The organism is Pseudomonas sp. GW823-FHT01D03 (assembly GCF_058798255.1).
Map to the genome: position 1 here is coordinate 3141099 of NZ_JBXAKK010000001.1, position 57671 is coordinate 3198769.

Sequence of the window (57671 nt, forward strand, 5' to 3'; positions counted from 1 at the left end):
TCGGCGATCAGCACCAACAATTCGTGCGCCTGAACTTCGGCTGCCCGCGGTCGTTGCTCGAAGAAGGCATCAGCCGCATGGAGCGTGCCCTGACTAACCGCAATATCTGAAAACACAGATGATCCTCTGTGGGAGCGGGCTTGCTCGCGAAGGCGGAGTGTCAGCCGACATCAATGTTGACTGAACCACCCCATTCGCGAGCAAGCCCGCTCCCACAGGGTTTTGCATTGTCATCGCCAGAAAATCCAGCGCAAATCCGATCGAACTCACGGCAAACCGTCCGGGTCAACCACCCATACCTGCCCTGAGAACCTCGGAGATTTGTGATGACCGACTACCCAAAACCACCCTTCCCCGCACAAGCCCAAGCCGTCCCCGGTGCGCAAAGCAAAATGCAGCCTTACCCTGATTGTGGCGAGCAAAGCTACGTCGGCTCCGGGCGGCTGGCCGGCAAGATTGCGCTGATCACCGGTGCCGACAGCGGCATTGGCCGTGCAGTGGCGATTGCCTTTGCCCGCGAAGGCGCAGATGTGGTGGTGGCCTATCTCAATGAACATGACGACGCCAAAGAGACCGCGCGCTGGGTCGAACAGGCGGGCCGTCAGTGCCTGCTGCTGTCCGGCGACCTCGCGCACAAGGCCCACTGCCAGGAACTGGTGGACAAGACGGTCGAACGCTTCGGGCGCATCGACATTCTGGTCAACAACGCCGCGTTCCAGATGACCCACGAAACCTTCGAAGAAATCCCCGACGACGAATGGGTGATGACCTTCGACGTCAACATCACCGCGATTTTCCGGTTGTGCCAGGCAGCGATCAAACACATGCGTCCCGGTGCCTCGATCATCAACACCAGCTCGGTCAACTCGGACATGCCCAAACCGACCCTGCTGGCCTACGCCACCACCAAGGGTGCGATCGCCAACTTCACCGGCGGACTGGCGCAGATCCTCGGGCCGAAAGAGATCCGCGTGAACTGCGTGGCCCCAGGGCCGATCTGGACGCCGCTGATCGTCTCGACCATGCCCGATGAGGAAGTGCAGAACTTCGGCGGCAACACCCCGCTCGGCCGCCCGGGGCAACCGGTAGAAGTGGCGCCGATTTACGTGCTGCTGGCCTCCGATGAAGCCAGTTACATCACCGGGCAGCGCTATGGCGTAACCGGCGGCAAGCCGATGCTCTGAGCGGCGCGAGAAAAACTGAACCTGGCGGCATGACGTCCCTCCATACCTTTAAGAGCCCCAACCGGTCCGCAGGATCAGGAGGTCGTCATGTCCGCCCCGCTCATCAAACTCTTCACCCAGCCCAACTTCGTCTGGACTGACATCCGGCGCGAAGAAGAGGCCCATCCCCGTCACTACCTGGCGCATCTGCTGCTGTTGGCGCTGATTCCCGCCGTGTGCCTGTTCCTCGGTACCACCTATGTCGGCTGGAGTCTGGCAGCCGGCGAGACCGTTCGCTTGAGCACGGCCAGTGCACTGCAACTGAGCATTCTGCTGTATGTGGCGATTGTGGCCGGGGTCGCGATCATCGGCGGGTTCATCCGCTGGATGTCACGGACGTTCGACGCACGCCCCACGCTTAACCAGTGCATCGGCTTTGCCGCCTATACCGTGACGCCGTTCTTCGTCGCGGGGATCGCCGGCCTCTATCCGAGCCGCTGGCTGGCGATTCTGGTGCTGGGTGCCGCGTCGGTGTATTCGACGTTCCTGCTGTTCGTCGGCCTGCCGACGTTCATGCATGAGCGTAAAGAACAGGGCCTGCTGTACTCGGCCTGCGTCTGGGGCGTCGGCCTGCTGGTGATGGTGACCATTCTGGTGTCGATGATTCTGCTGTGGTTCAACGTGCTCTCGCCCGAGTACCTGCGAACTACCGTTGGTTAACCCGGTGCCAACGCTGTCGTCGATGGACGACCGGACATGAGCTTTGTCGTGTGGGTCGCGGTGCTGGGCGCCGTGTTGCTGACCCTCGCGCTGACCTCGTCATACCTGCGCTGGATGCCGGTCACCACTTCGGCGGTGTGCCTGCTGCTGGGGATCGGCATCGGCCCCAGCGGTCTGGATCTGCTGAAGCTGTCACTGGAAAACGCCTCGGTGTGGATGGAACACCTCACGGAAGTGGCGGTGCTGTTTTCACTGTTCGTCTGCGGGCTGAAGTTGCGTCTGCCACTGCGCGACAAGCGTTGGCGGATTGCCTTCGGGCTGGCCGGCCCGGTAATGGTCTTGACCATCGCCGGGGTCAGCGTATTGCTGCACTGGGGCCTGCAACTGTCGTGGGGGCCGTCGCTGCTGATTGGGGCGATGCTGGCACCGACCGACCCGGTACTGGCCGCGCTGGTGCAGGTCAACGATGCGCGGGATGTCGACAGCGTGCGCTTTGGCCTTTCCGGAGAAGCCGGGCTCAATGACGGCATCGCGTTCCCGTTCGTGATTCTCGGCTTGCTGCTGTTGCAGGCCGACGCGCAACCCGGCGCTTTGACGGATTGGGTGCTGCACGGTCTGCTCTGGGCGGTGCCGGTGGGTTTGCTGACCGGTTACTGGATGGGTCGCGGCATCGGTCGGTTGACCCTGTCGCTGCGCATCCGCAACGACGACAGCACCCTGAGCCCGAACGACTATCTGGCGCTGTCGCTGATTGCCTTGGCCTATGTCGGCGCGGATGCGATTGGCGGTTACGGTTTTCTGTCGGTATTCGCCGCCGGCCTCGGCTTGCGCCAGGAAGAAGTCAAATCCACCGGCGCCAGCCAGCCGCCGGCCGAACATCTGGTGCAACCGGTGGTGGGCCATCAGAACATCGAACCGCAGGACGCGGTGCACGGTGATACCGAACGACTGGAAAGCAGCCAGGTCGCCGCCGGCATCATGATGGGCGACATGCTCTCGTTCGGCGGTCTGGTGGAACGGGCCATGGAAGTGTTTCTGGTGACTCTGCTCGGCGTGGTGCTGGTACCGCATTGGGACTGGCGCGCACTGGTCATCGGCGCGGTCCTGTTCTGCGTAGTGCGTCCGCTCTGCGTCGCGCTGATGCCGTGGGGCTCCTTGCTCGACGGTGGTCAGCGCCTGTTGATCGGCTGGTTTGGCATTCGCGGGATCGGCAGCCTGTTCTATCTGTTTTATGCCTTGAACCACGGGCTGAGTCCTTCAGTTGCGACGTTGTGCACCAACATCACCCTGTCAGTGGTGGCATTGAGCATTTTGCTACATGGCATTAGCACCCAGCCGCTGCTGGCCCGCTACGAACAACGGCAAAAACGAAAAAACTGATTTTTCAGACGGGAATCACTTGGGTAATTCATCGAAGTTTTTTCTGAAAATAAATGGATCCCTCGACCAAAGCGGACAGTCACAAGCATAACCCCTCGCTGGAAGCACTCGGCGGGGTCCGGCAGGTTCGGTTCCCCTGCGGCTTGCAGCCCATGAAAAGGAATCTTTGGATAACAAGGTCACGGTCATGAAAGAATGCTCGACTCCTGCACAAATCAAGGCTTGCAGGGCTTTGGCCCTGGAACGCAATCGTCAATTGTTCGAAGACGCCCACGCCCTCAACCGAGCGGCTTACGAGCTGCTGGAAGCGGACAATCTGGACCTCGAACAGTTTGAGCACTATCGAGCACTGCGCCGCAAAGCCGATGCGAAGTTCGAGGAAGCCATCGATCACCTGTGTGTCCTCAACGAAGACTTCCCGCCGATTCCGATGTCGCCGCATCATTCTCAGGAACTGCGTCGGCAGCTTGAAACCGTCGAATAAAGCGCGCAAGAAAAAGCCCGGCAGCGATGTCCGGGCTTTTTCTTTGGGCGGCGTTCAGCCCCCGGGATTGGTTACCTGAATGAACACCGCGTAAGCCCCGAGCAGGATCCAGAACGTAGCGAAAATCCAGGGCGTGCGCACCGAAAACAACAGCGACTTGCGATAGCCCTTGTGGCTCGACTCCATCTCGCTGAACAGCGGCGACTCGTCGTAAGCCATGCCCATGATCGGCTCGCTGCGCAACAACTCGCTCTGCTTGTAGTGCCAGTGATCGATGATGTCGTACGCCGCACGAATCCCCGGCCAGGCGTTGAGCGAACTGAGTAGCCCAAGCAGTGCGAGAAACGGCGGCACCACCAGCGTGAACAGCTTGCCCCACTCAGGGTTGAGGTTGGCCATGCACGAAGCAAAGGCAATCACCAGAAACGACTGCGCCGCCAGATAGGCATCGGTGCGATTGGCGAGGATGCTGGTTTCGTACTGGATTTCCTTGCGATAGAAATCCAGCCGTTCCTTGGGTGAGCCGAACATCTTGGCGTCATGTTCGGTCAAGTGTTCTTCAGCGGTGGGCTGGGTCAGTATGCGAGGCAAGGGACGCGCACTCCGTGGCAGGGAAACCTTTTAGAAGGCCCTCGCCACGGACAAGTTCAGGCGGATTCACTTCATCGACTGCGCGATGATTTCCACCAGGTTGAGCTGGGTGAACGGCTTGGGCAAACGCGGCAATTGCGCGGCAAAGCCTTCCAGGCGTTCAGCGTAACCAGTGGCCAGAATGATCGGCAGATCCGGCTTGAGCAGACGCACCGCATGCGCCAGTTGTGCGCCGCTCATCTGCGGCATGGCCATATCGGTGATCATCAGATCAATCACTTCACCCTGCTCAAACAACGTCAGCGCCCTGGCACCGGATGTCGCGCTGATCACCCGATGACCAAGGTCTTCGAGCAGCAGCGTGGTGCTGGTCAGCACCAGCGAATCGTCATCTACCACCAGCACGCTAAGGCGTGGCACCAACACCGGTTTGACCGCCGGGTAGAGGTATTTAGCTGTCTCCCCGGCCAGCGCCACCGGTATCCACATTTCAGCGCGGGTGCCATGGCCTTTTTCGCTCTTGAGAATGAAACGGCCACCCAGTTGCTCGATAAAGCCATGCACCATCGACAATCCCAGGCCGGTGCCCTTGCCCACGCCCTTGGTGGTGAAAAACGGATCCCTTGCCGAACCCAGCGTGGTTTCGTCCATGCCTTCACCCGTGTCGATCACGCTCAGGCACACATAGCGCCCCGCCGCCATTGACGAATGGCTTTGCTCAAGCACGACTTCCGGCTGCGCGGTAATGCACAGGCTGCCACCGTCGACCATGGCGTCGCGGGCGTTGGTCGCCAGATTGAGCAGCGCCAGCTCCAGTTGGTTGCTGTCGGCCAGCACCGGTTGCAGATCCTCGGGAAAGCGCGTCTCGATGCGGATCCCGGGGCCTATCGAGCTGCGCAGCAGCCCGCTGATACCTTGCACCAGTTGCGGGATATCGACCGGCTCGGTCTTGAGTTCCTGACGGCGAGCGAAGGCCAGCATGCGTTGGGTCAGCGATACGCCACGCAATGCACCCTGCGTGGCGTTTTCCAGCAGACGACTGTTTTTCGGATCGTCACCGATGCGCTTTTGCAGAATCTCCAGATTACCCAGAATCACCGTCAGCAGATTGTTGAAGTCATGGGCGATGCCGCCGCTGAGCTGACCGATGGCCTGCATCTTCTGCGCCTGGAACAGCGCTTCACGGGTTTTTTCCAGCGCCACTTGCGACTCATGGGCTTCGGTGACATCGCGGGTGATCTTGGCAAACCCGAGCAGCGTACCGGTTTCGCCGCGAATGGCATCGACCACCACGTGGGCCAGAAACCGCGTGCCATCCTTGCGCATGCGCCAGCTTTTGTTCTCGAAACGGCCCTCGCGGGTGGCAATCTCCAGCGCCCGTTGCGGTTCGCCGGCCAGACGGTCTTCGGGGGTGTAGAAAACCGAAAAATGCTGGCCGATGATTTCTTCCGGCTGGTACCCCTTGATCCGTTGGGCGCCCTGATTCCAGTTGCTCACGCGACCTTCGGGGCTGAGCATGTAGATCGCATAATCGGTGACCCCCTGCACCAGCAGGCGAAACTGTTGCTCGCTTTGCTTGAGGGTTTCCTCGGCCATCTTGCGATCAGTGAGGTCGCGGGTGATCTTGGCGTAGCCGAGCAGTTTGCCGTTGGGATCGATGATCGGATCGATGACCACGTGACACCAGAAGCTGGTGCCATCCTTGCGCACCCGCCAGCCCTCGCCTTCGAAGCGTCCTTCGCGCAGAGCCGTGTCGAGCGCGCGTTGCGGCAGGCCCGCCACACGATCATCGGCGGTATAGAAACGCGAGAAATGCTCGCCGAGAATCTCCGCCTCTTCGTAGCCCTTGAAGCGTTTCGCGCCGGAGTTCCAGCTGGTGATGATGCCGTCTGGATCGATCATGTAAATCGCATAATCGACCACCGCATCGATCAGCAGACGGAAACGCATCTCCTCGATCGCGGCAGTTTTGCTCGGGTTGTCACTCATCAGGTTCACCGCTGGTTTTCATTAGCACAAGTATGCGGCAATCCGGCGCCATGGGAAGGTGCAAACGCGCTTCTAATTACCGCCACCGCAATGATGCTCAACGATTGGCGTATTTGATAATGCGTGAGTACAAAGCGTTGTAAACAAATGCCGGGATCTGGTCGGCGTACTGAGCGGTTTTTTGCAGGGCCAGATGACACTCCTTGATCATCTCGTCGCGCTCGGCAAGGCTATTGATGGTGTTGCTCGCAATGCTTTCGTAGCTGGCGTAGTCGTACCCTTGTCCGGTCGATGTCAACTCCAGCGTGCCTTGCGTGTTCCGCTTACAGGTACTGTGCCCGCGCAACGCCCTGTCTTTCAAGACGCCCAGCCCACGCTCGTAAAGGAATATCTGCGAACCCTCGACGGTTTTTGCAGCGGATTCAAGTTGAAAGATCACTGCGTGCGAGTTGTTCAAACTGGTTTTCAGATCAGAGGACCTGACAAACCGTTCCAGCTCCGATTTTTCCAGGCTTCTCAACCCGCGTTTGACGTTAGACAGAAAGGCGAAGGCATGACCACAGGCAACAATATGGATTTCCAGCTGGTAGCCGTTGGTCGCAGCCGCCGTTGGCAGCGCAGCAAAATCGATGCTATCGAAGGCGCACTCCATGATGATGTCGAGTTTGCGCCGGAATGCTTCCTCGAAAATCCTCGCACACACTGCTCTCACAAAGGCTTCGGTGTGTTCATAGGCGTGCAGTTTGCCGAGCTCGACCATTTGCCTGTATTGCGGATGCTCTTCGCGATACTCGGGTTTGTACAGGCGCACATAGTTATCGTATCGACCCGAAGTCAGCAGGCTTTTCTCCAAAAGATAGGTTTTGCCTGACGCTTGTACACCTGCGGTAATCAGCATCCGGGGAATGGTTTCGGCGGTTTTCCCGGCGAACAGAGTGGCGCTGATTTTGTTGAAGGCTGTGTTGATGTCGGCGGCGGTGTAGGTATAAGCGGTAGTCGCGTTCATGTCTTGATGTCCTTATCAAGTGTCGATGGCAGATACTCTGCCCTCTCAATAAAGCCTGATTGCAGACGATATGCAAAAAGCACTTCAAGACAGAATATGTCGCTGTTTTTTAAAGGATATTTTCCTACACCAGAACAGCAAACGCTGACGTCTGGTGAGCGCCTGACGGACAGAAAAATGCCGCTTCACCCTGCCGAAATCGGGACGTTTTCGCCCGCATTGAGCGACCACCAGCGCGGCAACAGTTGCTGAATACGCGGTTCGGCGAAGCGGTCATCGATCAGCATCACCACGCCACGATCCTCGCGGGTGCGGATCACTCGCCCGGCAGCCTGCACCACTTTCTGCACACCCGGATACAGATAGGTGTAGTCGTAGCCGGCGCCGAAAATCGCCGCCATGCGCCGTTTCAACTGCTCGTTGACCGGGTTGAGCTGGGCCAGCCCCAGGGTCGCAATGAACGCGCCGATCAGCCGTGCTCCGGGCAGGTCGATGCCCTCGCCGAACGCACCGCCCAACACGGCGAAGCCGATGCCCTGGCTGTCGGCGGTGAACTGGTCGAGAAAGGCCTGCCGTTGCCCTTCGGCCATGCCCCGGGATTGCTGCCACAGATTGATCTGCGGATGGCGTTCGGCGAGCAGCGTCAGCACTTGTTGCAGGTAATCGAAGCTGCTGAAGAACGCCAGGTAATTGCCCGGGCGCTCGCTGAACTGGCGGGCGATCAGCTCGACGATCGGTTCCAGCGACGCCTGCCGATGATTGAAGCGCGTCGAAATGCGGCTGACGATCTGCACCTGCAACTGTTCGGCGCTGAAGGGTGATTCGACGTCTATGCATACCGTGTCGGCGGGCGTGCCGAGCAGATCGGCGTAATAGCGTCGCGGGCTCAGCGTCGCCGAGAACAACACGCTGCTGCGCGCCGCTTTCAGGCGCGGGCCGATGAACGCCGCCGGCACCACGTTGCGCAGGCACAACTGCGACAGCGGCCGCTTGCGCTCAAGGTCGCGCTTGCTGATGTCGAACAGGTAATGCTCGTCGAACAACTCCGCCACCCGGCCGAACTGCAGCATGTCGAAGTAGAAGGTTTGCAGTGCGCTGTCGAGTCCCTGCGGATGGTCGTTGAGGTAATCACCAATCGCCGCGCTGCACAGGGACACCGCTTGCAGCAGTTTCTCCGGGGCCTTGTCGTAGGCTTGATATGGTGCCAGTTGCGGCTGATGCAGCGCGTTCCACTCACGGTTGACCCGTTGCAGGGATTTTTTCAGCACTTCGGGCGCAGTCTTGCGCACACTGGCCAGCGCGGCCTGATCGAGACTGGCGCTGTACATCGAGCGCCCACGTTCGACCAGGTTGTGCGCTTCATCGGCCAGCACCGCGACTTTCCACTGATTGAGCTGGGCCAGACCGAACAGCAGCGCGCTGAAATCGAAGTAATAGTTGTAGTCCGCCACCACCACGTCGGCCCAGCGGGCCATTTCCTGGCTCAAGTAATACGGGCACACCGTGTGCTGACGGGCCTCTTCGCGCATCGCCGCTTGATCGAGCAGATTGATCCGGCTGGCCGCTTGGCGGGCGGCGGGCAGGCGATCATAGAAGCCCTGGGCCAACGGGCAGGATTCACCGTGACAGGCTTTGTCCGGGTGTTCGCAGGCCTTGTCGCGGGCGACCATCTCCAGCACCCGCAGCGGCAGGTTTTGCGATTGATCGAATAGCACCTGACTGGCATCCAGCGCCAGCTTGCGCCCCGGGGTCTTGGCGGTCAGGAAGAACACCTTGTCCAGTTGCTGCGGCGCCAAAGCCTTGAGCATCGGGAACAGCGTGCCGAGGGTCTTACCGATCCCGGTGGGCGCCTGGGCCATCAGGCAGCGACCGGTGCTGACCGCTTTGAACACCGATTCGGCCAGATGCCGTTGGCCGGGGCGAAAGTCGGCGTGGGGAAAGCTCAATTGCTGCGCGGCCAGATTGCGCGCCTCGCGGTGGGCCATTTCCTGCTCGGCCCAGTCCAGGAACAACCGGCATTGTTGTTCGAAAAAGGCCTGCAAGGCGGGTGCATTGAAGGACTCGACCAGACAGGTTTCCTTTTCGCTGACGATGTCGAAATACACCAGTGCCAGATTGATCTGCTCAAGTTCAAGCTTGCGGCACATCAGCCAGCCGTAGATCTTCGCCTGCGCCCAATGCAGCTGCCGATGGTTGGCCGGTTGCTTGCTCAGGTCACCGCGATAGGTTTTGACTTCTTCCAGACAGTTCTGCGCCGGGTCGTAGCCGTCCGCCCTGCCCCTGACTTTCAATTGCAGAAACTCGCCTTCCAGTGCCACTTCGCTCTGGTATTTGTCGCTGCGCCGCGAGGCCACAGTGCGGTGACCGAGCATACCTTCGAGGGCTGTCGGCGATGGGGTAAACCGCAGGTCGAGGTCGCCGGTCTTGGCGGTGAACTCGCACAGCGCACGCACCGCAATGCTGTAGCTCAAGCGCTCTGCTCCGCCCATTGCACGTAGCACACGGCGACCGGCATCTGGTGTTGGTGGCAGAACTCCAGCCAGCGCAGCTGGTTGTCCTGCAAGCGGTCACCGGGGCCTTTGACTTCGATCATCCGGTAGGTCTTGTGCTGCGGCCAGAACTGGATCAGATCGGGCATACCGGCGCGGTTGGCCTTGATGTCGAGCAGCAGCCGATTGAACCAGTGCTTGAGGTGTTCGGCCGGCAAGCACGCCAACGCCTGTTCCAGCAATTGCTCGTTCAACGCGCCCCAGAACACGAACGGTGACTGCACGCCCCATTTGGCGGTGAAGCGCTCACGAATGGTCTCGGTGTAACGGCCGTCGTCGAGTTGGTCGAGACAGGCCTGGAACAGTTCGGCCCGGCGTTGCTGAAAGTCTTCGTTGAGCAGGTCCACCGGCCCGCGCTGGAACGGATGAAAGAACGCCCCCGGCAACGGCGCAAAAATCGCCGGCCAGCACAACAGGCCGAACAGCGAGTTGATCAGGCTGTTCTCGACGTAATGCACCGGGCCGCTGTCTTCGTGCAGATGCGCCTGCACGTAGAACTCCACCGACAATCCCGGATCAGTGCGCGGCAGTTGCAGATCAAGGCGCTCGACCGGGCGTGGCGTTGCCCGTTTGAGCGGTGGCCCGCCGAGTTTGCGTCGCAGCCGTGGCAGCATCCGTTGCAGGCTCTGCTGTTCGGCGGCGCTTTCCGGCGCCTGTTCGGCGAGGCTGGCGAGCTCCAGCGCCAGTGCGTATTCGCCGCAGCGCTCCAGCACGCGAATCATTCGCTGACGGGCACCGGGGTAGGCACAGTTGCGGTAAATACTCAGGGCCAGGGCAAACTCGGCGATGCGCTCGCAATACTGGCCGATCTGGAACAGCACCTTGCCGCGCCGCCGTTGCAGCCACGGGTTGTCGAAACGCAACGCGCTGACCTGCTCGACGATGATCTCCAACGGCTCACCGGCCTCGAAGCGTTGCTGGCACTGATGCAGGAACAGACAGGCGTCAACGTCTTCACGGCTGCGCAGGCCACGGGAGTCAGCGCAGAACTCGACTTTTTCGTAGGTAAAGATCCCGAGGTCGGCGAGGACGAATTCCGACCAGTCCTGATACAGGTTGCCGAAGAACATCAGACGCAGGCGGTCGCACAGGTCCATGATGGTCAGGCTGAGCAAGCAGTCGCCGAGCGTCGGCGCCCAATCACAGAGGCTGCGCGACTCGCTGAATTGCTCGGCGAGCACCGGCAGCCAGTCGTCCTTGCGGCCCTTGGGGTGCTCGATAAAGCTGCCGAACGCCTGCAGCAGTTCAGCCTTGAGCAACACGTCGAACACTTCGGGCACGCTCAACAGAGCCTGATCGTCGAGCCAGCCGTGACTGAGCAACGGCTGCGCGGCAGCGCTGATGTCCCCGATTTCCGGGTAATTGAGTTTGCCGAGGCGGAAATGCACGCCCTTGCGCATTATCATGCGCACCAGCAAACCCTGCGAAGTGCGTGGCAAGGCCTTGAAGTGGCGGATAAAGCCGTGCTCGGATTCGCTCATCACATCGGCATAGCGAAGCTCAAGCCAATCAAGCACTTGCCGGAAGTTGTTGAGGTAATAAAACGGATCGTCGAGCGGGTTGGCAGTCACGGGAATTCAGGGCCATGGCGAGCGAATACTGGTTATGCGTACAGATACCAGCTCTGCCCTGTCTCCTGCAAACGGAAAAAGATCAGTGGCAGCGGCAATCGGGATTTTTTCAGGGTGCCATCGAACTTTTCCCGGTTCGACGGCACCAACCGCGTTAGAGACCGGATACGGTCAATTGATATGGAATGAGGTATTTGAGGTGGGTATGAACATCAAGACTCTGGGTCTTCCCCTGGCGGTAGCAGCCTTCCTGGCATTGGGCGGCTGCTCGACACCGACGGTGGTGACCTTGCAGAACGGCACTCAGTATTTGACCAAGGACATGCCGAAAACCAAGAACAAGGACGGGTTCTACGAGTTCGAGGATATTTCCGGGACCAAGGTGAAGGTCCGCTCTGACGAAGTCGCGACCGTACGCAAGGAAGACTGACACCCCGATAACCCTGTAGGAGCTGCCGAAGGCTGCGATCTTTTGACTTTGTTTTTCAAGATCAAAATCAAAAGATCGCAGCCTGCGGCAGCTCCTACAGGGGAAGTGTTATCCGCCTGGGTTATTCGAAAGCAGGCAAACCCACAATGCTGTTGTCACAGCTGAAATAATGCTCGCCCCGCCGCGCCAGCTCGGCTTGCAGTCGCCGGCAGCGCTCCAGATCCTGCTGAGTCATGCGGTCGATGCTCAGGTTACCGGTGGCTTGCGCCTGTTTGTCGTCACCCCGCCGAAACGTCACGAACGGCTGTTCGGGCTGGATCTGAAACAGGCTTTTCTCTTCGACCGGCTCGGCTGCTTCGGTCTTCGCCGGTTTCGGCAATTGGTCACTGCTGATGCCGTAGCGGCTCAGAATCGAGGTTTGAGGCAGATCGGCCCAGGCATTGGCCGATAACAGCGCCAGTCCGACAATCCCGACATACCCCTTGAACCTTTTCACGTGTGCATCTCCTGTACTCAATGGCGGCTGGCTATAGAACGTGTGTGCACGTGCTGGCTTTAGGCCGCTTCTGCTGTTTGCAGAGCTTTTGAGTCAGGGTGTGGCTGCTGAGTCACTTTTGATACCAGGTTGTGGCGAGGGAGCTTGCTCCCGCTTGAGCGCGTAGCGCTCACAAAATCTTCAGGGCCGCTTCGCGACCCAGCGGGAGCAAGCTCCCTCGCCACAGGTTACGGATGCATCAGGCGATCACAATTCCATCGGCACTGAGGCTATTCAGCGCCACCCCAACCAGCGTCACCGAATCACCACCAAACTTCAGCACCGTGTCCTGCCCCACCATCGAGGCATGCGCGCGGAAGTCATCATTGGGCAATACACCCTGCACGCCAAGGAACACCAGTTTGTCGTTGGAGGTAAAACCGACCACCCGATCCTGACCGAACGCGCCGTTGAACAGGAACGTATCCGCCCCGCCCCCGGACTCCATCAGGTCATTGCCGGCGCCACCGACAAACACATCGTTGCCGACGCCGCCAATCAAATGATCGTTGCCATCCAGACCAAACAACCAGTCACCGCTGGCGTTTGCCTTGAGCGTGTCGGCGCCGCTGGTGCCTTTGACGCTGGACTCATACTGCGTGACGTTGCTGCCGACCTTCAAGCCGCTGGCTGTGACGCTGTGGGTCACGTCGTCCTTGAACAGCCCCCAGAGAAAACCCGGCTCCTTGGTGACGATGCTGCCGATGTCGCGGGTGATGCTGATCCCGCCGTTGGCATCGCGCACGTACAGGTTGCCGGCGCCGTCGTTGGCGAAGTCGAAAGTGTTCACCGATTTCTGCAAGTCGAGGGTGTTGTTGCCGGCGCCACCGAGAATCACGTTGTAGCCGCCACCGTCACGGAACGTGTCGTTGCCGGCGCGACCTTCCAGATAGTCGTTGCCGCTGCCGCCCTGGATCAGGTCGTTGCTGTCGCTGCCGATGATGAACGTGCTGCCCTTGTGGGTTTCGGCGTTGCGGTTGAGGTCCTGCACCCAGGTGTTGGCCCGCGCCGGATCCGACAGGTTGGCGACGATGATCGTCGAGTCCTTGCTGGTCAGGTCGTAGAACTTCGACTCGATGATGCGGTTCATGCCGTCGCCGTAAGCGGTCGGCAGGTGCGAGATCCAGGTCGGTATGTTGAGGATGGAAAACGGCAGCAGATTCCACGCGGTCGAGGCGTAGTGATCGTTGAAGCTGACGATGTTGTCGGTGGCCGACTCCTTGGGTGCGTCGTGCACGCCGACCGAGGCGCCGGTAAAGGTCGAACCGTCGAGGGCGCGGAACACCGGATCGTTTTCGTAACCGACGTTGAGCACTTTGTCGGTGCTGCTCTGGGTCGGCGAGGCGTAGGCGATGTAGTTGGAATCGGCGAAGAATCCGCCCCACTTGCCACCGCTCAGATCGGCCATGCTGTTGACCGCCAGCCCACCGAGACTGTGGCCACTGACCAGCACATCCTTGCCGGTGAGGCCGTTGGCCTTGGCGAACGCCACTACATCGTTGAGCAGATTGCCGAACGCTTCGCCGACGTAATTCTTGGCGTAGTCTTTGGGGCCGAAGGCTGCCAGCAGATCGTTGATCACGTCGCCGATGGAGTCGATGATCAGGTTTTCCCGAGGGCCGCTGGTGCCGCGAAAGGCGATACCGATTTCGGTGAGATGGCCCTGGGCGTCGTACTTGCCGAGGATTTCCACCTGAGCGGTGGTGTAACCGGCCTTCTCGCCGAAGAAAGTCCCTCGGGCATCGGTCTTGCCGTCGTAGCCCAGTTGCGAGGCGGTGATTGGTGTCCAGCCAGCCTTTTTCACCGCGTCGAGGGCGAGTTTTTCCGAGTCGGGGTTCCACGGAATCCCGGGAATCACCCCTTGCGAATCAGTACCGCCGAGCAGCGCGGTGACCAACGTGGCCGGCAGGCCGAGACCGAAACCGTTGTGCTGATAACCGGCGGCAAAACCGTTATCGAGGTTGTGATAGGAATACAGCGTGATCGCCATGGCATCGCTGAACAGCGCCTTGGAATCGGCTGTGCCGAAGTTCTTGTAGTCATACACACCCATTGCTATTGCCTCTCTTTTGTTGGAATTGTCAGAGATAGCTCACAGCCAGGGCGCCCCTCACGGGCACGCCCCGGAGCATTTCAGTACTACTTGCATTGCTTTTAACTGTAGGAGTGAGCCTGCTCGCGATGAGACCGTGTCAGGCAACATGGATGGAGACTGACTCACCGCGATCGCGAGCAGGCTCACTCCTACAGGGATTGTATTAACGAGGAGCTAGGCGAAAACGAACGCCGAGTCCGACAGGTTAGCCACTCCCACCCCGACCAGGGTCACGGCATAGTCGCCAATCTTCAGCACGGTATCAGCCCCCGACTGTGCAGCATGCTGCTTGTAGTCGTAGCCCTGCCCCGCGCCTTCGACGCCCATGAACACCAGTTTGTCGCTGCCCTGATAGCCATTGATCGCGTCGAAACCGAACGCGCCGCTGAACAGGAAGGTATTGTTGCCAGCCACCGCCGTCATCACGTCATTGCCGGCGCCGCCGACAAAAGTCACATGGCCCTTGTCGCTGATCAACTGGTCATCTCCACCCAGACCGAACAGCCAGTCACCGTCGGCAGTCGCGTGCAGCGCATTGCCGTAGGCATCGCCGTTGAGCGAATGGGTGTACTGGGTCAGTTCGCTGCCATTGGTCAAACCCTTGGCCGTAACGCCCCAGGTGATTTCCTTGCTGCCCCACCACGACCCCGACTCCTTGCTCACCAGCGCGCCGATGTCGCGGGTCATGCTGATGCCGCCGTAGGCATCGCGCACGTACAGCGTGCCGTCACCGTCGTTGGCGAAGCTGAAGTTCTGCAGCGGTTTCTGCAGCTCGAAGGTGTTGTGGCCCTGACCACCGAGGAGGATGTTGAAACCACCGTCATCGCGGAACCGGTCATCGCCGCCCAGGCCTTCGAGGAAGTCGTTACCCGCCCCGCCCTTGAGCCAGTCGTTGCTGTTGGTGCCGATGATGAAGGTGCTGCCGGTGTGCGGCTCGCCGCTGCGCCCCAGGTCCTCGACCCAGGTCTTGCCCCGGGACGATTCCTCAAGGTTGGAAACGATGAGGGTCGAGTCCTTGTGCGTCAGGTGGTAGAACTTCGAGTCGATCACCCGGTTCAAGCCATCGGCATACCCGAGCGAGCTGTGGGCCGACCAGTTCAGCGGATTGGCGATGCTGAACGGCACCAGGTTCTGCGCGGTGGACGCATAGTTGTCGGTGAAGTTGACGATGTTGTCGGTGGTCGACTCATGCGGCCCGTCGTGCTTGCCCAGCGACCCGCTGCTGAACGTGGTGCCGTCCAGCGCGCGGAACACCGGATCGTTTTCGTAACCGATGTTCAGCACGTTGTTGCCGGTGCTGCTCTGGGTCGGCGAGGCGAACGCGATGTAGTTGGCGTCCTTGAAGAACCCGTTCCAATTACTGCCGCTCAACTCGGCCACGCTGTTGACCCCAAGGCCACCAAGGCTATGGCCGCTGAACAACACGTCCTTGGCGGCGATGCCGTTGGCCATGGCGAATGCAGCGACAGCCTTGAGCAGGTTGTCGAAGGCGTTTTTCGCGTAGTTGCTCGCGTAATCCGATGGCCCGATGGCGGCGAGCAGATTGTTCTTCATGTCGCCGAAAGTATCGCTGTAACCCAGCCCGCCGGTGCCGCGAAAGGCCACGCCGAGGCCGATCAGCTTGCCGCCGGCGTCGTACTTGCCGAGCACTTCGGCCTCGGCGCTGGTGAAGCCATCCTTCTCGCCGAAGAACGTACCTTGCGCGCCGACCTTGCCCTGATAACCCAGTGCCGTCGCGCTGAGCGGTTTCCAGGCGGTGGCCGGCAACGGCTGGCCGGTTGGCGTGTAGGCATACAGCGTCAGTGCGATGGCATCGCTGTACAACGCTTTGCCGTCGGCATTTTTATAATCGAACAATCCCATGTTGTGCTCTCTCTTCCTTCAAAACCGGCAGCCCGCGAGGACTGCCGGCACGCTTTTAGAACTGCCAGTCGAGGGTCAGACCCACACCGTGGTCTTTCTCGTTGTTACCGATCAGTCCGTTGTAATCCAGGTTGACCCGGACATCGCGATTGAGCGCCAGCCCGGCGCGCACGCCGACCACGGCTGCATCACGATCCATCGACACACTCTGTACGGTGAACGCGCTGTTGCCATTGGCGAAGGCCAGGTGGCTGTCAGCATCGACATTGCTCAGGTTGTGCTGCCAGCCGAGGGTCGCGCCCAGTTCCAGCTGATGTTTGTCCGACAGCGCGAAGCTGCGCTTGGCGCGCACGCCAAGGGTCGACAGCACCACATCGCGGTTGTCTTCGCCGCTCTTGAGCGCCGCAGCATCACCCTTTTCGGTGAAGCTCTCGGTGTTCAAGTGCACGTACGACAGATTGGCGAACGGCTCCAGGTTCATCGGTTGCAGACGCAGATCGTAAGCCGCTTCGGTGAACACCTGAGTGGTCGCCGCATCGTGCTTGGTTTTCTCTTTGCCATTGACGCCCGCGAACTGCAGATCACGCTTCACGTCCACGCGATGCCAGCTGTAAGCGGCACCGGCGGTCAGACGCAGCGCATCGACCTGATGCCCGAGGTACGCGCCCAAATGGTAGCTGTCGACCGAGGCCGAAGAATGCGTACCGCCGCCCATGTTCAACGAACTGTCGCTATAACCGGTAACGAAACCCAGACGGGTATCTTCAGCGATCAGACCGTCGACACCGGCCAGCAGGCCGCCGATGGAGCTGTTGGAGTCGGCGTTTTCGTGGCCGCCATCGCTTTTGCCCCACGACCCCAGCACCTTGACCCAGGCATTGCTGCGATCGTCAGTCGGTGCGTCGGCATTGAACAGGTCACGCTCGCGCAGACGCTCGCCCACTGCCTCACGCAGGTAGCGGCTGTCGTTGATCAGCATCGTACTTATGGCCGGGTGAATCTCCCCGGACAGTTGCTGGAAGGCTTGTTGCGCCGACGCCGCGTTCGGCGACAACAGCAAGGTTTCGAACAGCGCATTGCCCGCGCCCAGCCCTTCGGCAGCCGCACCAACCGCACGCTGGTTCGGCGTCAGACCGACACTGGCGAACGACGCGCCGTTGCGCCCGACGTCCAGTTGTACTCCGCTTGCCGAGTACGCCAGGGTGCCGCCGAGAAACGCGTAGTTCGGCAGCACTTGCCCGAACTGGCCTTGAATGCCGCCGGCCGCTTGCAGGATGTTGAACTGCGAACCCAGCAGGCTCTGCACTTCGGTGGTGCTGAGCAGGGTCGGGCTGTTTTCCAGCGACAGACTGACCGTGGCGCCATCGATCACGGCTTTGCCACCGGCAACGATCTGGTCGCTGCTGGTCGGTGAGACCTCTACCGCGTAGGTCGAACCGCGCTCGAAGGTCACATCACCGGCCACGTTCAGCGTGCCGATCGAGTTGCCCGGCGCGACGGTACCACCGCTTTTCGCAGTCAGCGCGCCGATGCGGCCGTTACCGCCGAGGATGCCGCTGTCGTTGACCGTGACTGCCGAAGCCAGCGAGCCATTGATCGCCAGACGCCCCTGATTGACCAGGGTCGGGCCGCTATAGGTGTTGTTGCCGGTCAGCACCAGTGTGCCGATGCCCTGCTTGGTCAGGCCGCCGTGACCGGAAATGTCGTTGCGCCAGGTATCGAGGCCGCAGGTGATGTCGTTGCACACGCGCTCGGTGGGTTTGCCCTTGTCGAGGATCGCGCCGATGCCCGGCAGGTCCGCGACGAACTGCCCGGAACCGTAGGCCCCCTGAATGCGGAATTCTTCCGGGATGTCCTGCTCGGTGACGAACATCGACGGGCCATCAATGCCCTTGCGCAGGTTGATCATGCCCCAGCCGTACAAGGCGTCGATACCCGGTGCGCCGAGGTCGGTGGCGGTGGTACGCAGTACCGTGGCGACCTGATCGCCCGTCATGTACGGGAAGCGCTCCATCAGTACCGCCATCGAGCCGGCCACATGTGGTGCGGCCATCGAGGTGCCGTTGTAGTTTTTGTAGCCGGTGGTCAGGTTATCGGCATTGGTACCTTCGATAATCGAGCTGAAGATTTTCGTGCCCGGCGCCGAGACGCAGAGACTCGCGGTGTAGCCGCAGCGCGAGGAGAACGTACTCATGATGTACGGGTTGGCGCTGGCCTGATCCGGGTTCTGCTGCAACGCGGCGACGGTGATCCAGTTCGGCGCGATGTCCGGCACGAAGTAGCCGAGGCCGGCGATGGCGTCCGGGTTGTTCAGGTTGTAATCGTTACCGGCAGCGAAGATTGTCACGATACCGCTGCGGGCGGCGGCAATCGCACCGTCGTAGGCTCCGCCGGGCTTGGTGCCGAGCAGTGTGCGGATCTCGTTGAACTGCACTTGCGCGTCGTTGACGGTGAAGTGCGGATACGCCGGATCGCGCCCACCGAGGTCGAAACGGTCGGTGATGCCGATGCCCCAGCTGTTGTTGATGATCCGCGCGCCACTGGCGATCAGCGCATCCCAACCGGCCTTGTACACCGCACCATCGTTGCCACGGACGATGCCGTCTTCCGGGCCCGGGTCGCCGTTGTCGGCGCTGATGATCTGCGCACCGAACGCCACGCCATGCATCGGCCCGCCGTCACGGCTACCGGCAGCGATGCCACCGACGTGGGTGCCGTGGGCGCCGAGCTTGCCGTCGGAACCGACCGAGGGCGAACCGTCATAACGGAACGCATCGCCGGCTTTGACCGGGATATACGGGTCGGTGTATTCGCGGATCCCGCTGGTGACCAGGGTGACGACTTTGTTGGTGCCGGAAAACTCCGGGTGCGCGGCGTACACCGGCTGGTCGAAGATCCCCAGTTTCACGCCTTTACCGGTGTAACCGGCGGCGTAGGCGTGATCCGCGCCAATGGCGCCCAGGCCCCAGTCAGCCTTGAATTCGGCACTGCGCCAACTGGCGGGATCGCCGCTGCGGCCGCTTTCCACATAAGGCGCCGCGTGCGCGGTGCCCCAAGTGGCCAGTGCGCAGAGTACGGCGCAATTGAGGGTTTTCATGGCGAAGCGACCGCCCGTTTGCGCGGGGGTTTTGTTGTTATTCATCCAGCGACCTTCCTTAGTGTTGTTGCGAAAAAACCGTCTATTCCAATCTCATGAATGCTGCTTCATGTGGCGAGGGAGCTTGCTCCCGCTGGGGCGCGAAGCGGCCCTCTGCGTTCTTCCAGTCGAACCCTGCTGGGCGGATTTACGACTGCTGCGCAGCCGAGCGGGAGCAAGCTCCCTCGCCACAGGTACGTGCCCACAGCGCCTACAGGGGGACGCTTACGCCCTCCGTCAGAACTGCCAGTTCAGGCTCAGCCCCACGCCGTGGCTCTTCTCGCGGTTGGCCAGTTGCCCGTTGTAATCGAGGTTGACCCGCACGTCCTTGCTCAATGCCAGGCTGGCTTGCACGCCAACCAGCGCCGCATCACGCACCAGTGCCGAACTCTCGACCGTGTACGGCGCGCTGCCGCTGGCAAAGCGCAGATGCTGTTCGGCGTCGATGTCGCTCAGGCTGTGCTGCCAGCCGAGGTGGCCGCTGACGTCCAGTGCCTGTTGCGCCGACAAATTGAAGCGCTTGACCGCCCGTACACCGAGGGTGCTGAGCACTGCGTCGCGCTGATCGCCCGAGCTTTTCAGTGCCGCCGCGTCGCCCTTCTCGGTGAAGCCTTCGGTATCCAGATGCACGTAAGCGAGGTTGGCGAACGGCTCCAGCGCCAACGGTTGCAGGTTCAGCCGGTAAGCCGCCTCACCGAAAACCTGCGTGGTGGCCGCATCGACCTTGGCTTTCTGTTTGGCGCTGACGTCGCCGTATTGCAGATCGCGCTTCACATCGGCGCGATGCCAGCTGTAGGCCGCGCCGGTGCTCAGGCGCCAGGCGCCGATGTCATGACCGGCGTAAGCGCCGAGGTGATAGCTGTCGACCTTGGCCGACGAGTGCGTGTCCGAGCCCATGTTCAGCGAGCTGTCGCTGTAACCGGTGACCAGACCGATGCGCGTCTGCTCGTCCAGCGCGCCGTCAACACCGGCGAGGAGACCACCGATTGAGGTGCTGTAGCGCGAAGTGTCGTTACCGGAGTCGGTCGAACCCCAGGCGCCGATGGCCTTGATCCAACCATTGCTTTGCGTGGCGTTGGCATCGTGCAGACGTTCGCCGACCGCGTCGCGCAACTGGCGGCTGTCATTGATCAGCATCGAGCCGAGCGCCGGGTAGATTTCGCCGCTCAATTGCTGGAAGGCTTGCTGCGCCGATGCAGCAGACGCCGACAGCAGCAGGCTTTCGTACACCGAATTGCCGGCGCCGAGGCCTTCGACGGCGGCCGCCACCGCACGCTGATTCGGGGTCTGCCCGACGCTGGCGAACGAGGTGGCGTTGCGCTGAATGTCGAGCTGAATGGCGTTGCCCGTGTAGTCGAGGTTGGCGCCGATGAACAGGTAATCTGGCAGCACCGCGCCGAACTGGCCCTGAACACCACCGGCCGCTTGCAAAATGTCGTACGAATGGCCGAGCAGGCTGCGGGTTTCAGTGGTGCTGAGCAGGGTCGGACTGTTTTCCAGCGACAGGCTGACCGTGGCACCGCTGATGCTCGCGCTGCCGCCAGCGACGATGCGGTCGCTGCTGGTTGGCGACAGCTCGACCGCGTAGGTCGAGCCTGGGGCGAAGGTCACGTCACCGGCCACGCTTAAGGTGCCGATGGAGTTGCCCGGCGCCACCCGGCCGCCGCTGTTGGCGATCAGCGCGCCGATGCGCCCGGAACCACCCAGAGTGCCGCTGTCGTTGACGGTCACCGCCGAGGCCAGCGAGCCGTTGACGCTCAACAAGCCGCCATTGACCGTGGTCGGGCCACGGAAAGTGTTGTCGCCGGTCAGCAGCAAGCGCCCTGCCCCGGACTTGATCAGGCTGCCCTGATAGACCCGCGTCGCCGCTGCGGCATCACGCGCCATGCCCACCGCGTAGTCAGTCTGATCCTGCTGACTGGCGCCGGCCGGAATACCGTTCTGCCAGCCCTTGTCCTGCAGGGTTTGCTGCCAGGCGCTGTGTTCGGCGAGGTCTTCGCGCTGGCGCTGAATCAATGCCTTGTCGGAGATGTCATTGCTCCACACATCGCTTTGCCCGGCCGCCAGGTTGGCATCGAACGCGCCAAGCAACTGCCCCGGCCCGCGCATCGCCCGATTGAGGTTGGCCACGCCCCAGCCGACCCGTTCGGTCGGCGCATCGGTAACCGAGCCGTCGAGTTGCGTGGCGGTGGTCAGCAGCACTTCCAGCGCCTGCTGATTATTCATGTACGGATAGCGTTCCATCACCAGTGCCAGGGCCCCGGTGGCGTGCGGCGCGGCCATCGAGGTACCGGACTTGATCGCGTACCCGCCGTCCGGAATGGTGCTGTCGATCTTCGCCCCCGGCGTGGTGATGCACCAGTATTTGGCGATGCCGCACTGGTTGTACTTCTGCTGATTGCTCTGATCCAGCCCGGAAACTGCCAGCCAATGACCCTCCAGATCCGGCTGAAAGTACGGCAGCGCCGAGCGCACGCTGGCGTTCGGGTAGCCGCTGTTGCCGGCGCTGAACACGTTGATCACGCCACGGCGCGAGACATCCGCCGCCGCGTCGAGCCAGGTGCCCTGATTCCAGTGCTGAGCGTACGCGGCGTGCAGATCGGCCAGAGTGCGGTAGCTGACATCCGGCGGCTGGCTGCCCCAACTGTTGTTGATCGCGCGCACACCGGCATCGGCCAGAGCGTCGTATACCGCTTTGAAATAACGCGGATCGGGTTTCGGGCCGAACAGAAAACTGTCGTTGTTGTTGGTGTTGCCGACGTAGATCTGCGCGTTGTACGCCACGCCGTGCATGCCATTGCCGTCACGGCTTGCGCCCATGGTGCCGACCACGTGAGTGCCGTGGGAATCGTTGTTGGGATTGAGCGTGCCGTTGACGTTGAACAGCGAGCCGTCGACGTAACTGCCGGAGGCCAGCACCGGCTGATAGCGCTCGCTGGCGAACTCGGGATGGGCGGCGTCGAAACCGGAATCGAGGGCGCCGATTTTCACGCCTTTACCGGTGATCCCGGCGGCGTAAGCCTGATCGGCCTGCATCCGCGCCAAGCCCCAGTCGCGCTGGAATTCGGCGCTGCGCCAACTGGCCGGATCGCCGGGCTTGCCGGTTTCAAGGTACTGCGCATTGGCTTGCGCGATGGAAACTGCGAGCAACAGGCTGCCGACCGCTGCCGGCTTGATGCGTACTTCCATGTTCACCACTCACTTTTCTTATGTTTTTGTTATGACCCGTTTCGCAGGGCGAGCACTTCTTGAACTATCGAGCGAGTCTATTTGTGGCGAGGGAGCTTGCTCCCGCTGGCTGCGCAGCAGCTCAAATCTGGTGAGCGCTACGCACTCAAGCGGGAGCAAGCTCCCTCGCCACAGGTTCGCTGCCAAGCATTAACGCGAGTTGCTTTTCGGACCTTGTCCGAACGCCTCATCCACCCGCGCCAGATCCTGTTCGTTCAACGTCCCCGCGTAGTAATGCAGCTTGGTCCAGGCCATCAAATAGTCGTAGCGCGCCTGAGCCAGATCGCGGCGGGTGGTAAACAGTTGCTGTTCGGCGTTCAGCGCATCGAGGTTAGTCCGCTCGCCGCCGAGAATGCTTTGCTTGGTCGACACCACCAGCGCTTCAGCCGAAGCCAGCGCCTTCTGGTAGGCGCGCAGTTTGTTGACCCCCGACAGGCAGGCGCTGAACTGGCGGCGCAGTTCGATCAAGGTTTCGCGGGTCTTGCCATCCAGTTCGTATTCCGCCTGCTCCATGGTGCGGCTGGCCTGACGGGTTGAGGCCGATACCCCGCCACCGGCATACAGCGGCACGTTGACTTCAAAGCCGATGGTGTTGGTGTCATAGCGCTGGTTATAGGTGTTGCCGCTGTCCGATTCAGTCTTGCGGATCGACGCATAGGCACTGACTTTCGGCAGGTGCCCGGCGCGGTTGCGCTCGACTTCATACTTGGCCACTTCCACCGCCTGGCGCTGCGACGCCAGGTTGGGGTTGTTGCTGATCGCCAGCTCGTGCCAGGTGTCGTAGTTGGCCGGCATCAGGGCGAAGGTCTGGAAATTCTGATCCAGTGGCGCCAGCTCGCTGATATCCACCGTCTGCACGCCGACCAGCGCCCCCAGTTCACGCAGCGCGGCGTCCTGCTCATTGCGTGCCTCGATCTCTTCGGCGGTCGCCAGCTCATAGCGCGACTCGGCTTCCAGAATGTCGGTGCGCGTGCCCTCGCCCTGCTTGAACATGTGCTCGTTCTGCTGGAACTGCTGTTCGTAAGCCTTCTTTTTGGCCTGGGCGATGTCGATCTGATCCTGGGCGAACAAGGCCTTGGTGTAGTTATCGAGCACCCGCACCAACAACTCCTGACTCTTGCCGCGAAACGCCTCGTCGGCAAACAGCGACTGAGCCACGCCTTTGCGATACGCCGCGTAGGCTTCGTAGTCGAGCAACGGTTGCTGCAAGGTCAGGGTCGAGCCGTAACTGTTGTAGTTGCGATCTTCGGTCAGGTTGCCGCGATTGGTCAGTTGCGTGGCCTTGGAGGTGTTGTGACCGCGGTTGTAGTTGTAACCCAGTCTTGGCAACAGCCCGGCACGGCCGATGATGCGGTTTTCCAGGCCTGCGTCGCGCTCCTTGATCGCGCCGAGGAACACCGGGTCGTTGCGCAATGCCTGTTCGTAGACTTCGAATGGCCCCATGGCCGCCAGCGCGCTGTTTCCTGCGAGCAGCGCGAACGCTGCTCCCAACATCGAAAGCTTATTCATACAGCCGAACATCCTTATTCTTCAGTCAACGCAGATCCAGCGCGATCGAGCAATGGTTTGAACAGGTAGTTGAGCAGTGAGCGTTCGCCCGTGCGCACGAACATTTCCGCCGGCATACCGGGTTTGATCACCAGGCCCTGGAGTTTCTCCATCGCCTGATCACTGACGCTGCTGCGCAACACGTAGTACGGCACGCCGGTTTTCTCATCGACCATCTGGTCGGCGGAAATCAGGCTGACCTCACCCGGTACACGCGGGGTCTTGCTCTGGTTGAACGCGGTGAACAGGATATCGACCGGCAGATGCGTGCCGACCTTGTCGATCAGGTTGATCGGCAAGTGCCCCTCGACTTCCAGGGTGGTGCCTTGCGGGACGATCTCCAGCAGGGTTTCGCCCTGACGCACCACGGCGCCTTCGGTATGCACGCCAAGGTTGACCGCCACGCCGTCGGCGGTAGCCAGAATCTCGCTGTGCTGCAGGTCGAAACCGGCCGAGGTCAGTTGCTCGGACAGGGTCACGCTTTTGAGCTGCGCGTCGGCCAGTTGCGTGCGCACTTCCTTCTGGTATTCCTCGCCATGCTGTTGCAGTTTCAAACGAGATTCGAGGATGCCCTGCTCCACCCGGCCGCTTTCACCGGTGTTTTCCGCCAGTTGCTGCTGCACTTGCGACAGCTGCCGCTGGTACTCCATCAAACGGTTGCGCGGGATGTAGCCGTTGTCCGCCAGCGGCTGCAGGTTGCTCAGTTGCTGTTGCAGTGAATCGGCCTGGGCATTGAGGTCGGTACGGGCGCGGCGCATGCCCGCCAATTGCGCGGTGGCACCTTCGATGCTGGCGCGCAGCCCGGCCTGCTCGCGGTAGAACGCTTCGCGGCGGCTGCTGAACAGTTGACGCTGACCTTCCAGCACCAGCGCCAGACGCGGATCCGGGTCGTTGCTCAGCTCGGCGGGAAAAGTGATCTCTTTGCGGTTGTCACGCTCGGCCTGCCAGCGTGCGAGGCTGGCCCAGGCCATGCGGTATTGCGCCTGCAACGACTGCACGTCGGCGGCCACCTGGGTCTGATCGAGACGGAACAGCGGCTGGCCCTGTTTGACGATCTCGCCTTCGCGCACCAGGATCCGGCTGACCACGCCGCTGCTCATCGACTGCACAGCCTTGCGCTTGCCCGAGACCACCACGGTGCCCTGCACCGGGATCCCTTGATCCAGCGGCGCCAGTGCGGCCCAGGTGAAAAAACTGCCAGCGCCGACGATGGCCAGAATCCAGCCCATGCGCGCGAAGAATTTCGCATCGCGCTCCGGGCGCTCGGTGACGTACGCGTGTTCCATGCTCGCTTCGTTTTCAGTGTTCATGCTGGCGCTGCTCATACACCCGAATTCCTTGTCGTGGGCTGGTACTGCCGGCTCATGCTGAGCCCGCCCGGTGCCTGCGCAGATTTTTCCCGTTGTTGTTCCTGGGCGCCGGACAGCGCCTTGAGGACTTCCTGGCTGGCGCCGAACGCCTGCAAGCGGCCATCGTTGAGTACCAGCAGTTTGTCCGCCTGAGCCAGTACCGAAGAGCGATGCGTCACCAGCACCACCGTGGTGCCCTTGGCCTTGAGCTGGGCGATGGCGCTGGCCAGCGCGGCTTCACCGACCGTGTCGAGGTTGGAATTCGGCTCATCCAGCACCACCAGGCTCGGATCGCCATACATCGCACGGGCCAGGGCCACACGCTGCTTCTGACCGCCGGACAGGCCACTGCCGTCCTCGCCCAGTTGCGTGTCGTAGCCTTGCGGCAGGCGCAGGATCATTTCGTGCACGCCGGCCTGTTGCGCGGCGGCCACGACTTTTTCCGGGTTGGCTTCGTTGAAGCGGGCGATGTTCTCGGCGATGCTGCCGCTGAACAGTTCTATGTCTTGTGGCAGATAGCCTATGTACGGGCCGAGTTCGTCGCGGTTCCAGCGATGGATGTCCGCACCGTCCAGGCGCACCGTGCCGCCGAGTGTCGGCCACACGCCGACCAGCACACGGGCCAGGGTTGACTTGCCGGAACCGGAGGCACCGAGCACGCCGAGCACTTCTCCGGCGCCCAGATTGAAATTGATCATCTGCAAGGTTGCCGCGCGCTGCCCCGGAGGGCCGGCACTGACTTGCTCGAAAGTGATCTGGCCTTTCGGCGCCGGCAGCGCCATGGCGTCGTCACTCGGTGGGAAAGCCTGCAGCAAGGAGTCCAGACGACGGTAGGCCAGCTTCGCCCCGCTCCACTGTTTCCACACGGCGATCAACTGGTCGATCGGGCTCAGCACGCGGCCCATCAGGATCGAACCGGCAATCATCATCCCGGCGGTCATGTCGCCCTTGATCACCAGCAACGCACCGAGGCCCAGAACCAGCGATTGCAGGCAAAGACGCAGGGTTTTACTGATCGAGCTGATCACCGCACCGGTGTCGCTGGCCTGATTCTGCAGGCCGAGGAACCGCGAGTGCACACCGAACCAGCGCTTGCGCAGCGCGCCGAGCATGCCCATGGCCTGAATGGTTTCGGCGTTGTGCAGGTGACTGGTCGCCAGTTGGCTGGATTTCTGCGAGTAACCGGCGGCTTCGCCCAGCGGTTTTTTGGTCATGTATTCATTGAGGCAGGCCAGCGCAATCAGCAGCAGCGCACCGGCGGTGGCGAGCACGCCCAGCCAGACGTTGAACAGGTAGATGACAAACAGATAGACCGGGAACCACGGCGCATCGAAAAACGCGAACAGGGCCGGCCCGGTGACGAATTGGCGAATGTGGGTCAGGTCGCCCAGCGATTGCCCGGCGTTGCCCTCGCCCTTGAACAGGTTGCGTTCGAACGCCGCCTGATACACCCGCAGGTTGAAGCGGCGCTCCAACTGGCTGCCGATGCGGATCACGATGAAGCTGCGGATCACTTCCAGCATGCCGATGAAGGCAAAGAAGCCGACCACCATCAACGACAGCATCGCCAGCGTCGTTTCGTTCTGCGAAGACAGTACGCGGTCGTAGACCTGCAGCATATAAATGGAGGGCACCAGCATCAGCACGTTAATCAGTGCGGTAAAGCACCCGACGCTGATCAGAATGCTTTTATAGTCACCCAAAGCCTTGAACAAGGGAGCGGTGGCTGGGGCCTTCGCCATCTTCATTGATTCTTCCTGAAATGATAGATCCCGCCAGACTTCGGCGAGCGCTCAATTAATGTTCCGCCTACCTGCGAAAGATGTTTTGCAAGTACCCGCTTACAATTCAACAACAACTGCAACGATCACTTATAACGTTCAAGCACTGCCATATATTCAATCTGGATTAGTTGAGCGTTTATTTCGTCGCGCGTTCGAGTGTAACAATCAGGCCTGACTTCAAAGTGCTGGAATAAAGCCCGTCACGTTGTCGGCTGAAAAACACGATTCTTGAACCTTCCGTGCCGGTGATCGAAATTCCGTCGGGTTCCGGAAACCAGCCGATGGGCGACTCGTTCAGCCATGCGCCAAGGCATTCGGCGCCCTTGCCGACGGTCTGGTTGGCTTGCAGTTCGAGGGCACAGGTGTTCGACGGTTTATCCTGCAGCTTTTGCGCTTCGGGCGCGTCATTTTCAGCGCTCAACGTCGCCTGCCATTGCCCGGCAAAAACCGATGGATCTTCAAGTCTGAGGCTGCTTGCCATGGTTGTTTCTCCAGAAATCATGATCAGCGCCGCCGAAAGCCACGCCATTGCCTTGTAGGTAAAAACTTTACAGATCATCAGAAAATTCGCTCCGGCACCTAGCCTTGCCCAGCAATCCACACGATGCAAGCAAAGAAAGCGGCGCATCGAGCGCCGCTTTCCCGTTACATCACGCCACGATGTCGCTGGTCGCGGCCTGGCCCACGGTGCTGACCTGGAAGTCCGCCACGCCATGCCCGGAGAAATCCACCGACAACAGGCTGTTGCCGCCCGACGACGTCAGGATCGCGTCACCGGCCGAACCGGTGAAGCTGTTGACGAAGTGCAGGCCTGCGCCTTTGGTGATACCGGTCAGATCGATTTTGTCCAGACCGCTGACGAAATCGAGGATCTGATCAATCGCACCCGGCTTGGAGTCGGAACTGGCTGCGAACACGAAAGTGTCCGAACCTGCGCCGCCCCACAGCTTGTCCGCACCACCGGCGCCGTAGAGGATGTCGTTACCGGCACCGCCTTTCAGCTCGTTGGCTACGCTGTTGCCGATCAGCAGATCGTTGCCCGAACCGCCAATGGCATTCTCGATGGTCACGCCTTTGGCGATCGACACGTTACCGATCATGCCGCCAACGTCGGAGAACGAAGCTTCATTGAGGTTGATCTTCTGGTTCTGGGTGAAACCCGAGAAGTCGAAGGTGTCCTTGCCGCCCGCGTCCCACACCGAGAACACCAGCTTGTCGCTCGACGACGAGGCGCTGAGGAAATCGCGACCGGCGTTGGAGTTGAAGCCGTAGGTGGTGTCACCGGTACGGGTATTCATGTTGGCGCCGTAGAGTTTCTGGATCGCGGCAATGTCGTCCATCAGCGGGCCGGAGGAATAGGCTTCCACACCGCCCTTGCTGAAGTTCTGGCTGGTATTGCTTTCGCTCCAGTAGCTCATGACGCTGTAGCCGCGGGTGTCTTGCCCGTAGGTGGCGTCATTGTAGGTCGGGTTGCCGTTGCCGGCGTTGTAGTCGCCCGGGTGCGCCAGGCCAAGGGTGTGGCCGATTTCATGGGTCAGGGTCTGACGACCGTAGTTGTTCAGATCCGGGGTCTTGTTCTGCGTGTAACCGCTGTTGATCAAGTACCACGAAGTGCCGTCGTAACCCGGACCGGTACCCGGCAGGTAGGCGAACGCTGCTGCGCCGTCAACGCCACCGCTGTAGTTGGCGAAAGTCATGTGGCCGTCACCGCCGGTGGCTTTCTCGGTGAAGGTGACGTTGGCCACGTCGGCCCAGGATTGCATGGCGAGCACGGCCTGGGTTTTCTGTTGATTACTGAACTGACTGAACCCTGTGATCCCGTGCTTGTTCATCGTGCTGGACGATACCGAAGTCAGGAACGTGTAGGTGAGTTCGATCTTGCCGCTGCCATCCTTGTCCTGATAGGCAGCGCCGTCACGCAGCAACTGGGTTGCGGCCTGGTCGACGGAAAAGGAGGGTTTGCCATTGACCGTGAGGTTGCCGCCACGGTCGTACTGGTGGCTGAAGCTATTGATCTGGTTCCAGGCGGAGCTGGTTGCCGCCAGAGCCTGCACTGCGCCTACCGGCACGAATGTGTCTGCAGTGATATCAATAGCGTTAGCTTTTACTTTCGACATAAACACACTTCCTTGTTTAGCAATGGAACAGTTTTTGTCAGATAGCGACGATCCCTGGCGAGATCGTCCTATCACTCGCCCAATGAAGGCGTAAGAAACCTGACACAATTTGAAATCTGTCGTCTAGCATTTTTTTGAGATCAAATTGCACTGTTGCGTAAAACTGCCGTAAACAAAGCCTGTGAGGTCGAGAGATTGTTTTAACGGGTTGCGCCCCGTCCAATTGTCTGACGATTTTCTATTTAAATATTAAATATTAGTAAGTTGTTTTTTGTTGGGTGCGTCTCACTTTCCCGCACTCTATTAGTGCGATGCCAGTGTATTGATATCAATTAAATCAGCATTGCTAAAACACTTGTGGGAGCGGGCTTGCTCGTGAATGCGGGTTATCTGCCAACCTGTTTGCTGACTGATCGAACGCATTCGCGAGCAAGCCCGCTCCCACAGGGGGGGGGTGATGTGGTTTAGCTACCGGTGCGGATCTTGTTCCACACACGCGTGCGGATCCGGTCGATGTTCAGCGGCATCGCCTCAAGCGCAAACAGCTTGCCCATCATCTCCGGGCTCGGATAGACCTTGGTGTCATTCTTGATTGCCGGATCGATCAGGCTGTCGGCCTGTTCGTTGCCGTTTGCGTAGTGCACCGAGTTGCTGATATCAGCCATCACTTCCGGGCGCAGCAGGTAATTCATGAACGCATAGCCGGCCTTCTCGTCCGGTGCGTCATTGGGCATGGCAACCATGTCGAACCAGATGGCCGCGCCTTCCTTGGGAATCGCGTAGCCGATTTCGATACCGTTCTTCGCCTCTTTGGCGCGGCTCTCGGCTTGCAGAATATCCCCGGAGAAACCCACGGCCACACAGATGTCACCATTGGCCAGATCACTGGTGTACTTCGATGAGTGGAAATAGCTGACGTACGGCCGCACTTTCATCAGCAACGCTTCGGCCTTCTTGTAGTCTTCGGGATTCTTGCTGTGGTGCGGCAGCCCCAGGTAGTTGAGCGCCGCTGGCAGCAATTCCGGACCGTTGTCGAGGATCGCCACGCCGCATTTCTGCAACTTTTGCATGTATTCAGGTTTGAAGATCAGATCCCACGAATCCACCGGTGCGTCGTCACCCAGCACAGCTTTGATCTTGGCGACGTTGTAACCGATGCCGGTGCTGCCCCACAGATACGGAAAGCCGTGTTCATTGCCCGGATCGTTGGTTTGCAGCGCCTTGAGCAATACCGGGTTGAGGTTCTTCCAGTTCGGCAACTGGCTCTTGTCGAGCTTTTTCAGCGCCCCGCCCTGAATCTGCCGCGCCATGAAGTGATTGGACGGAAACACCACGTCGTAACCAGAGTTGCCAGTCATCAACTTGCCGTCGAGGGTTTCGTTGCTGTCGTAGACGTCATAGGTGACGCCGATGCCCGTCTCTTTCTGAAAGTTTTTTGTCGTATCCGGCGCGATGTAGCTGGACCAGTTGTAGACCTTGACCGTCTCGGCGGCGTGGCTGATCGAGGCGGCCAGCAGCAGCGGCGCCAGGGCGAGGGTTTTCTGGATCATGGGGTCGATTCCTGTAGAGACTATTGTTGTTGGCAGGCAATCAAAGGATCAAACAATCAGAAAATCAGCACGTAGCTCTTGCGCACGGTCTCCTGGATATCCCAGATGCCGAGCGTATTGGCCGGCAACATCAGTGCGTCGCCACCTTGTATGTGCAGGGTTTCGCCGCCGTCGTCCGGGGTGAACGTGCAACGGCCGGAGATGAAGTGGCAGAACTCCTGCGCGGTGATCTGCCGGCGCCAGCGCCCCGGGGTGCATTCCCAGACGCCGGTTTCAACGCCGTCGTCGCGCTCGACACTGGTGGTCGAGGCAATGGCGATCGGCTCACCGAGTGGCACGGCCACCGGGTTGGACTCATCCAGTTGCAGGCTGGCGGTGTTCTTGAACTGCGTAATGCTCATGGTGGGACCTGTCGTGTGAAGAAAACGGCGTTTAATGCATGAAACCTTCCATGAAGCCCGCCACCTGGCTGGCCAGCTTGCGCCGCCACGGCGCGCTGGCCGGGTTGGCCAGGGTCTGATCTTCGTGGACGAAGCTTTTGATGATCGCGTTGTAACCGAGCCAGCGGCACGGCTCCGGTTCCCAGGCGCGCAGCGCGTGAATCCCGCCGTCCGGCAGCACCCACGGCTGATGCACCAGTTCGGTGTCGCGCTCGAGAATCAGATCGGCCAGGGTGCGACCGCCGAGATTGCTGGCACCCACACCCTCGCCGCCATAACCGCCGGAGAGCGCGATGCCATTGGCACGATCACAGAGCATGTGCGGCTTGAAGTGCCGGGACATGCCGAGGTTGCCGCCCCAGGCGTGGGTGATCTGCACGTTTTTCAGTTGCGGGAACAGTTCGCCGAACAGATAGCGCCGCAACTCGACTTCATCACGGGTCAGATCGAAGTTATGGCGCAGCTTGCCGGCGAACTGGTAACCGCCGCGGGCGCCGAAGATCAGGCGATTGTCGGCACTGCGCTGGCCATAAGTGACCTGACGGCTGAACTCGCTGAACGCCTGGCCACGGTTGAGGCCGATTTCATCCCAGGTCGCTGCTGACAACGGCTCAGTGGCAACAATCAGGCTTTGCACCGGCAACTGATAGCGACCCAACGGTGGGAGCGTGACCGAATAACCTTCGACGGCCGGCACAATCCAGCGACTGCGCACACTGGCCCTGGCCGTGCGCAAGCTGCCGGACTGCCAATGGGTGACCGGGCTGTTTTCATAGATTTTCACCCCCATGTTTTGCACGGTACGCGCCAGACCGCGCACCAGTTTCGCCGGGTGAATGGTCGCCACGTGCGGCGCATAGATGCCGCCATAGGGTTTCGCCACGCGAATCTGTTGCGCCAGTTGCTCGGGGTTCAGCCAACGGTAATCGCTGTCGGTCAGGCCTTGGGCGTGCAGTTTGTCGAGGTATTCGCGCAGGTTGGTTTCCTGCTCCGGGTAGCGGGCGGCACAATACAGCACCCCGCCTTTGCGGTAATCGCAGTCGATGCCCTCACGTTCGAGGACAACTTCCACCTCATCGGGGATGCTGTGCAGCAGATCAAACGATGCGCGACGTTGTTCTGGAGAGAGACCGGCGAGCAGCCGATCCTCGCCCAGCAGATTGCCCATCAGCCAGCCGCCATTGCGCCCGGACGCGCCGAAACCGGCGGTTTGCGCCTCGATGATGGCGATATCGAGACCGGGGGCGAGTTTTTTCAGGTAGTACGCGGTCCACAGCCCGGTGTAACCGGCGCCGATGATGGCTACGTCGACATCCAGATCCTGCTCAAGCGCCGGCCGTGCGATCAGCGGCTCGTCGAGTTGATCCATCCACAAACTGATAGTGCGCCACGCCGGCATGCAAGACTCCGCCACTGAAAACCTTCGATGGCGTCGATCCTAGTGCGTGACTTCAATCACTGTCTTGCGCGCGTGCCCGCAAAGAAATTTGTTTGGCGTAGGCCTTCGGTGACTGGCCGGTGTGTTGGCGAAAACAACTGTAGAACGCTGACAGCGAGTTGAAACCCGCGGCAAACGCCAGTTCGTCGATACGCAGCGGCGGCGCGGCGTGGTCCAGCGACTTGAGCAAGTGCTGCAGGCGGGCCTGATTGACGTAGCGATAGAAGCTCTGGCCGAGCACCTGATTGAGCAGATAGGAAATCTGATTGCGGCTGTACCCGCACTCTTTTGCCACCCTTTGCAGGTCCAGTTCCGGATCGAGGTACGGCTGCTGCCGCTCAAAATACTGCTGCAGATCCTCGGCCATGAAACTGATCTGGCGCGGCGACAACCCCAGGCGACTCACCGCCGGGCGCTGACTGGGTGCGACAGCGCCGTTGGTTTGCGTGCGGACCAGCGAGGCGTATTCGTTGACCCGCCAGATCAGGCCGTCCTTGACCGTGATCGCTTCGCTGGAACGGAACGACACCAGCCCGTCGCCACCGCGCAAAGTCACTTCGTATTGAATGAACGCGGTGTTGCCATCCACGCGAATCCGGTCGCAATGCTCGAGCGCTTCGTCGGATTCTCGCGGCATGCTCACGCGCACGTACTCGCGCAATTCGTCGAGACCGAGGACCCGGTTCTGGAAGAAATCGTTGTATTGGACGTCCGGGTGATACAGCGCCATGACGCTGTCCAGATCGCGGTGTTTCCAGCTCAGGTGATAGCGCATGACCGTAGCGGCCGTGGCCGGAGTCTGTTCTGGGCCGTCATCGTCGGCGTGCATAAAGGTCTCGGCGCAAAAGAACCGAGCTTGCCCAAGTTCGCCAAAACGATCAACGAGCAAACCGTAGTGGCCATTTGGCGATGAGTGATCACAGCGTGACTTACATCAAAAAATGCGTAGCAATCGCAAAATGAACTGAAAAATCTCACGGAAAATTCACATGCGGGTGCTACTTTTAACGTCATTGAACGGTTGAGCCAATGAAGGTTCTTCCCACCTAACGTGAGCAAAAGGAAGCGCTCGATGAAGAAGGCGGGCAACACATGAATAAAGGTTCCAGCAAAGTCACGTTCCCCAATGCGTGCCAGCTGATGCGCTGGCACTTTCATCCCATGGGTTTTGAAGCGACGATGGATGCGCCGGGCAGCATGATCGCCCGTCTGTTTGATCGGGCCAGCGGCGAAACCATGATCGCCATCGCCGGCATTCCTTGTGCGACAGTGATGAACGCGGCCGATGTCGAGCGCATCATCGAGGCTGTGGAAGACGAACTGGAGGCTTTCATTCCTCCGGAATCTCTCAAGAGTTACGCATAAGCTATTGTTTTATATAAAAAAGCCCGCCAATTCAGACGGGCTTTTTTGTGCGTGTGTATTAGGCGTTTTGCGGCTGTTTCCGGTGATCGGCGAAGAACGCCTTGCCTTGGACAACCCGATCGGACGCCCTTGGCATGTTCACGGCCTGAGTATCCTGCGGCTCGACGTACCAGTAGCAATGGCTGACCGCCCGGGTGATACCCACGTAGGCCAGCCGCAGAATCTCGTCCTTCTGCGCCGCGTCATAAGGCTCGCTGTCGCCAGCCTTGCCCAGGCCGGCCATGCGGTAGACCTGATTCTTGTACGGCGAGCTGGTCAGGTGTTGGCAATCCCCGAGCAGGAACACCGCATCCGCCTGCAGCCCCTTGGCGCTGTGGTAAGTCAGCTGTTTCAGCCGTCGCGCTTCGTAAGGCAAGCTCGAATCAACATTAACTACAGGCTGAATATGTTGCTCTATCAATAACTTATCGCTGCTTTTTCGATAGAGCATCAAGATCGAATCACCACGATTGTAATGTTCAGCCAAGCGCTGCCCCAGGGCCTGGTCATCACGCTCCAGCACATTGACCGGCTGCACCGGCTTGGGTGCGCCGCTGGCCTTGGCCTTCTTGCCGGGAATTGCCGGCGCGGCGCGAACGATGTGCTCGGCAGCATCGATGATGTGTTGATGGCTGCGATAGTTGTCGCTGAGCATCACTCGCGTGGTGCTCGGTGACGGGAATTCCTTGTTGAACTCCATGAAGTAACTCGGCGAACTGCCGCGCCAGCCGTAGATCGACTGCCAATCGTCGCCGACGCAGAGCAATGATGAGCGCTGCGCGCCCCGCCCGACATGCATGGCCGGACCGCGACTGCGGATTTCCGCGAGGCTGGCGCGGATCCACGAGACGATCTGCAGCGATACGTCCTGAAACTCGTCGATCATCAGGTGCGACATGGGCCGCAGCAGCTCATCGCTGAGCAACTTGAGGTTCTCCGGCGAATGCTCGCTGAACAGCGCGAACATTCGGTTGTAGGTCATCACCGGCGGCTTCTGATCGAGCAGATGATCTTCCAGTGCTCGCCAGAACAGGCTCAGCGCCTCAAAGAAAAACCGATCCGGGTCGTCTTTGGCAAAACTCATGCGGCCGACCGCATCCGGCACATCCAGCCCAAGGTTTTCGATGAAGCCGGCCGCCGCGACAAAACAATCGAGCAGCGGCGCCGAGACCAGCTCACCTTTGACCTTGTAGTCGAAGCCTGGACCGGCGCTCGCGTCGCCGGCCAAGGTCGACAACACCCGCTTTGAGGCCTCATAACTATCTAGCCAAATCAATGGCTTACGACAGAAAGCTTGAAACAGGGTGCGTTTGACGGCCCACTCGGCGCGTACGCTGAGCTTCGCGTTGGGCCGGCAAATCTGCGGGTTTTCCCGGGGATCGAAGCCGAGCACCACCCAGGCATCGAGGCTGGGAATGTAACCATGACAGTGGAAGGTCGATCCGTTGATCTCGAACGTCTGCCGGCTGGGCTCGATGCCCTTGATCGGCCAGGCACCGGCGCGGAACCACAGGTCCTCGATGGCGTCGCACAATTCTTCGTCGCGCTTGGCCGCCAGTTCGGTCACCGCCACGCGTTTCTGCACGTCCGGGTGATCGCGCTCCAGTTCCTTGAGCTGCAAGGCAGCTTTGGCCAGCGGTTGAATCAACTGGCGGAAGCGTTCGTCTTGATTGAACAAGCGGTGATAGCAGGCGTTGAGCTGCTGGCGCTGGGCATCGTTGATGCGCAGATCGAACGGGTTGCTGTCGACCTCCTCGTCAGCGCCTTGAGGTCGCAGGCTAAGGTTTTCAAACGCCTGCAAGCGCTCGAACCCCGGCAGGCTGCGAACCATTGGCAGAATGCGTGAGTGAAAGGTGCGCACCAGATCCCGCGCGTGTTTCAGGCTCAATGGCCGCCCCCAGAGCGCGAACATCTCGATCAGCTTATTGATGAAATCCTTGCGCGACTCGCGGGTGAAGGTCACCACGGTCATCGAATCCAGCTCAAAGCCCAGATAATGCGTGAGCAGCAGAATACGTAGAACCAGGGTGGTCGACTTGCCTGCCCCCGCCCCGGCGATCACCGAGGTCGAGGGAGTGTCACTGAAAATCATCTTCCATTGCGCAGCGCTTGGCTGGGCATGCTCGGGCAGCAGGCGTGCTACGTCAGCCTTCATGCGTTTCTTCAGCTCAGCGGTGAGTGGCAGGCGCCAGTCGTCGAACAGAAGATTATCGACGCTCGGCGGACGATGCTCGTTGCTGCGACTGTCACGAATCAACAGCACCTGCCGGCCTTCCTCCAGGCCTTCGAGCTTCCCCTCCTTGAAGCCGTACTCAACGCCAGCGGTGTGACCGCTACGAAAACCATCCGCCTGGCCGTGCAGCCACGACGCACGGTGTTGAGCGCGCAAGCGTGTCAGGCCATGGCCGAAGAAACGCGCGGCCAGACGCTTGAACCACGGCATTTCGGCCAGTAGACGGAGTTCGGGAGGCAGATCGGGAGTGTGTTGCGCCACGCTGAGGGGCTCCAGTGTGTGAGGCTGTTGGGGGCTATGGTGGCTTTATTTGCTCATGAGTTCTAGCGAAATGCTTACAGGTCATTGGTTTAGGCGATGAACTGAAAGCTGCGTGAGATTATTTTGAGCCGGTTTCCCATCAACGGATTCGATGAGAATGCCGCACTTTTTACGCTTTTTCTCGATGGTGGCCTGATGGATGATGCCCGTCATTAATCGACGGTCTCGCTTCGTGGCTCTGGCGTTACGCCCCATGACGAACCTTTTCAGGAGACGATCATGCTTGAACTCAGACCTTTCAACACACTGGGCGGCGCTCACCACGGCTGGCTGGATGCCCATCACCACTTTTCGTTCGCCGAATACTACGATCCGCAGCGCATGAACTGGGGCAATCTGCGGGTGTGGAACGATGACGTGATCGCCGCCGGCACCGGGTTTCCGCTGCATCCGCACCGTGACATGGAAATCATCACCTATGTGCGTGAAGGTGCGATTACCCACCAGGACAACCTGGGCAACAAGGGACGCACTGAAGCAGGCGACGTACAGGTCATGAGCGCCGGCACCGGCATCGCGCACAGTGAGTACAACCTGGAAGACAAAGAGACCCGAATCTTTCAGATCTGGATTCTGCCGACGGAAACTGGCGCGCCGCCATCGTGGGGTGCCAAACCGTTCCCCAAAGGCCAGCGCGAGGGTTTCGTGACCCTCGCCAGCGGCAAGGACGGCGACGACCAGAGCCTGCGCATTCGCGGCGATGCGCGTTTGGTCGCGGCCAACCTCAAAGCCGGCGAAACTGCTGAATATCAGCTGGATGCGGGACGCCGAGCCTATCTGGTACCTGCCACCGGTCTGATTGAGGTCAATGGCTTGCGCGCGCAAGCTCGAGACGGTGTTGCGGTTCAACAGGAAAGCCTGCTGACCGTAACGGCACTCGAAGACAGCGAAATCGTGCTGGTGGATCTGGCTTGATCGCCTGATTTGCAGGCAAAAAAAGGGGCGACCGTCATGGTCGCCCCTTTTTTTGCACCTTTTGTGGCGAGGGGATTCATCCCCGATAGGCCGCAAAGCGGCCCCTCTTTTTAATAGAGCGGACTGCTAAGCAGTCCATCGGGGATAAATCCCCTCACCACAGGAAGAACTCACCTCCCTGAAGATCACTTGGTGCTGATTGCGCCATCCACCAGCGTTTGCGCTTCAGCCACCAGTTGCTTGAGGTGGTCATCGCCAATGAAGCTTTCGGCGTAGATCTTGTAGATGTCTTCGGTGCCGGAAGGACGCGCGGCGAACCAGCCGTTCTCGGTCATCACCTTCAAACCGCCGATGGCCTGATCGTTGCCCGGCGCATGGCTGAGAATGCTCTGAATCTTCTCGCCTGCCAGCTCGGTCGACGTCACTTGCTCCGGCGACAGTTTGCTCAACAGCGCTTTCTGCTCAGGGTTGGCCTTGGCATCGACGCGCACCGAGAACGGTTCGCCCAGCTCATCGGTCAGGGCGCGATAAGCCTGGCTTGGATCACGCCCGGTACGAGCAGTCATTTCCGCCGCCAGCAGGGCCGGAATCAGGCCGTCCTTGTCGGTGCTCCAGACGCCGCCATCCTTGCGCAGGAACGAAGCGCCAGCACTCTCCTCGCCACCGAAACCCAGCGAGCCGTCGAACAGGCCATCGGCAAACCATTTGAAACCGACCGGCACTTCGTACAGACGACGTCCCAGACGCTTGGCCACGCGATCGATCAGACCACTGCTGACCACGGTTTTACCCACAGCCGCATCGGCGCGCCATTGCGGACGGTTCTGGAACAGATAGTCGATGGACACCGCCAGATAGTTGTTCGGCGCCAGCAGACCACCCGACGGGGTGACGATGCCGTGACGATCGTGATCCGGGTCGCAGGCGAAGGCTACGTCGTAACGCTCCTTGAGACCGATCAAACCTTGCATGGCATAGCTGGACGATGGGTCCATGCGGATCTGACCGTCCCAATCGACGGTCATGAAACGGAAAGTCGGATCGACCTGCTTGTTCACCACGTCCAGATCAAGACGGTAATGCTCGGCAATCGCCGACCAGTAGCGCACCCCTGCTCCGCCCAACGGATCTACGCCCAGACGCAGCTTGGCGTCGCGAATGGCATCGAAGTCGATCACATTGATCAGGTCGGCGACGTAAGTGTTCAGGTAGTCGTGACGGTGGGTGGTGCTGGCCTTGAGCGCCTGCTCGTAGCTGATGCGTTTGACGCCTGCCAGTTTGTTCGCCAGCAGTTCGTTGGCCTTGGCTTCGATCCACTTGGTGATGTGGGTATCGGCCGGGCCGCCGTTGGTAGGGTTGTATTTGTAGCCACCGCTTTGTGGCGGGTTGTGCGAGGGCGTAATCACGATGCCGTCGGCCAGCCCCGAAGTACGGCCACGGTTATAGCAGAGGATCGCGTGCGATACCGCCGGAGTCGGCGTGTACTCGTCACCTTCGGCAATCATCACGGTCACGCCATTGGCCGCCAGCACTTCCAGCGCACTCGCCCCGGCCGGGGTCGACAGCGCGTGAGTGTCAATACCGACAAACAACGGGCCAGTGATGCCCTGCGCTTCGCGGTACAGGCAGATCGCCTGGCTGATCGCCAGGACGTGCCACTCATTGAAACTCAGATCGAAAGAGCTGCCGCGGTGCCCGGAAGTACCAAACGCCACACGCTGGGTGGCAATCGAAGCGTCCGGTTGGCCGGTGTAATAAGCCGTTACCAGTCGCGGGATGTCGACCAACAATTCTGCCGGTGCCGGTTTGCCCGCAAAAGGACTGATAGTCATGCAAAACCTCTGAAATAGAGTGGTTCAGGAAATACAGCGCAGTGTACTGGCAGTTCGACCACAGCGCGACGGGATCTATCCGACAGATTTCAACGTTCATTCCAGCGGCGCCAAGCGCAATGCATCACCCAGCCTGTCGAGCGCTCCACCCAAGCCGCTCTCGCCATGATCCAGCAGGCTCAAGCGCAGATGCCGACGGTGCAATCCCTGCAAGCTGAACAGCTCGCCGGGCGCGATCAGTACCTGTTGCCTGAGCAGGCGCTGAAACACATCGCGCATGTCCAGCGGCCGCCGTGCCCGCACCCAGACCGTCGCCCCGCCTTGTGGTTCGACAACCTGTAGCGCATCGCCCAGACGCTCGCGCAACAAGTGGATCATCGGGGTGCGCCGCTCCTTGAGGAGCCGGCGAAGCACGTGCAGATGCTGATCGACCCGACCGTTTCCATACAGACGAGCGATGGCCTTCTGGCGCACGGGCGATAACCGGAACGAACGCATCAGAAAATGCCGCTGCATTTCGTTCTTCCACTGGCGCGACAACACGTACCCGTAGGGAGCTTCGAGACCGATGAATTTCTCGAACGTGGAGAAGATCAGCAGTCGGTCAGGATTCAGATGATCACGCAAACGCTCGGCGCCGGTTGCCTCACCCAGTTCACCGTAGCAGTCGTTTTCCAGCACCCAGGTGCCGTGCTCGCCAAGCAAGCCGGCAATCGTGTTGCGGTTATCCGCAGGAATCGGTGTACCGCGCGGCATGCACAGGCCCGAGGACAGCAGAATCAGGCGCACGTCTTCGGTCTTGAGCAGGGTTTCCAGCCGTTGCGGCTCCAGCCCGCCACAGGCCTGCAACGGCAGTTCGATTACACGCACCTCTGCCGCCTGCAGCAACCGCAGTATCACCCAGTCACAGGGCGACTCGACCAGTATGGTCGTGTGCCTGAGCTGCAGAACGGCCACCAGGATCTCCAGCACCCCGCGCAAATCCGCGCCGATGTAAACATCCTCGGCGTGCCAGCATTGCTTCGGCGAGGTGGTATAGCGGGCCGCCAGAACGGTGCGTAATTCCAGCTCACCACAGGGTTGGTCGAGCAACGGTGGCTGGCGGGGATACTGGCGCAGCAGTTCACGCTCCAACAACAGCAATGGACTGTCCAGTGATTGCAGCGAAACCGGATCATCAGCATTCAACAAACGCATGCCCGGCTGCCGCGCGTTGACATAGAGCGTTTCGAGCAGATCATTGCTCATGGCGGGTGGCCTCAGCCCCGCAACCGCCCTGGCGTAATACCCGGACTTGGCCACCGAATAGATCCGCCCTTCCTTTTCGAGCAACGAATAGGCGTATTGAATGGTCGAGATCGACACGTTCAAGCGATCTGCCAACTGACGCAGCGATGGCAGCCTTGCATTGCCAGCGCCAGCCGATTCGGCCATCAAGCGCATCAGGTAACGGTAGACCGCCTGGTAGGCAAAACCGGATTCCCGTTCAGCCTTCATGAGGCGGATACCATAACCGACGGTGCGCCGAAGGATCGCTCGCTCACCTCATCGTTCCGCTGACCGGTCACCCACGCCGGCGCCATCGAGACCTGCCGCGTCGAGTTCCGCCTCCAGTGCTTGCCGGGGCGCACCATGCGCTGGCAAGGGTTCCATGGCGTAGAGGCGACAGATGAGCCGGACCGGCAACCCGCTGACGTCCACCATCCACTGCAGCACCTGCTCCGGGCCGTGCAACCCCTGCATGGCCCGATGCAAATCAGGCAGCGCCACCAACATGCCGGGATGACAACTGCGCAGGAACCGCTCGAGCCCGGCTCCACGCTCGATGAACGGCGTGAACAGCAGGCATACCCATTGCGCCTCGTTAAGACCGTAAGTCTGCTGCAGCCAGTTCGCCGCCGCTTCGCGCAGCTCTTCAGTGGTCTGCCGTTGCCCCAGTCTTGCGATCATCTGCTCGCAGACCGGTTCCGGCACCCGCTGCAGCTGCATGTTCGCCAGCATGCGCTGGACATGCTCCGAGAACCCCGCTTCATAGCTGCGGCCGCTGATGAATTCGGCTTCCAGACCGCGTAAATGGGCCTCGATCAAAGGGTCGGCATATTCACCCTCACCTAGGTGAAACATCCCTTCCTCTGCTTCGAACCCCAGAAACTCGCTCAAGAGCGGCCAGCGTTCTTCAAGATTGCCGACCGCCATGTCATGAATGTCGACAAATGTCGTGCGACGACACGACTCGAAGCCCCCCTCGGGGCGCCAGCATTGCCGCTCCGATTCGGGGTAAAAACCGCGATACAAATCCCCTCCCAATCCGTCGAGCAAGGCGAACAGCTCATCGAACGTCCCAGAATTGGGCTTCAGCGCACCGATACCGGCTTTCTGCACGGCCCGGTCGAGGTCTTCGACAAACTGCCTCTGGCGACGCGGCGACTCGCTGGCGAGCCAGGCATCGACGCCGTTACCCCAGCGCGCAATCTGGCCATAAAATTCGGCCCAGGCCAGGCAGGCGTCGTCCCGCCACTCAAGCTTCTCGCCCCTGGCACGTCGATGCCCCATCAGCAGCAGATTGGTGCGATGGGAATCCGCACTGTCCTTTTCGAGTGGTGCCAGAGGATTGAACGGCAACACTTGTCGATGTTCCACCATCAGCAACTCGACACGGGGATCGTCATACAGAAACAAGGCCGCGAAGCTGCGGTGCAGGTTGTTCAGCGCCGCCGCCCCCGCTCCGCTGCGGCGCAATGTGGCGACACGCAACTGGAACGTGGCGGGTGCGCGGCCGGCGATACTCAACTGGGCGGCGCGCAGCAGCGCCAGCATGTAGCAACTGTCGCGGGTACCGGATGGCGTCACCATGACCTTGTATTCACCCATGCGCTCCATTCCGCCGGCGGCGACCACCAGCCGCTGGATCAGCAACTGCAGCGCTGTGCGCTCGGCTCTGGAAAAGAAACTCAGCAGGCGTTGCAATACTTGCTGGTAGACATAGTTCATTGCCTGATCATGGATCGTGCTCATCAGTACTTTACCCGGCGTAAAAAATTCATATCGCGCATCAGCGATGACGCTGGCGCAATAAATTCATCAATAAGTAATAGACGATCAAATACTAACACTTATGATTTTGAAGTTATTTGAAACACTTGCTGCGAAGGAGCCTGAAATCCAACCGCCTCAGGCGACGTAAGCCCCTGTCTTTATTGAGTTTTTTCTTAACTCAAAATATCTGAGGAAACTTCTTACAGCGTCCCACGAACATTGAGTACAACAAAAGCAGAACAACAATAGGAAATACCCTACAGTCATTAAACAAAATCCGGCATATCGCCCACGAGAGGAAACATTAAACGCGCAATGGAAAACAGAATGCACAGACATGGCTCATTCCTTGAGATGAAAGTAATCATTCAATTATCAGGGCTTATATGGCGATTAGAAGATACAGATGGCAGACAAAAACCGGTTCAGATGCACAACCGGCCACGCACCATGCCTGGTCTGTCTGATTATTTGCGAGGGGTAAAACGCAAGAGTCCGTGGGGCCACGGACTCTGTTCGGAGGGAATTACGCGGGTTCGACCTGCAGGGCGACCCGTTCACGACAAGGGCATTCATCCATATAGCGGTGAGCTTCAACGAACTCGTTGAACGGAAAAACCCGTGTCTTCAACGGCAGCAGCACGCGGTCGGCCGTCAACTGATTGATATCACGCAACGCGCGCTGCAAGGCGACGTGGTCCTGAGTAATGCCCAGCTCGGGTTTACCGGTGAAATTGCCGATGCAGTGTACGAAGAACTGGATGTTCTTCTGGAACGCCGCACAGGCCGGGAATGGTGTCTGGTTACCGCCCTGCAGGCCATACAGAACCAGGCTGCCACGTGGTGCGAGCACATCGCCGAGCAACGACATCTGCGGACCGCCCAGACCGTCGAACACCACGTCGACACCACGGTTGTCGGTGATTTTGTTGATTCGCATCAACAGATCTTCTTCCTCGGTGACGATGACTTTCTCGGCACCCAGGGACAACAGGTAATCGCGTTCATCGGCGGTTTTTGTCGCCGCAATCACCCGCACACCCATGGCCTTGCCCAACTGGACAAAGGACGGACCGGCGCAATGGCTGGCGTCAGTGACCAGAGCAAACTGCCCGGGCTTGACCCGCGCCAGATCGGCATAGGCGAAATAGGCGATCAACAACGGCGTGTAATGCACGCTGGCCTCGACCGGACTGAGCACATCCGGATAACGGGTCAGCGCGGTGCGTGGCAGCACGATCTGCTCACCATACACCGGGTAGTCGTTCGGGCTTTCGGCCGGAAAACTGGCCACTTTGTCGCCAACCGACAGATCGTCCACATCGTCACCAACCGCAGTGACCACACCGGCCATTTCATGGCCGAGACCGGACGGCAGGCGTGCCTGGGACGAGGCCAGGTTCTGACGCCAGAGAATGTCGTACCAGCTGATGCCGATCGCCTCGACACGCACCTGCACTTCGCCAGGACCTGGCTGAGCGGCCGCATGCTCTTCGCATTTGAGCACCTCGGCCGGACCAAACTTGTGAAAACGGATCGTGCGGGACATCGCAAACCTCGTCAAAGTAACCTCTAATGCCCTGAACTCTATCTGGGCTTTTGACCCAAGACTATCAGTGGCTATTAATAGTCGACATGCCTGTCATTGATTCCGCAGTATGAACGGCATTGGCAAAATCGATGAAAAAATGCCGCAATCGGCCCGGTAAAGCTGAATTTAGCGGTGCAGAGTACCAGCCTTTCCCCGTAATATTCATGCCGGCCATTGTTCTCATATGGTCGCTCTCGTCAAGCTTGATGACTCTGCCAGGACTCCAGATGAATCGTAATGACCTGCGTCGTGTCGACCTGAACCTGTTGATCGTATTCGAAACATTGATGCACGAGCGCAGTGTGACCCGCGCCGCCGAGAAGCTGTTTCTCGGCCAGCCGGCGATCAGTGCGGCGCTCTCGCGCCTGCGCAGCCTGTTCGATGACCCGTTGTTCGTGCGCACCGGACGCAGCATGGAACCGTCCGCCCGCGCGGTGGAAATCTTCGCCCTGCTCTCGCCGGCACTCGACTCGATCTCCACCGCTGTCAGCCGTGCCGCCGAATTCGACCCGGCCACCAGCACCTCGGTATTTCGCATCGGCCTGTCCGACGACGTCGAATTCGCCCTGCTGCCGATGCTGCTCAAACGCCTGCGCGCCGAAGCACCGGGCATCGTCCTCGTCGTGCGCCGAGTCAACTACATATTGATGCCGGGCCTGCTGGCCTCCGGCGAAATCTCCATCGGCGTCAGCTACACCACCGACCTGCCGGCCAACGCCAAGCGCAAGGTGCTGCGCCGCAGCCAGCCGAAACTGCTGCGCGCCGACACCGTGCCCGGCCCGCTCAGTCTGGATGACTACTGCGCGCGTCCGCATGCACTGGTGTCGTTCGCCGGTGACCTCAGTGGTTTTATTGATGAAGAACTGGAGAAACTCGGGCGTAAGCGCCATGTGGTACTGGCCGTGCCGCAGTTCAACGGTTTGAGTACGCTCCTCGCCGGCACCGACATCGTCGCGACCGTACCGGATTACACGGCGGAGGCGCTGACCGCTGCGGGCGGTGTGCGCGCGGAAGATCCGCCGTTGCCGACGCGTACGTTTGAGCTGCACATGGCTTGGCGTGGATCGCAGGATAATGATCCGGGGGAGCGTTGGTTGCGGTCGCGGATTCAGATGTTCTTTGGCGATCCGGACAGCCTCGAGCTGCCTGCACATTAAGCAGGCAGCCAAACATTCAAATTACGGCCCGGCTGTTGCGATAAATCGACAGGCAGTAAAACGCTAACGCCGAAGCCGCCAGCATCCCGCCAACCACCCCGATGTAAGCAAAACCAAACTGACTGCCCACCCAACTCCCCACCAGTGCCCCGCCGCCGATACCGATGTTGTAGATCCCGGAAAACAGCGCCATCGCCACATCGGTGGCGTCCGGCGCCAGTACCAGGACTTTCGACTGCAACGCCAGACCGAACCCCATGATTGCCATGCCCCAGAACACACTCAGCACGCCGAGGTATGAGACGTTGCCGCTCAACGGCAACAGCAAAGCCAGGCACAAGGCGAGCAACGATACGCAGATGATCAGAAAGCGCTGCGGGTTATAGCTGTGCAGGTAACTGAACAGCAGCGAGCCGAAAATGCCGGCGCCGCCGAATAGCAACAGCAGCAGCGTCACCACGTCGCCGCTCATGTTGGCCACGGTCAGTACGAACGGTTCGATGTAGCTGTAGGCAGTGAATTGTGCCGTCACCACCATCGCCGTCAGAACATAGACGGCCACCAGCGCCGGTCGCTTGAGCAATATCGGCAGACTCTTGAGCGAGCCCGAGTTCTGGCTGGGCAACAGCGGCAGCACCTTCGCCAGACAGAACACCAGCGCTGCCGCAAAGCCTGCAATCACGAGAAAGGTCGTGCGCCACCCCATGGCCTCGCCCAGCAAGCGGCCAAGGGGAATGCCCAGCACCATCGCTAGCGAAGTACCCGTTGCCAGCAAGCCCAAGGCTTGAACCTGTTTGCCCGGGGGTGCCAGGCGCACGGCCAAAGACGCGGTAATCGACCAGAACAATGCATGCGACAACGCCACACCGATCCGGCTCACCAGCAGCACCCCGAAGCTGGTCGCCAGACTCGACAAAATGTGACTGGCGATAAACATCCCGAACAGCACAATCAGCAATTTCCGCCGCTCGACGTTGCGCGTCAGCAGCATGATCGGCAGCGACGTCAAAGACACCACCCACGCATAGATGGTCAACATGAGGCCGACCTGCGCGGTCGACATGTCGAAGCTGCTGCCGATCGAACTCAACAGACCGACCGGGACAAACTCGGTGGTGTTGAACACAAACGCCGCCAGTGCCAGGGCAATCACTGCGTACCAGTTGCCGTTGTTTGTCGCCGTAGAATCACTCATTAAAAGTCGTTTTACTCTTTGATGATCGTGCGTGTTCGTACGCAGCGATCTATGTCCATTTGTCGGTTACTGGTCCACCGATTGCCGAATGTGTCGACGTTGAAGGGGACGCTGGATCAGATGGACAAGCCACATGATCCTATCCTGTACGGCCATTTATTGGCTTGGGGAGTTCGTTTTGTACTCCCGCCGATTCAACCCTTGCGGATTCTTGCTCGCTCCGCAACAAACATTTGTCATCAAACCAATTGATAGCACCCTAACGAAAGGTGCATGCTAGAGGGCTCGAATCGGTCTTATATCATTCCGAATGATAGTTACCTTTGCTTCATTCGATTCGTGCCATCACACCCCGCCGAGCATCATCCGCCCATCTTCAATACATTGGCGGATGATTCCATGGAACAGTCACTCAAACATTTGCGCTTCCCCTTGGCCATGTTGGCCGTGCTGGTGATGAGCGCCTGCGGCAAGACTCCGGAGACTGCCGCCACTATGCCCGCTGCCAAAGTCAGCGTGGCCAAGGTGCTGGAACAACCGGTCAACGAGTGGGACGAATTCACCGGGCGTCTCGAAGCGCCGGAAACCGTTGAAATCCGTCCGCGAGTCTCCGGCCAGATCGACGACGTCGCCTTCACCGAAGGCGCACTGGTGAAGAAAGGCGACCTGCTGTTCCAGATCGATCCGCGTCCTTTCCAGGCTGAGGTTCGCCGCCTCGAAGCCCTGGTCGCCCAGGCCCGCGCCACCGCCACCCGCAGTGAAAACGAAGCCGGTCGTGGCGAACGTCTGCGTGCCAGCAACGCGATCTCCGCCGAACTGGCCGACTCGCGTACCAGCGCTGCCCAGGAAGCCCGCGCCGCCGTCGGCGCCCTGCAAGCACAACTGGATCTGGCCAAGCTCAACCTGAGCTTCACCCGCGTCACCGCACCAATCAGCGGTCGCGTCAGCCGTGCGGAAATCACCGCCGGTAACCTGGTGACCGCCGACACCACCGCGCTGACCAGCGTGGTCTCCACCGACAAGGTCTACGCCTACTTCGACGCCGACGAGCGGGTGTTCCTTAAATACACCCAACTCGCCCGTAACGGTCAGCGCGGCGCCACTACTCCGGTGTATATGGGCCTGTCCAACGAAGACGGCAACCCGCACCTCGGTCAGATGAACTTCGTCGACAACCAGGTCAACCCGAAAACCGGCACCATCCGTGGCCGCGCGGTGTTCGACAACAGCGACGGCAGCTACACCCCGGGCCTGTATGCACGGCTGAAACTGGTCGGCAGCGGCACCTACAACGCCATGTTGATCAACGACGAAGCGGTCGGTACCGATCTCGGCAAGAAGTTCGTGCTGGTGATGGATGCGGACAACAAGACCGCTTACCGCGCCGTCGAACTGGGGCCGAAGATCGAAGGCCTGCGCATTGTGCGCAGCGGTCTGAACAAGGACGACACGATCATCGTCAAGGGGCTGCAGCGGGTACGTCCGGGTTCGCCGGTAACGCCTGAAGTGATCCCGATGGCCAGCGAGCAGACCATTGCCGCTCTGGCTCAACAACGTCAAGCGCTGGAAGCCAGCAACCTGCCCAAAGTCGCGCCCGCCAAAGGTGCACAGGGTACGGCTGTGAAGCTGGCCGCTACGACCCCACGCGGTTAAGGGACGACAACTCCGATGAATTTTTCCCAATTCTTCATTTCACGGCCGATCTTCGCAGCGGTGCTCTCGCTGTTGATCCTGATCGCCGGTGCGATCTCGCTGTTCCAGCTGCCGATCAGCGAATACCCGGAAGTCGTGCCACCGACCGTGGTGGTGCGTGCCAACTTCCCGGGCGCCAACCCCAAAGTCATCGGTGAAACCGTGGCCGCTCCGCTGGAGCAGGCCATCACCGGCGTCGAGAACATGCTGTACATGTCCTCGCAGTCCACCGCTGACGGCAAGATCACCCTGACCATCACCTTCGCCCTGGGCACTGACCTGGACAACGCGCAGGTGCAGGTGCAAAACCGGGTGACCCGGACCGAGCCGAAACTTCCCGAGGAAGTGACGCGCATCGGTATCACCGTCGACAAGGCCTCGCCCGACCTGACCATGGTTGTGCACTTGACCTCGCCGGACAAACGCTACGACATGCTCTACCTGTCCAACTACGCGATCCTCAACATCAAGGATGAGCTCGCTCGTCTGAACGGTGTTGGTGACGTCCAACTGTTCGGTATGGGCGACTACTCGCTGCGGGTCTGGCTCGATCCGAACAAGACCGCTTCGCGCAATCTGACCGCCACCGACGTGGTGACCGCCATTCGTGAGCAGAACCGTCAGGTGGCGGCCGGTCAACTCGGTGCGCCTCCTGCGCCGAATGCCCAGAGCTTCCAGCTGTCGGTCAACACCCAGGGCCGTCTGGTCAGCGAGGAAGAATTCGAGAACATCGTCATTCGCGCTGGCGACAACGGTGAAATCACTCGCCTCAAAGACATTGCGCGCGTTGAACTGGGTTCCAGCCAATACGCGCTGCGTTCGTTGCTGGACAACCAGCCGGCGGTGGCCATCCCGATCTTCCAGCGTCCTGGCTCCAATGCCATCGACATCTCGAACGATGTTCGCAGCAAGATGGACGAGTTGAAGAAAAACTTCCCGCAAGGCATGGACTACAGCATCGTCTATGACCCGACGATCTTCGTGCGCGGCTCGATCGAGGCGGTGGTTCACACCCTCTTCGAAGCACTGATCCTCGTGGTGCTGGTGGTGATCCTGTTCCTGCAGACCTGGCGCGCCTCGATCATTCCGTTGGTGGCGGTGCCGGTATCGTTGATCGGTACGTTTGCAGTCATGCACCTGTTCGGCTTCTCGCTCAACGCCCTGTCGCTGTTCGGCCTGGTACTGGCGATCGGTATCGTGGTCGACGACGCCATCGTGGTGGTGGAGAACGTCGAGCGCAACATTGAACTGGGGCTGAATCCGTTCGATGCGACCAAGAAGGCCATGGGTGAAGTGACCGGCCCGATCATTGCCACCGCGCTCGTGCTGTGTGCGGTGTTCGTACCCGCCGCGTTCATCTCGGGCCTGACCGGTCAGTTCTACAAGCAGTTCGCTTTGACCATCGCCATCTCCACGGTGATCTCGGCCTTCAACTCGCTGACCCTGTCTCCAGCACTGGCCGCCGTATTGCTAAAGGGCCACGACGCGCCAAAAGACCGCTTCTCGCGAGTTCTGGACAAGATCTTCGGTGGCTGGCTGTTCCGTCCGTTCAACCGCTTCTTTGACAAGGCCAGTCATGGCTACGTCGGTACCGTGCGCCGGGTCATCCGTGGCAGCGGCATCGCCCTCTTCCTGTACGCAGGCCTGATGGTGTTGACGTTCTTCGGTTTCTCCAACACCCCGACCGGTTTCGTACCCGGCCAGGACAAGCAATACCTGGTGGCTTTCGCGCAACTGCCGGACGCCGCGAGCCTGGATCGCACCGAAGAGGTGATCAAGCGCATGTCCGACCTGGCGCTGAAACAGCCGGGCGTGGAAAGCGCCGTAGCGTTCCCGGGCCTGTCGATCAACGGCTTCACCAACAGCCCGAACGCCGGCATCGTGTTCGTGACCCTGAAACCGTTCGACGAGCGTAAAGACCCGAGCATGTCCGCCGGTGCCATCGCCGGGGCCTTGAACGGTCAGTACGCGAACATTCAGGAAGCGTACATGGCGATCTTCCCGCCGCCGCCGGTACAAGGTCTGGGCACCATCGGTGGTTTCCGCCTGCAAATCGAAGACCGGGGCAACCTGGGCTACGACGAGCTGTACAAGGAAACCATGAACATCATTGCCAAGAGCCACAACGTGCCGGAACTGGCCGGGCTGTTCACCAGCTACACGGTAAACGTGCCGCAGGTCGATGCCGCCATCGACCGCGAGAAAGCCAAGACCCACGGCGTGGCCGTCAGCGACATCTTCGACACCCTGCAAATTTACCTGGGTTCGCTGTATGCCAACGACTTCAACCGTTTCGGACGCACCTATCAGGTCAACGTTCAGGCTGAGCAACAGTTCCGTCTCGAATCCGACCAGATCGGTCAGCTGAAAGTGCGCAACAACAAGGGCGAAATGATCCCGCTGGCGACCTTCATCAAGGTCAGCGACACCTCGGGCCCGGATCGCGTGATGCACTACAACGGCTTCATCACCGCAGAAATCAACGGTGCAGCAGCCCCCGGCTACAGCTCCGGCCAGGCCGAGAAAGCCATCGAAAAACTGCTGAAAGATGAACTGCCGAACGGCATGACCTACGAGTGGACCGACCTGACCTACCAGCAGATTCTGTCCGGCAACACCGCGCTGTTCGTGTTCCCGCTCTGCGTATTGCTGGCGTTCCTGGTGCTCGCCGCGCAGTACGAAAGCTGGAGCCTGCCACTGGCGGTGATCCTGATCGTACCGATGACCCTGCTGTCGGCCATCACCGGCGTGATCATCTCCGGCGGCGACAACAACATCTTTACCCAGATCGGCCTGATCGTACTGGTGGGCCTGGCGTGCAAGAACGCGATTCTGATCGTCGAATTCGCCAAGGATAAGCAACTGGAAGGTCTCGATCCGCTGGCTGCGGTACTGGAAGCCTGCCGTCTGCGTCTGCGGCCGATCCTGATGACCTCCTTCGCGTTCATCATGGGTGTGGTGCCACTGGTGTTCTCCAGCGGCGCCGGTGCCGAGATGCGTCACGCGATGGGTGTGGCGGTGTTCTCCGGGATGCTCGGGGTGACCTTCTTCGGTCTGTTGCTGACGCCAGTGTTCTACGTGCTGATCCGTAATTTCGTGGAGCGCAGTGAAGCTCGCAAAGCGGCCAAGGCGCAACATCTTCAAAAGCCACTGGAGGCGCACCAATGAGTCTGAAAGTCTTCCTGCCGAGTCTGCTGGTGCTGGCGTTGAGCGCCTGCGCCGTCGGCCCCGACTACAAGACCCCAGCCACGGAGGCGGCCAACATCACGGCTGCCACCGATGGCGCCGCCGGGCAAAAGAACTTCGACCGTTCGAAATTCGAAGGCATCTGGTGGCAGCAATTCGATGATCCGACCCTCAACCAGTTGGTGACGCAATCGCTGCAAGGCAACCGTGAACTGCGCGTGGCGTTCGCCCGCTGGAAAGCCGCCCGGGCGATCCGCGACGACGCCAGCAACGATGCGATGCCGACCATCACCAGCCGCGCCAGCAGTGATCTGGCCAAGGGACAAATCCCTGGCCAGACCACCAACCGGGTCAACAGCGAACGCTACGATCTGGGCCTGGACATGGCCTGGGAACTCGATCTGTTCGGGCGTATCCAGCGCAATCTGGAAGCCAGCGACGCCGACCAGCAGGCGGCCGAAGCCGATCTGTACCAACTGCAAGTCACCATGATTGCCGAACTGGTGGACGCCTACGGTCAACTGCGCGGTGCGCAATTGCGCGAGAAGATCGCCGTGGCCAACCTGGAAAACCAGCAGGAGTCACGCAAGATCACCATCAGCCTGCGTGATGCCGGCGTTGGTGATCAGCTCGACGTCGAACGTGCCGATGCGCGCCTGGCCTCGGTGGAAGCCAGCGTGCCGCAATTGCAGGCGGAACAGGTTCGGCAGAAAAACCGCATCGCCACCCTGCTGGGCGAGCGTCCGGACAAACTGACCGTGGATCTGAGCCCGAAAGACTTGCCGGCGATTGCCAAAGCCTTGCCGATCGGCGATCCGGGTGAGCTGCTGCAACGCCGTCCGGACATCCTCAGCGCCGAACGCCAACTGGCCTCGGCCACCGCGCGGATCGGTGTGGCGAAAGCCGACCTGTTCCCGCGGGTCAGCCTCAGCGGCTTCCTCGGCTGGACGGCCGGGCGCGGTTCGCAGATCGGTTCTTCGGCGGCCAATGCCTGGGCACTCGGCCCGAGCATCACCTGGGCAGCGTTCGATCTGGGCAGCGTGCGCGCCCGCTTGCGCGGTGCCGATGCGGATGCCGAAGGCGCTCTGGCGACCTACGAGCAACAAGTGCTGCTGGCACTGGAAGAATCGGAAAACGCCTTCAGCGATTACGGCAAACGTCAGCAACGCCTGATCTCGCTGATTCGCCAGAGTGAATCGAGCCGCAAGGCTGCCGATCTCGCGGAAATCCGCTACCGCGAAGGCACCACCGATTTCCTCGTGCTGCTCGACGCCCAGCGTGAACGCCTGAATGCCGAAGACACTCAGGCCCAGGCCGAAGTTGATCTGTATCGCGGCATCGTCGCGATCTACAAGGCTTTGGGTGGTGGCTGGCAGCCGGAAACCGTCGCCAGCAAGTAACGCTTTTCAAAGAGCTCCTTTGGTTGGCCGCGACCAACCAATTTTTTGCCCCGCGTATCATTCGGTCGCGGGGCTTTTTTATGCCCGCCCCTGCGGCAGCTCCTACAGGTCAATTCGCAAGCATGGGTTTGACTCATGGCCTTCTCTGACCGAAGCTTGCCCCTCTGCTATAGAACGCCCGTTCACGGAAATCGCATGCCTCAGTCCCGCCGCTACCTGCTCATCAGCCTTGGCCTTGTGCTGCTCGTCGTCATTGCCTGGTTAACCCTGCGCTCCACCGCCCCAGTGGTGCCAGAAGCGATCAAGCGCGGCTACAGCGAAGCCCTTACGGCGGCCCGCGCCGGTCAGCCGGGAGCCGCGCGGCAGTTGTACCAGCAACTGGGACGCCCGGATCTGTCGGTCAAGCGCATTGTCTGGCTGCTGGCCGAGCTGCCCAATTATCCAAGCCCGCAAGCGCTGAAACTGGCCGACGCCCATCTGCAGAACAACGCCCCCGAAGTACGGCTGGCAGCAATCCAGAGTGTGGTCGGACTGGTGCCCGGCGGACAACGCAGTCTGCTGCTCGGGCCGATGCTCGACGATGAGGATCAAAGCGTACGGTTCGCCGCGATCAACGCCCTGCTCGGCCTGACGCCGGATCAACTGGGACTGTATTTCGCCCCTCTGCAGCAAGCCATCGATGGCTGGGAACACGTGCTCAAGGGTCAACCGCAAAGCGCCGCCACCTATGCGCAACTGGCGCGCCTGTATCTGCACAACGCCGAACTCAAACAGGCGCAGCAGGCGCTGGACAACACGCTGCGTCTGGAGCCGGGCAACCTGCCGGCGCTGGTGATGCAGATCGATGTTCTCGACCGCCAGGGTCAGAGCGACGCCGCGCGCCAGTTGCTCGCCAAACAGCTGCAGGCGCAACCGGATTCCGCCTACCTGCAACACGCGCTCGGGCTGTGGCTGTTGCACCATGACCAGCGTGAGTTCGCCCTGCTCGGCTTGTCCAAAGCGGTGGAACTTGAGCCTGACAACAAGGATTACCGCTACGACCTCGCCACCACCCTGCACGCGGCCGAGGAGCTGGAAGCGGCACAAAAGCAGTTGCAGGAAGTCGTCCAGCGCCACCCCGCCGACCGTAAGGCGCGGGTGCTGCTGATCAACTACTGGAAGGAAAGCGGCCAGTTGCAGAATGTGCAGATTCTGCTCGCGCAACTGGAACAGATGAACCCTGATGACCCGGCGTTGCAGCAGGGACTTTGAGCCTTTGCCCGTTAATTCAATGACACTTTGATATCGAAACCTCGGAACCAGTCATGACTGCAAGCGGTCAAGTAATCAGGTAGAGCACAACGGCTGATACAGCCTGCTGCCTCGATTCCCCTAGTCATGAGAGGGCATTCTTTGTCTACGTCCAACGAGTTGATCAGTGCAAAAGCCGCCACCGGCATCGTCGGCCTGGATGACATCCTCGCCGGCGGTTTGTCCCGAGGGCATGTGTTTTTGCTCGAAGGTGAACCCGGTACAGGCAAAACCACCGTCGCGTTGCATTTCCTGATGGCGGGCGCCCGTGCCGGCGAACGCTGTCTGTACATCACACTGTCGGAAACCGAGCGTGAACTGCGTCAAGGCGCGGCGTCCCACGGCTGGGAGCTGAACGAGAACATTGAAATCTTCGAGCTGACGCCGCCCGAGAGCCTGCTCAACGCCGAGCATCAGCAAAGCCTGCTGTACTCGTCCGACCTTGAGCTGGGCGAAGCCACCAAGCAGATTTTCGAAGTGGTCGAGCGCTTCAAGCCGACCCGCGTGGTGCTCGACAGCCTGTCGGAGATCCGCCTGCTGGCGCAAAGTTCGCTGCGCTACCGCCGGCAGATTCTGGCGATCAAACATTACTTCGTGCGTTACGACGCCACCGTGCTGCTGCTTGACGACCTGACCACCGAGTCGCTCGACAAGACCGTGCACAGCGTAGCCCACGGGGTGATACGTCTCGAAGAACTGACGCCCAATTACGGCGCCGAGCGCCGCCGCGTGCGCATCGTCAAATATCGCGGCCAGAAATACCGTGGCGGTTACCACGACTTCACCATCATGGGCGACGGCGTCCATGTATTCCCGCGCCTGGTGGCTGCCGAACACCGCAGCGACTACCCGCGCCTGCAACTGAGCAGCGGGATTCAGGAAATGGATGCCTTGCTCGGTGGCGGGGTCGAAACCGGCTCCAGCACGTTGATTCTTGGCCCGGCCGGTACCGGCAAATCGCTGATTTCGATGATCTTTGCCGCTGCGGCAGTGGCCCGGGGCGAGAAAGCCGCGCTGTTCATTTTTGATGAAGAGCTGGGCCTGCTGTTCGAGCGCATGAAAAACATCGGCATCGACCTCAAGGCCCTGCAAGCCACCGGCAACCTGTTGATCGATCAGGTGGACGCCGCCGAACTGTCCCCCGGCGAGTTCTCGCATCGGGTGCGTCGCTGTGTTGATGAGCGCAACATCAAGACCGTGGTGATCGACAGCATCAACGGCTATCAGGCCGCGATGCCGGAAGAAAACGCTCTGGTGCTGCACATGCATGAGTTGCTGCTGTATCTGAACCGCAAAGGCGCGGCGACCTTCATGACGGTAGCCCAGCATGGCCTGGTCGGCGACATGCAGGCGCCGGTCGACATCACTTACCTGGCGGACACGGTGATCCTGCTGCGCTACTTCGAAGCCATCGGCAAGGTTCGCCGAGCCATTTCCATTATCAAGAAACGCACTGGCAGCCACGAATCGACCATCCGTGAATACCGCATTTCGGGCCAGGGCATGACCATCGGCGAACCGCTGGAAGCGTTTCAGGGCGTGCTGCGTGGCGTGCCGACTTACCTCGGCGCGAGCAATCCGCTGTTGCGGGAAGAAACCTTGTGACAGCTTCCGTATCACTGTCGGAACGGGCGCTGATCCTGGCGCCCATGGGTCGGGACAGCCAAGTGGCGCTGATGATCCTCAATGAGGCGGGTTACGGCGGGGTCATCACTCCGGATCTGGGCGCACTGTGCGCAGAACTGGAGCCTGGGGCCGGACTCTTGTTGATTGCCACCGAAGCCCTGCGCGGCCCTGAACTGGAAACGCTGCTGCATTTTCTGGAGCAGCAGCCGGCCTGGTCGGATCTGCCGATCGTCTTGCTGACCCACCACGGCGGCCCGGAGCAAGGCCCCTCCTCACGCCTGAGTGAACTGCTGGGTAACGTCACCTTCCTTGAGCGCCCGTTTCATCCGGCGACCCTGGTCAGTCTGGTCTCCACCGCCCTGCGCGGGCGACGACGACAGTACGAAGCCCGCGATCGCCTGATCGATCTGAGTGAAAGCGAACGCCGACTGCAATCGACCCTGGAAACCCTTGAGCAACAGGTCGAGGAGCGCACCGCGCAACTGCGCCACAACGAAGAAGCCTTGCGTCAGTCACAGAAAATGGAAGCGGTCGGTCAGCTAACCGGCGGCATCGCTCACGACTTCAACAATATGCTCACCGGGATCATCGGCAGTCTGGAACTGCTGCGCCGGCGACTTGCTCGCGGACGCCTTGATGACCTCGACAGCCTGATCGACCTCGGTGTCACGTCAGCCAACCGCGCCGCCGGCTTGACCCACCGTTTGCTGGCGTTCTCCCGCCGGCAATCGCTGGACTCCAAAGCCGTGCAGATGAACACGCTGGTGCTGTCGATGGGTGAGCTGCTGCAGCGCAGCCTCAACGAAAGCATTCAACTCGACATGCGCCTGAACGACGACTTGTGGGTGGCCGAAGCCGACCCCAATCAACTGGAAAGCGCCCTGCTCAACCTGGTGCTCAACGCCCGTGACGCGATGCCCGAGGGCGGCAAACTGGTGGTCGAAACCAGCAACCAGGTGCTTAAGCCGGAGTTCACCGAGGCCTACCCGAATCTCGAGCCTGGGGACTACGTGATGCTCAGCGTCACCGATAACGGCAGTGGCATGCCGCAGAGTGTGGTCAATCGCGCGTTCGATCCGTTCTTCACCACCAAGCCGATCGGTCAGGGCACCGGGCTGGGCCTGTCGATGATCTACGGCTTCAGCAAACAGTCCCGTGGTCATGTCTCGATCGACAGCGAAATCGATCAGGGCACCACGGTCAAACTGTACCTGCCGCGCTTTCGCGGCGAAGAGCTGGAGCATCCGGTGTCCGATATTCAGCAGGCCCCGGAAGCAATGGATGGCGAAACCGTGTTGATCGTCGAGGACGACCCCGCTGTGCGCGTGCTGGTCAGCGCGGTGCTCAGTGAGCTGGGTTATGCGTTTGTCGAAGCCGGCGATGCCGACGGCGCCGTGCCGATCCTCAACTCGACGCAGCGCATCGACCTGCTGATCAGTGACGTCGGCCTGCCGGGCATGAACGGCCGGCAACTGGCGGAGATCGGCCGTCAGTATCGGCCGGGATTGAAGGTGTTGTTCATCACCGGCTATGCCGAGCATGCCGCAGTGCGCGGTGGTTTCCTCGACTCGGGGATGCAGATGATCACCAAGCCGTTCACCTTCGATCTGCTGACCGCCAAGGTCCGCGAGATGATCAAGAACTGATCCCCCAAAACGACTGTAGGAGCTGCCGCAGGCTGCGATCTTTTGATCTTGTTTTTTCAAGATCAAAAGATCGCAGCCTGCGGCAGCTCCTACATGGGAAATATCAGCCGCTATGGATCAGGCCAGCAATTCCTGAATCTTTTCCTGCAGCACGTCCAGATCGAACGGCTTTTCCAGGATC

General features: G+C 60.3%; 41 protein-coding genes (2 of these 41 cut by a window edge). 15 read left to right on the forward strand and 26 right to left on the reverse strand.

Annotated elements, in window-relative coordinates; all coding sequences use genetic code 11:
* The 5 genes from AC1RBR_RS13610 to AC1RBR_RS13630 all read left to right on the forward strand — a co-directional run.
* On the forward strand, positions 1-110 hold the 3' portion of the coding sequence (locus AC1RBR_RS13610; protein WP_492564934.1) for a MalY/PatB family protein. Its footprint begins 1045 nt before the window's first position; only the last 110 of its 1155 coding nucleotides appear in the window; the start codon falls outside the window, past its left edge; its stop codon occupies positions 108-110.
* 216 nt (positions 111-326) lie between these two features.
* Positions 327-1184 carry a glucose 1-dehydrogenase gene (locus AC1RBR_RS13615; RefSeq protein WP_166495796.1) on the forward strand — a complete coding sequence of 286 codons (858 nt, stop codon included), beginning with the start codon at positions 327-329 and terminating at the stop codon, positions 1182-1184.
* Positions 1185-1271: 87 nt separating this feature from the next.
* On the forward strand, positions 1272-1883 hold the full coding sequence (locus AC1RBR_RS13620; protein ID WP_095135946.1) for a Yip1 family protein: 612 nt from the start codon (positions 1272-1274) through the stop codon (positions 1881-1883).
* Between the two features lie 36 nt (positions 1884-1919).
* Positions 1920-3263 (forward strand): cation:proton antiporter, encoded by a 1344-nt coding sequence (locus AC1RBR_RS13625; protein WP_204894604.1) that lies wholly within the window; start codon positions 1920-1922, stop codon positions 3261-3263.
* Positions 3264-3450: 187 nt separating this feature from the next.
* Positions 3451-3747: a hypothetical protein gene (locus AC1RBR_RS13630; RefSeq protein ID WP_007967009.1), complete on the forward strand. Its 297-nt coding sequence runs from the start codon at positions 3451-3453 to the stop codon at positions 3745-3747.
* A gap of 54 nt (positions 3748-3801) precedes the next feature.
* On the opposite strand, the gene AC1RBR_RS13635 is transcribed toward AC1RBR_RS13630, so the two are convergent.
* The 5 genes from AC1RBR_RS13635 to AC1RBR_RS13655 form a co-directional block, all read right to left on the reverse strand.
* Complete coding sequence (locus AC1RBR_RS13635; protein WP_003224989.1) at positions 3802-4338, reverse strand: hypothetical protein; 537 nt, start codon at positions 4336-4338, stop codon at positions 3802-3804.
* Between the two features lie 66 nt (positions 4339-4404).
* Complete coding sequence (locus tag AC1RBR_RS13640; protein WP_492564939.1) at positions 4405-6327, reverse strand: hybrid sensor histidine kinase/response regulator; 1923 nt, start codon at positions 6325-6327, stop codon at positions 4405-4407.
* 97 nt (positions 6328-6424) lie between these two features.
* Positions 6425-7333, reverse strand: coding sequence for a zeta toxin family protein (locus AC1RBR_RS13645; RefSeq protein ID WP_027612793.1), 909 nt, complete (start codon positions 7331-7333; stop codon positions 6425-6427).
* A 185-nt stretch (positions 7334-7518) separates the two neighbouring features.
* Entirely contained in the window at positions 7519-9804 is a 2286-nt protein-coding gene (locus AC1RBR_RS13650; RefSeq protein WP_492564941.1) for an ATP-dependent DNA helicase, read from the reverse strand.
* Entirely contained in the window at positions 9801-11453 is a 1653-nt protein-coding gene (locus tag AC1RBR_RS13655) for a VRR-NUC domain-containing protein (protein ID WP_492564943.1), read from the reverse strand. The genes AC1RBR_RS13650 and AC1RBR_RS13655 overlap by 4 nt, the downstream gene beginning before the upstream one ends.
* 205 nt (positions 11454-11658) lie before the next feature.
* Here AC1RBR_RS13655 and AC1RBR_RS13660 point away from each other — a divergent pair, with 205 nt between their 5' ends.
* Positions 11659-11883 carry a YgdI/YgdR family lipoprotein gene (locus AC1RBR_RS13660; RefSeq protein ID WP_041064149.1) on the forward strand — a complete coding sequence of 75 codons (225 nt, stop codon included), beginning with the start codon at positions 11659-11661 and terminating at the stop codon, positions 11881-11883.
* A 121-nt stretch (positions 11884-12004) separates the two neighbouring features.
* Here the strand turns inward: AC1RBR_RS13660 and AC1RBR_RS13665 are convergent, their stop codons facing one another.
* From AC1RBR_RS13665 to AC1RBR_RS13730, 14 genes are all read right to left on the reverse strand, one after another.
* On the reverse strand, positions 12005-12379 hold the full coding sequence (locus AC1RBR_RS13665; RefSeq protein WP_095135954.1) for a hypothetical protein: 375 nt from the start codon (positions 12377-12379) through the stop codon (positions 12005-12007).
* 238 nt (positions 12380-12617) lie between these two features.
* A complete protein-coding gene (locus AC1RBR_RS13670; RefSeq protein ID WP_492564945.1) occupies positions 12618-14471 on the reverse strand; it encodes a polyurethane esterase in 1854 nt (617 codons plus the stop codon).
* A 216-nt stretch (positions 14472-14687) separates the two neighbouring features.
* The gene (locus AC1RBR_RS13675; RefSeq protein ID WP_492564947.1) at positions 14688-16376 is read right to left on the reverse strand and encodes a polyurethane esterase; all 1689 of its coding nucleotides are present in this window, start codon (positions 16374-16376) and stop codon (positions 14688-14690) included.
* 55 nt (positions 16377-16431) lie between these two features.
* Entirely contained in the window at positions 16432-19518 is a 3087-nt protein-coding gene (locus AC1RBR_RS13680) for an autotransporter domain-containing protein (RefSeq protein WP_492564948.1), read from the reverse strand.
* 231 nt (positions 19519-19749) lie between these two features.
* Complete coding sequence (gene eprS / locus AC1RBR_RS13685; protein ID WP_492564950.1) at positions 19750-22701, reverse strand: autotransporter serine peptidase EprS; 2952 nt, start codon at positions 22699-22701, stop codon at positions 19750-19752.
* A gap of 189 nt (positions 22702-22890) precedes the next feature.
* The gene (locus AC1RBR_RS13690) at positions 22891-24261 is read right to left on the reverse strand and encodes a TolC family outer membrane protein (RefSeq protein ID WP_166495806.1); all 1371 of its coding nucleotides are present in this window, start codon (positions 24259-24261) and stop codon (positions 22891-22893) included.
* Positions 24262-24263: 2 nt separating this feature from the next.
* Positions 24264-25613, reverse strand: coding sequence for an HlyD family type I secretion periplasmic adaptor subunit (locus tag AC1RBR_RS13695; RefSeq protein WP_095135966.1), 1350 nt, complete (start codon positions 25611-25613; stop codon positions 24264-24266).
* Positions 25610-27385: a type I secretion system permease/ATPase gene (locus AC1RBR_RS13700; RefSeq protein WP_492564952.1), complete on the reverse strand. Its 1776-nt coding sequence runs from the start codon at positions 27383-27385 to the stop codon at positions 25610-25612. The genes AC1RBR_RS13695 and AC1RBR_RS13700 overlap by 4 nt, the downstream gene beginning before the upstream one ends.
* Before the next feature lie 172 nt (positions 27386-27557).
* On the reverse strand, positions 27558-27980 hold the full coding sequence (locus AC1RBR_RS13705) for an AprI/Inh family metalloprotease inhibitor (RefSeq protein ID WP_492567238.1): 423 nt from the start codon (positions 27978-27980) through the stop codon (positions 27558-27560).
* Positions 27981-28071: 91 nt separating this feature from the next.
* Positions 28072-29538, reverse strand: coding sequence for a serralysin family metalloprotease (locus AC1RBR_RS13710; RefSeq protein ID WP_115984727.1), 1467 nt, complete (start codon positions 29536-29538; stop codon positions 28072-28074).
* A gap of 464 nt (positions 29539-30002) precedes the next feature.
* A complete protein-coding gene (locus tag AC1RBR_RS13715) occupies positions 30003-31088 on the reverse strand; it encodes a polyamine ABC transporter substrate-binding protein (protein WP_166495809.1) in 1086 nt (361 codons plus the stop codon).
* Between the two features lie 56 nt (positions 31089-31144).
* Positions 31145-31489, reverse strand: a complete 345-nt coding sequence (locus tag AC1RBR_RS13720; RefSeq protein ID WP_095135974.1) for a cupin domain-containing protein — start codon at positions 31487-31489, stop codon at positions 31145-31147.
* A 31-nt stretch (positions 31490-31520) separates the two neighbouring features.
* Entirely contained in the window at positions 31521-32927 is a 1407-nt protein-coding gene (locus tag AC1RBR_RS13725; protein WP_492564955.1) for an NAD(P)/FAD-dependent oxidoreductase, read from the reverse strand.
* Between the two features lie 52 nt (positions 32928-32979).
* Positions 32980-33795, reverse strand: a complete 816-nt coding sequence (locus AC1RBR_RS13730; RefSeq protein ID WP_492564957.1) for a helix-turn-helix transcriptional regulator — start codon at positions 33793-33795, stop codon at positions 32980-32982.
* 263 nt (positions 33796-34058) lie between these two features.
* On the opposite strand from AC1RBR_RS13730, the gene AC1RBR_RS13735 reads away from it, so the two are divergent.
* Complete coding sequence (locus AC1RBR_RS13735) at positions 34059-34331, forward strand: DUF1652 domain-containing protein (RefSeq protein WP_025109621.1); 273 nt, start codon at positions 34059-34061, stop codon at positions 34329-34331.
* A gap of 58 nt (positions 34332-34389) precedes the next feature.
* Here AC1RBR_RS13735 and AC1RBR_RS13740 read toward each other — a convergent pair whose 3' ends face one another.
* Positions 34390-36864 (reverse strand): UvrD-helicase domain-containing protein, encoded by a 2475-nt coding sequence (locus AC1RBR_RS13740; protein ID WP_492564958.1) that lies wholly within the window; start codon positions 36862-36864, stop codon positions 34390-34392.
* A gap of 279 nt (positions 36865-37143) precedes the next feature.
* Here AC1RBR_RS13740 and AC1RBR_RS13745 point away from each other — a divergent pair, with 279 nt between their 5' ends.
* Positions 37144-37839, forward strand: a complete 696-nt coding sequence (locus tag AC1RBR_RS13745; RefSeq protein WP_115984732.1) for a pirin family protein — start codon at positions 37144-37146, stop codon at positions 37837-37839.
* Between the two features lie 185 nt (positions 37840-38024).
* On the opposite strand, the gene pgm is transcribed toward AC1RBR_RS13745, so the two are convergent.
* The 4 genes from pgm to AC1RBR_RS13765 form a co-directional block, all read right to left on the reverse strand.
* Entirely contained in the window at positions 38025-39671 is a 1647-nt protein-coding gene (gene pgm, locus AC1RBR_RS13750) for a phosphoglucomutase (alpha-D-glucose-1,6-bisphosphate-dependent) (protein ID WP_492564961.1), read from the reverse strand.
* Between the two features lie 96 nt (positions 39672-39767).
* Complete coding sequence (locus AC1RBR_RS13755; protein WP_492564963.1) at positions 39768-41168, reverse strand: aminotransferase-like domain-containing protein; 1401 nt, start codon at positions 41166-41168, stop codon at positions 39768-39770.
* A 48-nt stretch (positions 41169-41216) separates the two neighbouring features.
* Entirely contained in the window at positions 41217-42686 is a 1470-nt protein-coding gene (locus AC1RBR_RS13760) for a hypothetical protein (RefSeq protein ID WP_492564964.1), read from the reverse strand.
* Between the two features lie 547 nt (positions 42687-43233).
* Positions 43234-44256, reverse strand: coding sequence for a zinc-dependent alcohol dehydrogenase family protein (locus AC1RBR_RS13765; protein ID WP_253149879.1), 1023 nt, complete (start codon positions 44254-44256; stop codon positions 43234-43236).
* A gap of 269 nt (positions 44257-44525) precedes the next feature.
* On the opposite strand from AC1RBR_RS13765, the gene AC1RBR_RS13770 reads away from it, so the two are divergent.
* Positions 44526-45455, forward strand: coding sequence for a LysR family transcriptional regulator (locus tag AC1RBR_RS13770; protein ID WP_481394918.1), 930 nt, complete (start codon positions 44526-44528; stop codon positions 45453-45455).
* A 16-nt stretch (positions 45456-45471) separates the two neighbouring features.
* Here AC1RBR_RS13770 and AC1RBR_RS13775 read toward each other — a convergent pair whose 3' ends face one another.
* Positions 45472-46650 carry a sugar transporter gene (locus AC1RBR_RS13775; protein WP_492564967.1) on the reverse strand — a complete coding sequence of 393 codons (1179 nt, stop codon included), beginning with the start codon at positions 46648-46650 and terminating at the stop codon, positions 45472-45474.
* 399 nt (positions 46651-47049) lie between these two features.
* Here AC1RBR_RS13775 and mexE point away from each other — a divergent pair, with 399 nt between their 5' ends.
* The 6 genes from mexE (at position 47050) to AC1RBR_RS13805 (ending at position 57490) form a co-directional block, all read left to right on the forward strand.
* On the forward strand, positions 47050-48303 hold the full coding sequence (mexE, locus tag AC1RBR_RS13780; protein ID WP_204894586.1) for a multidrug efflux RND transporter periplasmic adaptor subunit MexE: 1254 nt from the start codon (positions 47050-47052) through the stop codon (positions 48301-48303).
* 15 nt (positions 48304-48318) lie between these two features.
* Positions 48319-51510 (forward strand): efflux RND transporter permease subunit, encoded by a 3192-nt coding sequence (locus tag AC1RBR_RS13785; RefSeq protein WP_253149873.1) that lies wholly within the window; start codon positions 48319-48321, stop codon positions 51508-51510.
* Positions 51507-52928 carry an efflux transporter outer membrane subunit gene (locus tag AC1RBR_RS13790; protein WP_095136002.1) on the forward strand — a complete coding sequence of 474 codons (1422 nt, stop codon included), beginning with the start codon at positions 51507-51509 and terminating at the stop codon, positions 52926-52928. Before AC1RBR_RS13785 ends, AC1RBR_RS13790 begins: the two co-directional genes overlap by 4 nt.
* 195 nt (positions 52929-53123) lie before the next feature.
* Positions 53124-54179 (forward strand): HEAT repeat domain-containing protein, encoded by a 1056-nt coding sequence (locus AC1RBR_RS13795; protein WP_492564969.1) that lies wholly within the window; start codon positions 53124-53126, stop codon positions 54177-54179.
* Positions 54180-54320: 141 nt separating this feature from the next.
* Positions 54321-55823 carry an ATPase domain-containing protein gene (locus tag AC1RBR_RS13800; protein ID WP_492564971.1) on the forward strand — a complete coding sequence of 501 codons (1503 nt, stop codon included), beginning with the start codon at positions 54321-54323 and terminating at the stop codon, positions 55821-55823.
* On the forward strand, positions 55820-57490 hold the full coding sequence (locus AC1RBR_RS13805) for an ATP-binding protein (RefSeq protein WP_492564972.1): 1671 nt from the start codon (positions 55820-55822) through the stop codon (positions 57488-57490). Before AC1RBR_RS13800 ends, AC1RBR_RS13805 begins: the two co-directional genes overlap by 4 nt.
* 117 nt (positions 57491-57607) lie before the next feature.
* Here the strand turns inward: AC1RBR_RS13805 and AC1RBR_RS13810 are convergent, their stop codons facing one another.
* Positions 57608-57671, reverse strand: partial view of a response regulator gene (locus AC1RBR_RS13810; protein WP_003225116.1) — the end only. It continues 314 nt past the right edge of the window; 64 of the gene's 378 nt are visible here — the last part of the coding sequence; its start codon lies off the right edge, out of view; its stop codon occupies positions 57608-57610.

What these genes read in the sequence shown, in the direction of transcription:
- AC1RBR_RS13695 (WP_095135966.1), bottom strand. Translation starts at nt 25,613, where the DNA reads ATGAGCAGCGCCAGCATGAACACTGAAAACGAAGCGAGCATGGAACAC.
- AC1RBR_RS13705 (WP_492567238.1), bottom strand. Translation starts at nt 27,980, where the DNA reads ATGATCTGTAAAGTTTTTACCTACAAGGCAATGGCGTGGCTTTCGGCG.
- AC1RBR_RS13725 (WP_492564955.1), bottom strand. Translation starts at nt 32,927, where the DNA reads ATGCCGGCGTGGCGCACTATCAGTTTGTGGATGGATCAACTCGACGAG.
- AC1RBR_RS13625 (WP_204894604.1), top strand. Translation starts at nt 1,920, where the DNA reads ATGAGCTTTGTCGTGTGGGTCGCGGTGCTGGGCGCCGTGTTGCTGACC.
- AC1RBR_RS13745 (WP_115984732.1), top strand. Translation starts at nt 37,144, where the DNA reads ATGCTTGAACTCAGACCTTTCAACACACTGGGCGGCGCTCACCACGGC.
- AC1RBR_RS13680 (WP_492564948.1), bottom strand. Translation starts at nt 19,518, where the DNA reads ATGAATAACAACAAAACCCCCGCGCAAACGGGCGGTCGCTTCGCCATG.
- eprS (WP_492564950.1), bottom strand. Translation starts at nt 22,701, where the DNA reads ATGGAAGTACGCATCAAGCCGGCAGCGGTCGGCAGCCTGTTGCTCGCA.
- pgm (WP_492564961.1), bottom strand. Translation starts at nt 39,671, where the DNA reads ATGACTATCAGTCCTTTTGCGGGCAAACCGGCACCGGCAGAATTGTTG.
- AC1RBR_RS13730 (WP_492564957.1), bottom strand. Translation starts at nt 33,795, where the DNA reads ATGCACGCCGACGATGACGGCCCAGAACAGACTCCGGCCACGGCCGCT.
- AC1RBR_RS13660 (WP_041064149.1), top strand. Translation starts at nt 11,659, where the DNA reads ATGAACATCAAGACTCTGGGTCTTCCCCTGGCGGTAGCAGCCTTCCTG.
- AC1RBR_RS13735 (WP_025109621.1), top strand. Translation starts at nt 34,059, where the DNA reads ATGAATAAAGGTTCCAGCAAAGTCACGTTCCCCAATGCGTGCCAGCTG.
- AC1RBR_RS13720 (WP_095135974.1), bottom strand. Translation starts at nt 31,489, where the DNA reads ATGAGCATTACGCAGTTCAAGAACACCGCCAGCCTGCAACTGGATGAG.
- AC1RBR_RS13640 (WP_492564939.1), bottom strand. Translation starts at nt 6,327, where the DNA reads ATGAGTGACAACCCGAGCAAAACTGCCGCGATCGAGGAGATGCGTTTC.
- AC1RBR_RS13630 (WP_007967009.1), top strand. Translation starts at nt 3,451, where the DNA reads ATGAAAGAATGCTCGACTCCTGCACAAATCAAGGCTTGCAGGGCTTTG.
- AC1RBR_RS13755 (WP_492564963.1), bottom strand. Translation starts at nt 41,168, where the DNA reads ATGAAGGCTGAACGGGAATCCGGTTTTGCCTACCAGGCGGTCTACCGT.
- AC1RBR_RS13645 (WP_027612793.1), bottom strand. Translation starts at nt 7,333, where the DNA reads ATGAACGCGACTACCGCTTATACCTACACCGCCGCCGACATCAACACA.
- AC1RBR_RS13765 (WP_253149879.1), bottom strand. Translation starts at nt 44,256, where the DNA reads ATGTCCCGCACGATCCGTTTTCACAAGTTTGGTCCGGCCGAGGTGCTC.
- AC1RBR_RS13690 (WP_166495806.1), bottom strand. Translation starts at nt 24,261, where the DNA reads ATGTTCGGCTGTATGAATAAGCTTTCGATGTTGGGAGCAGCGTTCGCG.
- AC1RBR_RS13615 (WP_166495796.1), top strand. Translation starts at nt 327, where the DNA reads ATGACCGACTACCCAAAACCACCCTTCCCCGCACAAGCCCAAGCCGTC.
- AC1RBR_RS13710 (WP_115984727.1), bottom strand. Translation starts at nt 29,538, where the DNA reads ATGTCGAAAGTAAAAGCTAACGCTATTGATATCACTGCAGACACATTC.
- AC1RBR_RS13670 (WP_492564945.1), bottom strand. Translation starts at nt 14,471, where the DNA reads ATGGGTGTGTATGACTACAAGAACTTCGGCACAGCCGATTCCAAGGCG.
- AC1RBR_RS13790 (WP_095136002.1), top strand. Translation starts at nt 51,507, where the DNA reads ATGAGTCTGAAAGTCTTCCTGCCGAGTCTGCTGGTGCTGGCGTTGAGC.
- AC1RBR_RS13715 (WP_166495809.1), bottom strand. Translation starts at nt 31,088, where the DNA reads ATGATCCAGAAAACCCTCGCCCTGGCGCCGCTGCTGCTGGCCGCCTCG.
- AC1RBR_RS13770 (WP_481394918.1), top strand. Translation starts at nt 44,526, where the DNA reads ATGAATCGTAATGACCTGCGTCGTGTCGACCTGAACCTGTTGATCGTA.
- AC1RBR_RS13700 (WP_492564952.1), bottom strand. Translation starts at nt 27,385, where the DNA reads ATGAAGATGGCGAAGGCCCCAGCCACCGCTCCCTTGTTCAAGGCTTTG.
- AC1RBR_RS13620 (WP_095135946.1), top strand. Translation starts at nt 1,272, where the DNA reads ATGTCCGCCCCGCTCATCAAACTCTTCACCCAGCCCAACTTCGTCTGG.
- AC1RBR_RS13785 (WP_253149873.1), top strand. Translation starts at nt 48,319, where the DNA reads ATGAATTTTTCCCAATTCTTCATTTCACGGCCGATCTTCGCAGCGGTG.
- mexE (WP_204894586.1), top strand. Translation starts at nt 47,050, where the DNA reads ATGGAACAGTCACTCAAACATTTGCGCTTCCCCTTGGCCATGTTGGCC.
- AC1RBR_RS13760 (WP_492564964.1), bottom strand. Translation starts at nt 42,686, where the DNA reads ATGAGCACGATCCATGATCAGGCAATGAACTATGTCTACCAGCAAGTA.
- AC1RBR_RS13675 (WP_492564947.1), bottom strand. Translation starts at nt 16,376, where the DNA reads ATGGGATTGTTCGATTATAAAAATGCCGACGGCAAAGCGTTGTACAGC.
- AC1RBR_RS13775 (WP_492564967.1), bottom strand. Translation starts at nt 46,650, where the DNA reads ATGAGTGATTCTACGGCGACAAACAACGGCAACTGGTACGCAGTGATT.
- AC1RBR_RS13795 (WP_492564969.1), top strand. Translation starts at nt 53,124, where the DNA reads ATGCCTCAGTCCCGCCGCTACCTGCTCATCAGCCTTGGCCTTGTGCTG.